The sequence below is a fragment of the Streptomyces sp. DG2A-72 genome (assembly GCF_030499575.1).
GTDB lineage: Bacteria > Actinomycetota > Actinomycetes > Streptomycetales > Streptomycetaceae > Streptomyces.
Genome location: NZ_JASTLC010000001.1, coordinates 9,749,173 through 9,806,708 on the forward strand (window position 1 = coordinate 9,749,173; position 57,536 = coordinate 9,806,708).

The window sequence follows — 57,536 nt, forward strand, 5'->3', positions numbered from 1 at the left end:
GTCACTCGATGCACGTCACTCCATGACCGCGCCCTGACGGCGGCGAGTGCTGCGACGGGCTTCGTTGACGGTTAATCCATTGCTGCGGTGCGCCCGGTTCTGCTGCACTGCTGGGGACATACGTCGTCACACCCGAGGAGCACAGATGCGCACTGCGTGCATGTCCACCCAGGAAGGAATCCCTCCGATGACCAAGGACATGACGCTCAGTGCACCTGCTCAATCTTGGAATTCTCGCGCACGTAGACGCCGGTAAGACCAGCCTGACCGAGCGGCTGCTGTACACCGCCGGAGTCGTCGACGAGATCGGCAGCGTCGACGCCGGCTCCACGCAGACCGACTCCCTCGCGCTGGAGAAGCAGCGCGGGATCACCATCAAGTCCGCCGTCGTCTCGTTCCCTCTGGGCGGCGTGACGGTCAACCTCATCGACACCCCCGGCCACCCGGACTTCATCGCCGAGGTCGAGCGGGTCCTCGGCGTGCTCGACGGCGCCGTCCTGGTCATCTCGGCCGTCGAGGGCGTCCAGCCGCAGACCCGCGTCCTGATGCGCACCCTGCGACGGTTGCGCATCCCCACGCTGATCTTCGTCAACAAGATCGACCGGCGTGGAGCGGGGTACGACGGGGTACTGCGAGCGATCGCCGAGCGGCTCACGGCATCGGTCGTACCGATGGGCACGGTCGCCGGACTCGGCACACGCGGCGCCCGTGTCGCCCCGGGGCTCGCCCCGGCCGCGATCGACGTGCTCACCGGCCATGACGACGACCTGCTGTCCGCCTACGTCGAGGACACGGTCTCCTGCGAGCGCCTGCACACCGCGCTCGCCGACCAGACCCGGCAGGCCCTCGTCCACCCTGTCTGCTTCGGGTCCGCCATCACGGGCGCGGGCGTGGACACGCTCATTGCCGGGATCAAGGAACTGCTGCCCGCGGCCGAGGGCGATCCGGACGGGCCGGTGTCGGGCACCGTGTTCAAGGTCGAGCGGGGCCCGGCGGGGGAGAAGATCGCCTATGCGCGGATCTTCTCCGGGACACTGGCCGTCCGCGACCGGATCCGCTTCGGAGACGGTGACACCGAGGGCAAGATCACCGCGATCAGTGTCTTCGACGAGGGCGCGGACTCCCGTGACGAGACAGTCCCGGCGGGCCGCATCGCCAAGCTCTGGGGCCTCGATGCCATCCGGATCGGCGACGCGATCGGGGAGCCGCGCAAGGCGTACGAGCACTTCTTCGCGCCGCCCACCCTCGAAACCGTCGTCGTCCCGGGCGCGGGCGTGGACAAACGGTCCCTGCACCTCGCCCTGACCCAACTCGCCGAACAGGACCCGCTGATCGGCCTCCGGCACGACGAGATCCGGCAGGAGATCTCCGTGTCCCTCTACGGCGAGGTCCAGAAGGAGGTCATCCAGGCCACACTCGCCGACGACTATGGCCTGGACGTCACCTTCCGGCAGACGTCGACGATCTGCATCGAGCGGCCCGTGGGCACGGGAGCGGCCGTCGAGTTCAACAAGAAGGACGCCAATCCGTTCCTCGCGACGGTCGGCCTGCGCGTCGACCCGGCACCGACCGGCTCGGGCGTCGCCTTCCGGCTGGAGGTGGAACTCGGCTCCATGCCGTACGCGTTCTTCAAGGCCGTCGAGGACACCGTGCGCGAGACCCTCGCACAGGGCCTCAGCGGCTGGCAGGTCACCGACTGCACGGTCACCATGACCCACTCCGGCTACTCGCCCCGGCAGAGCCACGCCCACCAGGGCTTCGACAAGAGCATGTCGAGCACCGGTGCCGACTTCCGGGGCGTGACGCCACTGGTCCTGATCGAGGCGCTGCGCAGGGCGGGCACCCAGGTGTACGAGCCCATGCACCGCTTCCGCGTCGAGACGCCCGTGGACACCCTGGGCGCCCTGCTCCCGGTGCTGGCCGCGCTGCGGGCCGTACCGCAGACCACCGGGACCAGGGGCGGCACCTGCGTTCTGGAGGGTGCGGTTCCCGCAGGGCGGGTGCACGAACTGGAGCAGCGGCTGCCGGGGCTCACCCGGGGCGAGGGTGAGCTGGAGAGCGCCTTCGACCATTACGCGCCGGTCGCCCGCGGCACGGTCCCGCGGCGTCCGCGCACCGACCACAATCCGCTCAACCGCAAGCAGTACCTGTTGAACGTGACGCGCAGAGTGGGTGGTTGAGCTGGCCGAGACCTAACTTACTCCAGAGTCAGGGGTGTTGACGGTGTCCGGAAATCACCGGACTGTAGTGAGCATGCCGAATAAGCGTGCGCGTGTGCTCCTTGTTCTGGTTCTCCTCTGTGGATTCCTGTCGGTGGCGGGTGCCCGCCCCGCCACCGCCGCCTCCGTCCCCGACTCCCTCTGGTTCGACGAATCCCCGCTCACCGTGCAGAACGGCCGCTTCACCGACGGCCACGGCCGCGAGGTCGTGCTGCGTGGCTACAACGTCTCCGGCGAGACCAAGCTGAAGGAGAACAACGGCCTGCCCTTCGCCTCGGTCGCCGACGCGAAGAAGTCCGCGACCGCGCTGAGAGCGCTCGGCGGTGGCAACTCGGTCCGCTTCCTGCTGTCCTGGGCCTACGCGGAGCCCGTGCGCGGCCAGGTGGACAACGCCTACCTGGCCGCCGTCACCGCCCAGATCCGTGCGTTCCTCGACGCCGGGATCCGGGTGTACCCCGACTTCCACCAGGACCTCTACTCCCGCTGGCTCTTCGACTCGGACAGCTGGTACACCGGCGACGGCGCCCCCAAGTGGGCCGTGGACCTCGGTGACTACCCGGACGAGTACTGCGGGATCTGCCCCTTCTGGGGCCAGAACATCACCTCCAACGCGGCCGTGACGGAGGCGACGTACGACTTCTGGCACAACACGTACGGCCTGCAGAACTCGTTCCTCGACACCGCGCAGAAGACGATGGCGTACCTCAAGCAGAACCTCACGACCGCCCAGTTCGCGGGCGTCGTCGGCTTCGACCCGTACAACGAACCCCATGCGGGTGTGTACGACTCGGGCCAGTCCAGCCGGGCCTGGGAGAAGGACGTCCTGTGGCCCTTCTATGTGAAGTTCCGGGCGCGGATGGACGCGGCCGGCTGGCAGGACAAGCCGGCGTTCGTCGAACCGAACCTGTTCTGGAACGCCAACCTCGACTTCCAGAAGCAGGAGGGCGGCCTGCTCGACGCGGGCACGCTCGGACCGCGCTTCGTCTTCAACACCCACTTCTACGACCAGAAGGCGATCTCCGGCATCTTCATGTGGGGCAAGGCGGCGGACGGACAGTACGCGGGCGACTTCGGCACGGTGCGTGACCGGGCCTCCGCCACCAAGACGCCCGCGATCGTCAGCGAGTTCGGTCACCCGCTGACCGGCACGGTCTCCGACAAGGCGCCGACGGTCCTCAAGGCGATGTACCAGGCCCTCGACTCCCGGGTACCGGGGGCGAGTTGGTGGACGAACCCGACGGGCTCCGGTCCCGTCCTCTCCGGCAGCCAGTGGCAGTGGGACATCTACCACGGCCGCCACCACGAGCTGATGAACGACAACCCCGACAAGGTGCAGACGGAGGGCGACGCCTGGAACGGCGAGGACCTGTCCGCCGTACGCCTCGACGACTCCGGTAGGGCCGTCCTGCGCCAGGACGCACGGCTTCTCGACCGCGTCTACCCGAGCGCCACCTCCGGCACGACCGTCGCCTTCACCTACGAGGACCGCTCCCGCGACGGCTCCGCGACCCTGACCTGGAACCCGGTGCCCGGCTCACTGCCCCATGTGGCCCAGCTGGTGGGCTCCGGGCAGTACAGCCTGCTCGTGTGGCGCTCGGGCAGCGGCTCGGCACCCACCGAACTGCACCTCCCGGCGTCCTTCCCGACCTCGACCACCACCGTCGTCTCCGACCTGGGCACGGCGTACGCCCCGCCCGCGTACACGACGTCGACCCCCGTCGCGGCGGCCCCCGAACCCGGCGGCACCGCCGGCCGCCGCCTGCTGCTGACGGACTCCGACTCGGGCACCCTGCACTACGCGCTGGTCACCAACGGCGCGACGAATCCCTCGTCGTCCTTGCTCAACGCGGCGAAGGCCGAACTGGCGGCCTGGGCGGCCCAGCGCATCGGCTGACACCCCTCCCTGACGTCGGGGTCGACCCTGGACCCCGACGTCAGGGCAGGTGAAGCAGGCCTGGCCCGGTCGTCGTAGGATCACCCACCGCTGACGGGCACATCTGTGGGGGAGAACGACGTTGCCGAAACCCGACGACCGACGCGCGGCCGTCCCGCGCTTCGCGACCGAACTCGTCGCCTGGGTGGCCACGCCCTGGGCGCTGTCCGGGTACTCCTGGCCGCTCGCGGTGCTGTCCGTGGTGGTGCTGATCGGGCTGCCGACCGTCTTCACCACACCGGGGGACAAGGCCCACGGGATCGTGCCGGTACCCGGTGTGGTCACGATCCTTCTGGTGCTGCTCCAACTGGTCGCGGCCGTGGTCTTCGCATGGCTGGCCTGGCCCGTGTGGGCGGCGGTCGCGGTGTCCGTGCTGGCCGCCGCCACGCTGGTCACCGAACGCCCGCGGTGGCGGTGGCTGGTGTCCGGGCACCGCGCCACCGCCTGAACCGCTCGGGCCTCAGCCGGAGGTTCCGGTCCAGTCCGCGGCCACATGTCCCAGCCGCACTCGCTGCGGATGGTCGCCGACCGGGACGGACACCGTCTTCTTGCCGGTGGCGAAGTCGATGGCCGTGACCTGGTCGGTGCCGCTCTCCGACACCACGCAGCTCTTGCCGTCGCCGCTGACGGTCGCCCAGTAGGGCTTCGAGGCGGTGACCAGCGGGCCCTCCTGGAGGGTGGCGCGGTCGACGACCGTCGCGTAGTCGTCCATCGTGCCCGCGACGCACAGCTTGCTGCCGTCGGGACTCATCGAAATGCCGTGGTGGCGCGAGTCGTTGACGAAGGTGGAGCGGTCGTCGCTGGTCGCCGGGTTCTTGGGCAGTGTCTTCGTACGGGTGATCTTGTCCGTCGCGATGTCGTACTCGAAGAAGCCGTTGAAGAACGAGACCTGGAAGTACAGCTTGGACTCGTCGGGCGAGAGAACGGCGGGCCGGACGGCGTCGGAGTAGTCCGTGAGGCCGATGGCGTCCAGCCGCTGCCGCATGTCGATGACCTTGACCCGCTGGTAGGTGGTCGCGTCGATGACGGTGATGTACCGGTTGCCCTTCGTCCAGTCCAGCCAGGGCGCGTCGGTCGCGGTGTTCACATCGCCGATGCCCATGTTCCAGAGGTACTTGCCGTCCTTGGTGAAGATGTTCTCGTGCGGCTTGTCGGCGGTGGCGACCGAACCGAGCTGCTTGCCGGTGACGATGTCCAGTACGTGCACGGTGTTGGAGGTGGAGGCGGATACGGCGACGCGCTTGCCGTCGGGGGAGACCGTCATGTGGTCGGAGCGGTAACCCGACACGGGGAAGCGCCAGTTGATGTCTCCGGTGGCCAGGTCGATCGAGACCACGTCGGCGAAGCTCGGGCGGGAGACGACCACCGACGAACCGTCCGGCGTGGTGAACATGTCGTCCACGAACTGGTCGTGGCCCTCTCCTACGGTGTTGCGGATGGCCATGAAGTAGATCCACTTGATCGGGTTCGCGTTGATCTCCGCCATCCGTGCGTCCTTGTCGGGGATGACGTTGATCCGGCCGATCTTCGCGAAGTCGCCGGAGGACTTGATGACGTCGGCGGTGCCGTCCCAGTTGTTGCCGACGAACAGGACTTCGCGCAGGGCGGCGGCGTCCGAGGCGGCGGTGGCCGCGGTCGCGGGGGCGGTGACGGTCAGGACGAGGGCGGCGGCCATGGAGCAAAGGTGCCTGGGTCTGATGACCGGCATGGGTGCTCTCTTCTCTGGAGGGCGGGTGCCATGAGTGGGGCATGCCAAGACGGGGTGCTGAATCTGAACACAACTACTTTCACAGTGGACTTACTGAAAAGTAAGGAGGGGGTGTCCTGTTCGACAAGACCGCGTACACGACAAAATTGATCGACGGGGACAGGCGAGGTAAACGGGGAGGGTCCGTGACGGGCAGGCTCAGGGCGCCGACCGGCCGGTACAGGGGCAAGTCCGCCGAAGAGCGGCAGGCCGAGCGCCGCCGCCGCTTCCTGGACGCCGCGCTCCAGCTGTTCGGCGACACACCCGGCTACCGGGCCACGACCGTGGCCGCGCTGAGCGAGGCCGCCGGGCTCTCCACCCGCCAGTTCTACGAGGAGTTCCGCACCCTCGAGGACGTCCTGGCCGCCCTTCACCTCCAGGTCAACGACTGGGCCGAGGAGGCCGTGCTCGCCGCGGTGGCCGCCGCGGACGGCCTGCCGCTCGCCGAACGCGCCACCGCGATCTTCCGCGCCTACGTCGCCAACGTCACCGCCGATCCACGCCGTATCCGCATCACCTTCGTCGAGATCATCGGCGTCAGCCCCCGCCTGGAACACCAGCGCCTGGCCCGTCGCGCGCGCTGGGTCGACCTGGTGTGCGCCGAGGCGGAAGCGGCGGTCGCCCGGGGCGAGGCGGCGCCCCGCGACTACCGGATCGCCGCGACAGCCTTCATCGGCAGCGTCAACGGCCTGCTCCACGACTGGAGCGCCGGGTGGGTGGACGCCACGCTGGAGGAGGCGGTGGACGAACTGGTCCGACAACTGCTGGGGATTCTGCGGCCGGCGGGGTGGGAGGCGGGGTGACGGACGCGGGGGCGGGCCCGCGGGCGGCCGGGTCGACGGTGCGGTGCGTGGTCGTTCCGGCCGCCGATGCGCTTCACGCGCTTCAGCCCTTCAGCCTGTCCACCGCGGCAAGCACGGGCGCGACCCCGTCCTCACCCCGGATCCGTACCCCCAACGCCCGAGCCCGCTCCCCGTACCCGGGATCCCGGGTTGCCCGGATGAGCGCCGATGCCAGCGTGTCGACGCTGAGCCGGCGCAGCGGGACCGCCCGCGGAGCCACGCCCAGGTTCACCAGCCGTGCCGCCCAGAATCCCTCGTCGAACTGGATGGGCACCGGCACGGCCGGCACCCCGGCGCGCAGGCCGGCCGCGGTCGTGCCCGCGCCCGCGTGATGAACCACCGCGGCGACCCTCGGGAACAGCAGCGCGTGCGGTACCTCGCCGATGGTCAGCATGTCGTCCCCGGCGGCTTCCAGCCCGCCCCAGCCGCGCTGGATCACCCCGCGCAGTCCGGCCCGGCGCAGCGCCCGCACGATGTCCGCGCTGAGCCGCTCGGGGTCGGGCACGGTCGCACTCCCGAGACCCACGAAGACCGGTGGCGGCCCCGCCTCCAAGAAGTCCCGCAGCCGCGGCGGGAGTTGGTCCTGACGGTCGTACGGCCACCAGTACCCCGCCACCTCCAGCCCCGCACGCCAGTCGCGCGGCCGGCGGACCACCAGCGGGCTGAACCCGTGCTGCACCGGCCACCCCTGCCGCTCCCGGCGCCGCAGCCCCGCCGCCACTCGGACGGGCGGCAGCCCCAGCCGGGCCCGCACCTGGGGCACGGTGGAGGCGAAGACGTGTTCCACGGCCAGACCCACCCCGTGTCCGGCGACCCGGTTACCGACCGCGCCCCATGAACCGCCACCGAGCACGGCGGGCCCGAACTCCCTTGTGGGAGCGATCGGTTGGAGGTAGACGCCCAGGCTCGGCAGCGACAGGCCCTCGGCGACGGTGTGCCCCAGCGGCGCCAACGAACTGGAGAGCACCAGGACATCGTGCGTGCGCGCTGCCGCCACGAGCTCGTCCGTCATCCGCCCGACCAGTGCCCGTGCCAGGGCGACGACACGCGCGAGCTTGCCGACGCCGGTCGCGCTGCGGTGCAGCCCCCGCCCTCGCGAGGACTCCAACTCCTCCCGCGGGTCCACCGGAAGGGGATGAAACCCGAGCCCCGCCCCCGCGACCAGCGGCTCGAAGCAGCCGTGGGTGACCAGGGTGACCTCATGCCCGGCTCGGGAGAGCCCGTGCCCGAGGCCGGTGTAGGGGGCCACGTCGCCCCGGGAGCCCGCCGTCATGATCGCTACGCGCACGACAGTCAGTGTTCCGTCGAGGCGGGACCGCGCGCAATCCCGCACCCGCACGCGTCACATCCGTTGACTTCCACCCCTGGCGGCTCTACTGGCAACCAGGGGGAGCGTCACCGCCCCGGCCGCCATGGCCGGGGCGGCTGACGGCTACTCGTCCCACGCCTGGATCATGGTCTGCTCGGCGATCTTGCCGTCGCGCAGCGACACCATCGACTCGGAGAGGACCCGGACCCCGTCCGAGTACTCGCAGGACTCGCTGAACGCGACGTCGTCGCCCTGGACGACACACCGCTCCAGCTTGTGCGTCTTGATGTCGCGGCTGTAGACGTCGGCGAGCATCTCGGCGATCTCGTCCCGGCCGTGCAGGACCTTGGGGTGGCTGGGCTGAGTGTTGCGGTCCACGATCCGCAGCTCCGCGTCGTCCGCGTAGAGCGAGACGAGCGGCTGCTCGGAGTGTCCTTCAATGGCCTGGCGCAGTGTGTTGCTGTCGAACGTGCCCATCATTGACCTCCTTCGAAGGTCGCGGCCCGACGAGGAACGGGCCACGCGAGCCCTCACCTCCGAGCCTCCTCCGCCCCGCCGGGCCCGGCAAACGCAGCCGCAGCCTGCGATCCTTGACATTGCCGCACCCGGCTCGCAGCATGCGCGGTAGAGTGGATCAACTTTCACACGGCGAACACAAAGGTCGGCAGCATGCCCATCACCCGTGAACTGTTCATCGGCGGCAAGGACGTGCCCGCCGCCTCCGGCCGTACCACGGAGGACATCAACCCGTATACGGGGGAGGTGTACGCGACGGTCGCCGCGGCCGGACCCGAGGACGTGCGCCGGGCCGTCGACGCCGCCGACGCGGCGTTCGAGGAGTGGGCGGCGCTCGCGCCCTTCGCGCGCCGGGCGATCTTCCTGAAGGCGGCCGACCTGCTGGACGCGCGCGGCGAGCAGGTCGCCGAGCTGATGGCGAACGAGGCCGGCGGCACCCGTCCGTGGGCGTACTTCAACGTGGCCCTCGCGGCGAACATGCTGCGCGAGGCGGCGGCAGCCGTCACGGCGCCGCGCGGTGAGGTGCTGAACGCCCAGGAGCAGGGCGCGTTGGGGCTGGCGGTGCGTGAACCGTTGGGCGTGGTCGCCGCGTTCGCGCCCTGGAACGCCCCCGTCATCCTCGGCGTACGGGCCGTCGCGGCGCCGCTCGCGGCGGGCAACACCGTGGTGGTCAAGCCGAGCGAGGACGCGCCGCTCGCCTGCGGACTGCTGGTAGCCGACGTCCTGCGCGAGGCGGGACTCCCGGACGGCGTGCTGAACGTCGTCACCAACGCCCGTGAGGACGCCGCCGAGATCGCCGAGACGCTGATCGCGGACGCGCGGGTGCGGGGCGTGAACTTCACCGGCTCGACCCCCGTGGGCCGGATCATCGGCGAGCACGCGGCCCGCCATCTCAAGCCCGCCGTCCTGGAGTTGGGCGGCAAGAACGCGGTGATCGTGCTCGACGACGCGGACGTGGACTACGCCGTCAACGCGGCCGTCTTCAGCGTGTTCATGAACGCCGGCCAGATCTGCATGTCCGGCGACCGCATCCTCGTCCACGAGTCGCTCGCCGAGGAGTTCACCCAGCGCTTCACCACGAAGGTCGCCTCCCTGCAGTCCGGTGACCCCGGTGACCCGCACACCGTGGTCGGCCCGCTGGTGGCCGCGTCGTCCGCGCAGCGCGTGGCCTCACTGGTACGGGACGCCGTCGCCAAGGGGGCCAAGGTCCTCGTCGGCGGCGGAGAGCCGGAGGGAGCGGTGCACCCGGCGACCGTCCTCACCGAGGTGCCCAAGGAAGCCGACCTGTACCACGCCGAGTCCTTCGGGCCGGTGTGCGTGGTCGAGTCGTTCGCCGACGACAGCACCGCCATCACCCTCGCCAACGACACGGAGAACGGCCTGACCTGCGGCATCATCACCGAGAACGCCACCCACGGGCTGGCCGTCGCCCGCCGGATCCGGACCGGGATCGTGCACGTCAACGACCAGTCGGTGGCCGACGAACCGCACGCCCCGTTCGGCGGTGCCAAGGCCTCCGGATACGGGCGGTTCGGCGGTCGCTGGGGCATCGAGGCCTTCTCCAACACCCGCTGGGTGACCATCGCCACCCAGCAGGCCCACTACCCCTTCTGACCGGACCGGTCAGCCGGCCGTCGCCAGGAACTGCGTGGCCGCCAGCTCCGCGTACAGCGGGTCGGCGGCCACGAGTTCGCGGTGCGTGCCCACCGCGCGCACTTTGCCCGCGTCCATGACGACGATCCGGTCGGCCATCGTCACCGTCGACAGCCGATGGGCGACCACGAGCACCGTCGTCGTACGGGCGACATCCGCGACGGTGTCCCGCAGCGCCGCCTCGTTCACCGCGTCCAGCTGCGAGGTGGCCTCGTCCAGGAGCAGCAGCCGGGGGCGGCGCAGCAGGGCACGGGCGATGGCGACCCGCTGACGCTCGCCGCCGGACAGCTTGGTGCCGCGATGCCCGACGAGCGTCTCCAGGCCGCCGGGCAGCTTGCCCACCATGCCGTCCAGACGGGTCGTCTTCAGCACCCGCGCCAGTGCCGCGTCGTCCGCGTCCGGGTTCCCCAGCAGCAGGTTCTCCCGCAGCGAGCCCGACAGGACCGGCGCGTCCTGCTCCACGTAGCCGATCGCGGACCGCAACTGGGGCAGCTCCCAGTCCGCCAGATCCCGGCCGTCGACGGTGATCACGCCGGACTCGGGGTCGTAGAACCGCTCGATGAGCGAGAAGACAGTGGTCTTGCCGGCGCCGGACGGGCCGACGAACGCCGTCATGCCCTGCGCGGGCACCTCGAACGTCACTCCGTGATGGACGTACGGCAGGTCGTCGGCGTAGCGGAAGCGGACGTTGGTGAAGGCGAGGGCGGCCGGCTGTGTGCCGGGTGAGGGCAGCGGGGCGGGCAGGGCGGCCGGTTCGGCGGGCAGCGCCAGCGCCTCCTGGATACGGGCGAGAGCCGCGGCGCCGGTCTGGTACTGGGTGATCGCGCCGACGACCTGCTGGATCGGCGACATCAGATAGAAGACGTAGAGCAGGAACGCCACCAGGGTGCCGACGTCGACAGCGCCGGTCGCGACCCGTGCCCCGCCCACCGCGAGGACGGTGATGAAAGCGATCTGCATGGCGAGACCGGCCGTATTGCCCGCAGCCGCCGACCACTTGGCGGCCCGCACGCTCTGCCGCCAGGACTCCTCTGCCGCCGAGTGCAGCGTCTGCTCCTCGCGGTGCTCCGCGCCGGACGCCTTCACCGTGCGCAGGGCGCCGAGGATCCGCTCCAGCGAGGCCCCCATCACGCCGACCGCGTCCTGCGCCTGCTTGCTCGCCCGGTTGATGCGCGGCACGATCACGCCGAGGATCGTGCCCGCGCCGAAGATCACGGCCACGGTGACGCCGAGCAGGACCGGATCGACCAGGCCCATCATCACGATCGTCGCGACGAGCGTGAGCCCTCCCGTGCCCAGGCCCACCAGCGAGTCGGTGGTGACCTCACGCAGCAGGGTGGTGTCGGAGGTGATCCGGGCCATCAGGTCGCCCGGCTCGCTGCGGTCCACGGCCGCGATCCGCAGCCGCAGCAAATACGACGACAGGGCGCGCCGCGCGCCGAGCACCACCGACTCGGCGGTGCGCCGCAGCACATACCCACCCAGCGCGCCCACCGCCGCGTTGGCGACCACCAGACCCGACATGACGAGGAGCGCGCCGGTGATGGTCCGGTCGTGCGAGAGGTCGTCGATCAACTCCCGTGCCACCAGCGGCAGCAGCAGCCCGGTGGCCCCCGTGACGAGGGAGAGCACGGCACCTGCGAGCAGGGCCCAGCGGTGGGGTCTGACGTAACCGAGAAGGAGCCGCCACGTGGGCGTACTGCTCTTCGTCGCTGCGATGCTCACGGCGCTCCTTGGGAGTAGGGCGGAGTACTCAGGCTACGGTCCGGATGGCCGGATCCGAACAGGTTTCCGGGGTGGCGCGGGCCCTGAGGTAAAATACCCCTAAGGGTATACAAAGGGAGTGATCGTGGAGCTGCAGTTCGAAGGTGACGAGCTCAAGTCGGTGCTGAACCGGCTGAGGCGGGCGCAGGGGCAGATCTCCGGAGTGATCAAGATGATCGAGGAGGGCCGCGACTGCGAGGACGTCGTCACCCAGCTCGCCGCGGCATCGCGCGCACTCGACCGGGCCGGATTCGCGATCATCGCGACCGGCTTGCAGCAGTGCCTCACCAATCCGGCCCAGGGGGAGCGCGAGGGCGAGAGTCCGGAGCAGATGAAGGCCCGGCTGGAGAAGCTGTTCCTGTCGCTCGCGTAGAGGCACCGGTGGCTTGATCCAGTGGGTGACGTTACTGATCAGTCGCACGTAGTGTCGACTGGCCAGGACATCGTTGGTGAAAGGGGCCCACCATGGCTCAGGAAGTACGCGGCGTGATCGCACCGGGCAAGGACGAGCCCGTCCGGGTGGAGACGATCGTCGTGCCCGACCCGGGGCCGGGAGAAGCCGTCGTCCAGGTCCAGGCCTGCGGGGTCTGCCACACCGACCTGCACTACAAGCAGGGCGGCATCAACGACGAGTTCCCCTTCCTGCTGGGCCATGAGGCCGCCGGTGTCGTGGAGGCGGTCGGCGAGGGCGTCACGGACGTCGCACCGGGCGACTTCGTGATCCTCAACTGGCGTGCGGTGTGCGGCCAGTGCCGGGCCTGTCTGCGTGGCCGGCCCTGGTACTGCTTCGACACCCACAACGCCGGCCAGAAGATGACCCTCGCCTCGACCGGACAGGAGCTGTCCCCGGCCCTCGGCATCGGCGCCTTCGCCGAGAAGACGCTCGTCGCCGCCGGACAGTGCACCAAGGTCGACCCGGCGGTCTCGGCGGCCGTGGCCGGGCTGCTCGGCTGCGGGGTGATGGCGGGCATCGGCGCCGCCATCAACACGGGCAACGTCGGGCGCGGCGACACGGTCGCGGTCATCGGCTGCGGCGGTGTCGGGGACGCGGCGATCGCCGGGGCGGGCCTGGCAGGGGCCGCGAAGATCATCGCCGTGGACATCGACGACCGGAAGCTGGAGAAGGCCCGCTCGATGGGCGCCACCCACACGGTCAACTCCAAGCAGACCGACCCCGTCGAGGCGATCCGCGAGCTGACCGGCGGCTTCGGCGCCGACGTGGTCATCGAGGCGGTCGGCCGCCCGGAGACGTACCAGCAGGCCTTCTACGCCCGCGACCTCGCCGGAACGGTCGTCCTCGTCGGCGTCCCCACCCCCGAGATGAAGCTCGAACTGCCGCTGCTGGACGTCTTCGGACGCGGCGGGGCACTCAAGTCCTCCTGGTACGGCGACTGTCTGCCCTCCCGCGACTTCCCCATGCTGATCGACCTGCATCTGCAGGGCAGGCTGGACCTGGAGGCGTTCGTGACCGAGACGATCCAACTCGGCGAGGTGGAGAAGGCGTTCGAGCGGATGCACCACGGCGACGTCCTGCGCTCGGTGGTGGTGCTCTGATGGCCACCCGCATCGAACTCCTCGTCACCTCAGGGCAGTTCACCCTCGACGGCGGCACCTGGGACGTCGACAACAACGTGTGGATCGTCGGCGACGACCACGAAGCAATCGTCATCGACGCCGCCCATGACGCCGACGCCATCGCCGAGGCCGTCGGCGACCGCCGGCTGACCGCGATCGTGTGCACCCACGCCCACAACGACCACATCGACGCCGCCCCGGCCCTCGCCGACCGCACCGGCGCCACCATCTGGCTGCACCCCGACGACCTGCCGCTGTGGAAGCTCACCCACCCGGACCGCGACCCCGACGCCCATCTCGCCGACGGGCAGGTGATCGAGGCCGCGGGCGCCGACCTGACCGTGCTGCACACCCCCGGACACGCGCCCGGCGCGATCTGCCTCTACGACCGGGGCCTCGGCACCGTCTTCACCGGCGACACCCTCTTCCAGGGCGGCCCGGGTGCCACCGGCCGCTCCTACTCCCACTTCCCGACGATCGTCACCTCGATCCGGGACCGCCTGCTCACCCTGCCGCCGGAGACGAAGGTCCTGACCGGACACGGTGACTCGACGACCATCGGGGCGGAGTCCCCACACCTGGAGGAATGGATCACCCGTGGCCACTGACGCCGTATCGCCCGCCGACGAGATCGTCACCCTGCACGGTGTCACCCTCCTGCGCTGCGGCCCCGACGGTCCACCGCTCGACGGCGAGCGCGCGGCGCTGGACCTCATCGGCGACGCCGGGTGGCGCGAGGCGGAACTGATCGCGGTGCCCGTAGAGCGGGTGCCGGACGAGTTCTTCCGGCTGCGTTCGGGGATCGCGGGCGCGATCGTGCAGAAGTTCGCCCAATACCGGCTGCGCCTGGCCGTCGTCGGGGACATCTCGCAGCACGTCGCCGACAGCCAGGCCCTGCGGGACTTCGTGTACGAGAGCAATCTGGGCAACCAGCTCTGGTTCCTGCCCGGCTACGACGATCTGGACGAGCGGCTGCGCCCGACGGCGTGAGCGCCTGAAAAAAACACGACAGAAGATGTCCGGCTTACCCGTCACTCTCGTATCAGAGACAGTCACACGGGAGGTCGCACATGTCACAGCCACTGCAGGGCAAGGTCGCGCTGGTCGCCGGGGCGTCACGGGGAGCCGGACGCGGTATCGCCGTGGAACTCGGGGCGGCCGGCGCGACCGTCTACGTCACCGGCCGCACCACCCGCGAAAAGCGCTCGGAGTACGACCGCCCGGAGACCATCGAGGACACCGCCGACCTGGTCACCGAGGCCGGCGGCCACGGCATCGCCGTACCCACCGACCACCTCGACCCGGCACAGGTCCGCACTCTCGTGGACCGCGTTGCCGACGAGCAGGGCCGCCTCGACATCCTGGTCAACGACGTCTGGGGCGGCGAGAAGCTCTTCGAGTGGGACAGCCCGGTCTGGGAGCACGACCTCGACAACGGGCTCAGGCTGCTCAGGCTCGCCGTCGAGACGCACGCCATCACCAGCCACCACGCCCTGCCGCTGCTGCTGCGCCACCCCGGCGGCCTGGTCGTCGAGATGACCGACGGCACCGCCGAGTACAACCGCGACAACTACCGCAGCACCTTCTTCTACGACCTGGCCAAGTGGTCCGTCCTGCGCATGGCCTTCGCCCTGGGCCACGAACTCGGCCCGCGCGGCGCCACCGCCGTGGCCCTCACCCCGGGCTGGCTGCGCTCGGAGATGATGCTCGATCACTACGAGGTACGCGAGGAGAACTGGCGCGACGCCCTCGGGATCGTGCCCCACTTCGCCATCTCGGAGACCCCGCGCTACGTCGGCCGCGCCGTCGCCGCTCTCGCCGCCGACCCCGACGTGGCCCGCTTCAACGGCGAGTCCCTTTCCAGCGGCGGCCTTGCCCAGGTCTACGGCTTCACCGACCTCGACGGCAGCCGCCCGGACGCCTGGCGGTACCTGGTCGAGGTGCAGGACGCGGGGAAACCGGCGGACGTGACCGGCTACCGGTGAAATCAGGCGCCGCTCTCGGGTGAAGTCCGGTGCGCGGGGCTGTATCGATATGCGGCTCCGCCGCGTGGGCGCGACCAGCCCCCACCGGCCCGCGGTAAATCGACCCGCATGCCCGGCGGAGTGCTTAGGTTCGGGCCATGACGCACACAACACGGTTCCAAGGGTACGGAGTTCTCGTCACCGGCGCCGCCCGCGGTATCGGCGCGGCCGTCGCCCTGAGGCTTGCCGAAGAGGGTGCACGGGTACTCGTCACCGACAGGGACGGGCCGGAGGCGGACAAGACGGCGTCGGCGCTGCGTGAAGTGGGCCTGACCGCCGAGGCGTTGGTGTGCGATGTCGCGGACCGGGCCTCGGTGGAGGCGGCTGTCGCGCACGCCGTCGACTCCTTCGGGTCCCTCGATGTCCTGGTCAACAGCGCGGCCTGCTGCACCGTCGACACCCCCCTCTTCGAGGACGGCCCGGACGAGGCGTGGGACCGTGACCTCGACATCACCCTGACCGGCGCCTACCGCTGCTGCCGCGCCGCCCTGCCTCACCTGGCCGCCTCCGGGCGCGGCGCGATCGTCAGCATCGGCTCGGTCAACGGCGCCTACGACTTCGGCAACCACGCCTACAGCGCCGCCAAGGCGGGCCTCGCCTCCCTGACCCGCACCCTCGCCGGGCACGCCGCCCCGCGCGGAGTCCGCGTCAACCTGGTGATGCCGGGCACCGTGCGCACCTCCGCCTGGGAGGGTCGGGACGACGAACTCGACGCGCTGCGCCCGCTGTATCCCCTGGGCCGCGTCGGCGAACCGGAGGACATCGCCGCGGCCGTCGCCTTCCTCGCCTCTCACGACGCGGCGTGGATCACCGGCACCACACTCGCCGTCGACGGCGGCATCACCGCGGTCAACACCGGCTTCCGCACGGTGGTTCGGCGACCCGGAGACGCGTAAGCGCTCCGCTGGCAGGCCGGTGCGTCGTCTGCCGGTCTGTCGTGGCTGGTCGCGCAGTTCCCCGCGCCCCTTCGGAGCGCTGCCGAACCGCAGTCGACTTCACCGACTCCCCGCCAGTTCCCGGGCGGCCAGGTCACGGACGGACTGCAGGAGTTCGGGAAGCCGGGCGAGGTCCTCGGCGAGTGCGCGCTGCAATGTCACCGTTTTGTCGCGGTGCGAGGTCCACCACAACCGAATCCGCCGGACGCCGGTCTAGCTGGTGGCAAACGACACGCACATTCGCATGAAGGGCCAAGCCATGGGGGACATACGCAGACGGGGAGCCGTCGCACTCGGGATCACCGGACTGGTGGCACCGCTCACGATCGCGCTGGGCGCCACGCCCGCGCAGGCCGCGAGCTGCACCACACAGACCGGCCCGTATCAGAAGCAGGTGGAGAAGTTCCTCGGCCGCCCGGTCGACGGCAAGCAGTCCGCCGCCGACTGCAAGGCCATCCAGGGCTTCCAGACCAAGCACGGCATCACGCCGAACATCGGCTACGCGGGTCCCATCACCTGGGGCGTGATGGACCTGATGAACAAGCAGAAGGCCGTCGGGAACAACCCCAACAAGGCAGGCAAGTGCCCGGTTAACAAGGGCCGTATCGCCTGTGTGAACCTCACCCTCCAGCTGAGCTGGATCCAGGACGGCAAGAAGCTCGTGTACGGGCCGGTGCCGGTCCGCACCGGCCGCAACGGCTACGAGACCCGCACCGGCCTGAAGAAGATCTACTGGCGCAACATCGACCACGTGTCGTCGATCTACGACGTCCCCATGCCCTACGCCCAGTTCTTCGACGGCGGCCAGGCCTTCCACTCCGCCGGCGTCAGCATGTGGAACCCGCCCGGCTCGCACGGCTGCGTCAACATGACCAAGACCACCGCCAAGAAGTACTGGTCGCTGCTGAAGAAGGGCGACGACGTCTTCGTGTACGGCCGCAAGCCGGGCACCTGACGCACGGTGCCCGGCGCCGGGACGCGTCACTGAGCCGGCGCGTCCCCGAAGTCCGGGATCTCCAGCCTGGCCCCGCCCTGCCGTGCCGACTCGTGCGCGACGATGCCCGGCAGGGTGTAGCGGGCGGCGACCCACGCGTTCACCGACGGCAGGCTCCGCGTGTTCACCGCGGTCACGAAGTCGTCCACCAGGAAGTGATGGCTGCCCTCATGGCCGTTGTGCAGGTGGTCGAACTCCCGCGGCAGCCGCGACCGGTCGTGCACCGGAGCCGAACCGGAGGTGAAGGCGGCCCGCAGATCCGGCGCGATGTGCTGCAGTGACGGGTCGTCAGGAGACAGCGTGGGCTTGGGTTCCAGCAGCTCGCTGATGTCCTTGACGCCCTTCTTGTCCTGCCAGAAGGCCACCGTCGCCAGCTGCTCCATGCTCGCCTCCGTCCCGAAGAACCGGAAACGCGACTCCCGGATGTGGGACGGATAGCCGACCCGCCGGAACTCGTTCGTACGGAACGAACCACCCCCCGCCACCTCGAACAACGCGGTCGCGTTGGAGACATCGTTGCCGAACTGGCTGACCTGCTGGTCGAAGACACCGTCCCCGCGCTCGTCGCGCACCCCGATCGCCGACACGCTCACGGCATGCGTCTGCCAGGCGCCCAGCACCCCGCCCACCGAGTGCGTCGGATACAGCAGCGGGGGATAGGAGGCGGTCGCCTTCCACTCCTCGCCGCCGCTGTACTGGTACGCCTCGTAGAACCCCAGATCCATGTCGTGGACGTAGTCGCCCTCGGCGTAGAAGATCCGCCCGAAGGCGCCCTCGGCGATCTGGTTGCGGGCGTGCACGGTCGCCGGGTTGTACTGGCTGGTCTCGCCCATCATGTACGTCAGTCCGGTCGCCTTGACCGCGTCGATGATCGCCGCGATCTCCTCCGTGCTGATCGCCATGGGAACCGCGGAGTACACGTGCTTGCCCGCGCTGAGGCCCTGCACGACCAGTGGCCCGTGCGTCCAGCGCTGGGTGAAGATCGCGACCGCGTCGACGGCCGGGGACTCCAGCATGGCCTCGTACGTGGGGAAGGTGCCCGCCAGCCCCTGGGCGGCGGCGAGCTGTTCGGCCCGTTCCGGCAGCAGATCGGTGACGTAGACGTCGCCGACACCGGGGTGGGCGTGGAACAGCGTGGCGAACTGGCCGGAGAACTGGCCGGCGCCGACGATGCCGAGGGAGAACGTCATGAAATGCGTGCCCTTCACTGGGAGAGGATCAGGTTGATCTGGTCGTTGGTCTGGTCGAGGCTGCTCACGGGTTTGCCGTTGCCGTAGATGTCCTCCATGGCGGGGTCCATCAGCGCCTGCACGTCCGCGGCGTAGTCGGTGATCGGGTAGGAGAAGGTGGTGAAGTGCTTCTTGTCGTTCACCGGCTCGGTGAACGCCGACACGTCGATGCCCTTCTTCTGGTATGCCGCCTCCGCGGCCTTTGTGCCGTCGGGCGTGGCCGGGAAGACGACGCCGTAACGGCCCACCGTCGTCTGGCACTCGTTCGACGCCAGGTACTTCACCCACTTCCTGGCGCCCTCCTTGTTGCGGGCGTTCTTGGTGATGGAGTCGGCGAGTCCGTTCATCATCGTGGCGCGCTTGCCGGTGGGCCCCTCGGGCGTGAGGGCGGAGCGGATGGTCATCCCCTTGAAACCGGCGTACGTCGAGATCATCCACGCCCCGTCCAGGGAGGCCGCCGCCTTGCCCGCGGCGACCTGGACGTTGCCATCGTTGGACTGGGAGTTGTAGTCGGACAAGGGCGCCATGTAGCCCTTCTTCGCCAGGCCGAAGTACCACTTGACGACCGACTGGAAGGTCTTGTCGTCGTACTGGTACTTGGTGCCCCACCGCTTCTCGTCGGTGTAGCTCCAGCCCGCGGAGGCGGCGAAGTTGCTCCACTGGGTCTGGCCGTCGGCGGAGCCGCCGCCCTTGGACGCCAGGCCGTACACCTTGACGTTGTTCTTGTCGAAGCCGGGCTCGTCGCCCCGCTTGCCGTTCCTGTCGACGGTCAGGTGTGCGAGGGCCTTCTCGAAGGTGCCGCCGTCCTTCGGATTCCAGGAAAGGTTGTTGATCTGCTCGGCGGTGAGCCCGGCGTCCTGCGCCATCTTCTCGTTGTAGAAGAGGGCGACGGTGTCCCAGTCCTTCGGGGCGCCGTAGCGGTGGCCGTCCTTGCCGAGCCAGTTGGCGGCCAGGCCCGGCTGGTAGTCGGCGTCCTTGATGCCGAGGTCGTCGAGCGGCTCCAGCACCTGAAGATCGGCGAACTGGCCGAACTTCTGGATGTGATCGGTGAACACGTCCGGCTGGGTGCCCGCGATGAAGCTCGCGGTGAGTTTGGTCCAGTAGTCGTCCCAGCCCATCTGGGTGATCTGCACGTTCAGGCCGGGGTTCTGCTTCTCGAAGTCCTTGGCGCAGGCCTCGTAGGCGGGCAGCTGGTTGGCGTCCCACAGCCAGTACGTCACCGTGTTCGCGGACGAGCCGGTGCCGCCGTCCTGGGCGCACCCGGTCGCCAGGGACAGCGCCAGGGCCCCGGCCAGCGCCCCGGCCGTACGGAATCGAAATCGCATGACCATTCCCTCACTTGAGCCCGGTGAAGCTGATGGAGCTGACGATGCGGCGCGCGAAGAAGCCGAACAGCACGAGCATCGGCAGGGCCGCGATGAGCGTCGCCGCCATGAGCCCCGACCAGTCGATGCCGGACTGCGGGGTCTGTGCCCGGAAGATGGCCAAGGCCACCGTCAGCACGCGCGAACTGTCGCTGTAGGAGACCATCAGCGGCCAGAAGTAGTCGTTCCACGAGGTGATGTACGTCAGCACGGCCAGCGTCATGACCGGCGTGGACGCCATCGGCAGCAGCACCCGGAAGAAGATGCGCACCTTGCCGGCACCGTCGAGGAGTGCCGCCTCCTCGACCTCCTTGGGGATGGTCATGAAGAACTGGCGCAGGAAGAACACCGCGAACGGCGTCATGAACATCGTCGGCAGCGCGATGCCCAGCAGGTTGTCCACCAGGCCGAGTTCCTTGATGAGCACGAAGTTCGGCAGCAGCGTGAAGATGGTCGGCACCATCAGCCCGGCCAGGAACAGGGCGAAGACCGTGTCCCGGCCCCGCCAGCGCAGCCGGGCGAAGGCGTAGGCCGCCATCGCGGAGAAGAAGATCTGGCAGGTGGTGATCAGCGTCGAGACGAGCACCGAGTTGAGCAGGTAGCGCCAGAACTTCAGCCCGCCGCCGGCGCCGCCCTGGGCGACCGCCTCCTCGGCGGACTGCAGGCCGAGCGCCCGCTCGAAACCGCCGAGGGTCAGGTCGACCGGCAGCGGATCGGCCGGTTGGGCGTTCAGCCCCGGGTTGGAGGAGAGCGCGGTGCGCAGGATCCAGTAGAACGGCACCAGGGTGATGAGCACGATCGCGGCCATCACCGTCCAGGCCACGATCCGCCCGAAGGAAGGCCTGCGCCGTTCGGGCCGTACGGTCGTCGTTTCTGCCACGGCAGCCATGTCGGCGTCTCCCTTCCGTCAGCCGAGGTCGGTCTGGCCGGCCCGGGTGAGCCGGTACTGGAGGATGGTGATCGCGCTCAGCACCACGAGCAGGGCCACCGACATCGCGGAGGCGTAGCCGAACTGGAAGCGGCCGAAGGCGGAGTCGTAGATGTAGAGCTGAAGCACGTTGGTGGCGTTGGCCGGTCCGCCGTCGGTCGTCACCGCGACCGTGTCGAACACCTGGAAGGAACCGATCACCGTCATGATCAGCACGACCGCCAGCACCGGCCGCAGCAGCGGCATCGTGATCCGCCAGAACATCCGCCACTCGCTCGCGCCGTCCACCTTCGCGGCCTCGTACATGTCGTTCGGGATGGCCATGAGCCCGGCGAACAGCAGCAGAGCCGTGTAGCCGACGTGCCGCCAGACGTTGATCAGGGCGATCGTCGGGATCGCCCACGTCTCGTCGGCCAGGAACGGGATGCGGTCGAAACCGAGTCCCGAGATGATCTCGTTGCCGATGCCGAGCTGGGTGTCGAGGATCCACAGCCAGACGATGCCGGCGACGACGTTCGACATCAGATACGGCGCGAGCACGATCCCGCGCAGCACCGACGACTGCGTCAGCCGCTGGAGCAGCACGGCGATGGCGAGCGCCGCCACCGTCTGCACTCCGATGTTGAGGACCACGTACTCGACAGTGACCCAGAGCGAGTTCCAGAAGATCGGGTCGTTGACCATCCGGACGTAGTTGTCCAGGCCCACCCACTTCTCCGGCGTCAGCAGGTTGAAGTCGGTGAAGCTCAGGTAGATACCGCGCAAGGTGGGCCAGAGCAGGAAGACGAGGAAACCCAGCATGGCCGGGGCGATGAACACCGCGGCGAGCCGTCCGTCACCTCGGTGCTCACCGGCCCCCGCCCGCTCTTTCCCCGGCCTGGTCCGTGCCCCCTCCGCGGCGCCCGGTGGCAGACGCGACGGTGGGCTGCTGGAGGCGATGGTCATCGGAGACTCCCTCGTCTGCGGCTCGTCCTCAGGCCACTTACTTTTGTGGCGGAAGAATCCCGGCGTCAAGAGGTGCGAAGACATCTTTTCCTGGCCGGTACGGCACCGTAGAGTTGGCCATGTTGATTTCGCTGCAAAAGAATCCTCGGGAGTCGACTTCATGACCGCAGCAGCTGCCAGCTGGCTTCCGCTGAGTCCGGGTGAGCGCTCGGTGGCGATCGAGGTGCTCGTCCACGGCCCGCTGTCGCGCACCGAACTCGCCCGGCGGCTGAACCTGTCGGCGGGCAGCCTCACCCGGCTGACCAAACCGCTGCTGGAGTCCGGCCTGCTGATCGAAGCCCCCGAGACGCCCGCCCTGCCCGAGGTCCGCCAGGGGCGCCCCTCGCAGCCCCTCGACGTCGTCGCCGAGTCCCGCTCCTTCATCGGCTTCAAGATCACCGAAGACATGGTCTACGGCGTCGTCACCACCCTCAGAAGCGAGATCGTCGCTCGCCACGACCGCCCGCTCACCACGCACGACCCCGCCGAGGTCGCCGACCTGCTGCGGGAGATGACCGGGGAACTGGCCCGCACCCACCCCCGGCTCGCCGGGATCGGCATCGGCGTCGGCGGGCTGGTCCAGGACCGGACCATGGTGGGCGAGTCGCCGTTCCTGCACTGGCGGGACGTGCCCCTGGCCGAGCTCGTCGAGGAGCGCACCGGGCTGCCGGTCGTCGTCGAGAACGATGTCGCCGCCCTCGTCGAGGCCGAGGCCTGGTTCGGCGCCGGCCGCGGACTCGACCGGTTCGTCGTCCTCACCATCGGCGCCGGCATCGGCTACGGGCTCGTCCTGGGCGGCAAGCGGGTGCCCTACGCCGAGGAGGACCGCGGCTTCGGCCGCCACTGGATCATCAACCCCAATGGGCCGCTCACCCCCGACGGCGCACGCGGCAGCGCGGTCTCGCTGCTCACCATCCCCAGCATCCGCTACCAGGTGCAGGCCGCCACGGGGGAGGACCGGACGTACGAGGAGATCCTTGCCCTCGCCGCCGCGGGCGAACCCATGCCCGCCCGTGTCATCGACGAGGCCGCGCGCGCCCTCGGCACGATCGTCGCCCAGATCTCCAACTTCGCGATGCCGCAGAAGATCGTGCTCGCCGGAGAGGGCGTCGGCCTGATGGACGTCGCCGGAAAGACCGTCGACGAGGCGATCAGGGCCAACCGGCATCCGCTGGCCGCGCCCGTCGACCTGGAGACCAAGGTGTCCGACTTTCACGACTGGGCGCGCGGGGCCGCCGTACTGGCGATCCAGGTGCTGGTTCTGGGGGCGGTTGAAAGATGAATCGAATCAAGGTGGTTGAGGCGAAGCGGCGTGAACTGGGCCACATGCCTTGATAGATGACGTGATCAGCAACACGGTCCGATATGTCTGGAATGCCTGTGATGACTCACGTGGCCTTCACCTCTGGAGCCGTATGCTTCACAGCATGTCCACCACTGTTGAGCCCGCCTCCGCACGGACGGCTGACGAGGTCAACGAGGAGATCCGGGCCCTGTGGCGCCGGTCGGGCGGGACACTGAGCGGCGAGCAGCGGGAGAAGTACCAGCTGCTCGTCCTGGAGTGGGCCGCCGCGGCCCCGCAGCCGGCGAGGGCGGCCTGAGTATCCGCATCCGCTGAAGGCCGCCGCGCATCATGGGCGGCCCGGAATCCCCTCATCAGTACACGTTGTGATCAGCCCCACGTCGCCGAGTAATAGCGCTGGTAGGCCTTGCGGTCCTGTTCCGCGCGGATGTACCGCGTGGCCACCAGCGCGATCAGGCTGCCGCCCATGACCAGCAGACCCGGGCCGATGTTCCGGGGATTCGCGAGCCGCGACAGCAGCGTCGACGCGTCCACGATGCCCGTCACCGGAGCCGACGACCCCGGCGACGCATCGCCGGGAGCGATCGCGCCCTGCGTGGCACCGGCGGACGGCTCCGCCGACGGCGAAGCGCTCTGCCCGCCGCCTGCCGGAGCGGCCACCAGCAGCTTCAGGCCGAGCTCGCCCAGCGCCTTCGTCACCGGCTGGAAGAACGTCGTACCGCCCGACGTGCAGTCGCCGCTGCCGCCCGAGGTCACGCCCAGGGCGACCCCCTCGGAGAACATCGGCCCGCCGCTGTCACCGGCTTCCGCGCACACATTCGTCTCGATCAGACCGGTGACCGTTCCCTCCGGGTAGTTGACCGTCGCGTTGACCGCGGTCACCTCACCGTCGCGGAGCCCGGTCGTGCTGCCGCTGCGGAACACCCGCTGCCCGACGGACGCCTCGCCAAGGCCGGTGATCCGTACGCCCCGCCCCTCGCCGATGGAGACGACGTCGGCGCCGTCGCCCGCGCGGCCGTTCGCGTACTGCACCAGCGAGTAGTCGTCGCCGGGGAAGCTCTGCGTGGTCGTCCTGCCCACCTGCTCATTGCCCCGGCTGTCGGAGAACCAGACGGAACCGGTGGGCCCGCAGTGCCCGGCGGTGAGGATGAAGTCGCGCTGTCCGTCGGTCACATTGAAGCCCGCGGAGCAGCGGCCCGCGGTGGACAGGATCGGCTGCGCCCCGTTGATGCGGGTCGTGAAGGTGCCCTCGGTGCGCTCCATGCGCACCGAGCCGCCGATGGCGTCGGCGATCTCGTTCAGCTCGTTCCAGTCGGCGGTGGAGACGGTGCTGTCGGCGCGCACCACGACCTCGTTGGACCGGTAGTCCACGGCCCACGCCGTGCCGGCCACCTTGGGCGTCGAACCCAGCGTCGACGTGGCCGACTTGAGGTCGCGCATGCTGTAGCGCACCATCTTGGCCTCGGCCCCCGCCCGCTTCACCTCGGCGGCGGCCTCCTCGTCGGTGACCGCGACGACCGACCGGCCCTCGGCGTCGACCCAGCTGCCCGCCGTACGGGACGTACCGAGCCGGGACATCAGTCCAGCGCCCGTGTCCCCCGCGGACTGCGCCAACGTACGTGGCAGGTCGGCGCCGTCGGACGGCTCACTCGCCACCGCCCGCGTCACCATCGTGCCTCCCAGGAGGAGTCCGCCGACCGCCGCCAGACGTGCCACTCGCCGGACGACCCGTCGTCGTGCGTGCCTCATGCATGGCTCCCGAACCAGAACAGCGCGGTGTCAACACCACGGGGCACTCCGTCAGTTGAGCGCCCTCCCTAGGTACGTGGCTCGGCCCCGGGGCGTTCAGAGGATCGGTGATCCTCTCAGTGCGCGCGGCTCGTCCACGCTGTCGTCCACCGGTCCGAGCCGGGCCCAGCTGCGCTCGTCGCCCCAGATGGACGCCGCGTCCACGTACGGGCGTACCAGCGCCGTGAGGACGGGGTCGCCGTGTCCGTTCAGCTCGTCGGAGGCGATCTTGCGGGCGATCCCGGCGAGGAAGTCGGCCAGCTGCACCCGGGGATCCAGCCCCGCCTGGACGAGCCGCAGTCCGCCGAGCCCGAACCCGGCCTGTCCTGCCGACTCCTCGATCCAGGCGATGCGGTCCGGCGTGAGCATGTTCTGCCGGTCGTGGACCAGTCGCACCGTCCGGCCGCCCGCGCTCCAGTACGCGGCGGTGTGGACGATCGCGGGCAGCAACGGATTGAGAAGGGGAATCAGGGTCGGACCGTGCAGAATTCCCGCCCGATAGGCATCCGCCCGGGAGCGGGTCGCCGCGAGCCGCTCCAGGGTTCCCGCCAGTTCCGTACCGGAATGTGCTCGCAGCAGTCCGTGGACCGTTCGGAAGAACGTCTCGACCGGCAGCTGTGGCTCTCCGTCGTTCCTGACCCGCAGCAATTGGTTCGCCGCCTCGAGGAATTCCCGCCAGCCGTCCTCCCCGAAAGTCCGAGGCCCCTGCCGGAACAGCGGGACGGCCGCTGAGCTGTCGCCGAGCAGCAGGTCGACGGCCCGGTCCACGACGAAGAACGCCTTCTCGGTGAGATGCACATGCGCGTGCCCATGGATCGGGCCCGAGGGCGCGAGCAGCCATTCCAGCACCGCGCGGTGTTTCTCCCGCAGGAGATGGTTCGCCTTGTACTCCTCCGCGGGCGACCGGATCCGGTCTCTTGTCTCCTGCACGAACGCGGCCGCGGAATCCATGGGCAGCAGTACACTGCCGTGCGCGAAGACATCGGTGTTCCCGCCGGTGAGATTCTCCCCGTCCGACCCCGACTCGTCGCAGGCCACCTCGGGAATCCCCTCGGCCGCCACCGTCCGCCCCCCGTGATTCCACGTCACGCCACAGCCCCCTATCTTGTGCTCCATGACCAGGATCCCGCACGGAACGTCCGGTGAACCGAATCCGCTGCATGCCCTCACTCTCGACCGTCTCCGACGCCGTACGAGCATGAAATGGCGTACCTACTCCGACGACGTGCTGCCGCTGTGGGTGGCCGAGATGGACGTGCCGCTCGCCGAACCCGTCGTCCGCGCGATCACCGACGCGCTCACGCTGGGAGACACCGGCTATCCCGCGGGCACCGCCTACGCCGAGGCGCTCGCCGACTTCGCCGACAAGCGGTGGGGCTGGGACGGGCTCGCCGTGGAGCGCACCGCGATCGTGCCCGATGTGATGCTGGGCGTCGTCGAGATGATCAAACTGGTCACCGGCCCCGGGGATCCGGTGGTGGTGAATCCACCCGTGTATCCGCCGTTCTTCCAGTTCGTGGAGCACATGGACCGGCAGGTGCTTCAGGCCCCGCTGGGTGCGGACCTGCGGATCGACCTCGGCACGCTGGAGGAGGTCTTCCGGCAGGCGGTCACGGACGGTCGACGCGCCGCCTACCTGCTGTGCAGCCCGCACAACCCGACGGGCACGGTGCACACCGCCGACGAGTTGGTCGCGATCGCCCGGCTGGCCGACCGGTACGGCGTGCGCGTCGTCGCCGACGAGATCCACGCGCCGCTCGTCGCCGGCGGCGTCGACTTCGTGCCGTATCTCAGCGTGCCGGGCGGCGAGGACGGCCTGTCGCTGATGTCGGCGTCGAAGGCGTGGAACCTGGCCGGGCTCAAGGCCGCGCTCGCGATCGCCGGCCCCGCTGCCGCCGCAGACCTCGCCCGGCTTCCCGAGGAGGTCAGTCACGGCCCGAGCCACCTCGGCGTCATCGCCCACACCGCGGCCCTGCGCGACGGCACCGCCTGGCTGGACGCGCTGCTCGCCGGCCTCGACGACAACCGGCGCCTGCTCGCCGACCTGCTGACCGAGCACCTCCCCGCGATCCGCTACCGCCCGGGCGAGGCCACCTACCTCGCCTGGCTCGACTGCCGCCCGCTCGGTCTCGGGGACGACCCGGCGCAGGTCTTCCTGGAGCGCGGGCGCGTGGCGCTGAACTCGGGCATCCCCTTCGGCACGGGCGGGGCGGGACACGTACGCCTGAATCTGGCGACGTCGCCGGAGGTGCTGGAGGAGGCGATACGACGGATGGCGGCGGCCTCGGGATGAGGTGACCGGCCTAGACTCGCCGGTCATGGACGACACGGCGTTGGAGCGGCTCGGTGCGGGCAAGTACCTGCTGATCACCAGCTATCGCAGGAACGGCACCCCGGTCGCCACCCCGGTGTGGGTGGTGCGCGACGGGGACACGCTCGGCGTCTGGACCGTCGCCGACTCCTGGAAGGTCAAGCGGATCCGGGCGCGCGGCGATGTCCTCGTCGGCCCCTGCGATCTGCGCGGGAACCCGACCGGCGACCAGATTCCGGCCACCGCCGAGATCTGCGACGAGGCCACCACCGCCCGATACCGCGCGCTCCTCGCCCGCAAGTACGGCATCGCCGGGCGCCTCACCCTGCTCGGCAGCAGGGTGAGGCGCGGCCTGAAGGGGACCGTCGGCATCCGGGTGACGCCGACGCCTTGAGGTGGCCGACTAGGACGCGTCCAGCACCGTCCCGCTGATCACCGCCCCGTCGCCCTGCGGCTCACCGAAGTCGTCGGCCTGCCGGAACCGCACCGACTCCTCGGGCTCGGTCGCCGTGTCCTTGATCGTGGGCAGGGACACGTCGACGGAGGTCTGCCCCGCCGGGATGTCCACCCACAGGTAGAGCCCCAACCGGGAGAGCGGGCGCTCCGGGTCCGGCGACTCACCCGTGTACTCCTGGAGCCACTGCGGGTCGACGTCCTTCGTGGACAGCTCGGCGCCTGCGGTCACCGGCTCCACGCGGAACAGGGGCCAGATCTCCGTGTCGGCGGGCTCGGACAGGGTCACCCGCCACTTCAGCGGCCGGCCCTCGGACACCCGGTCGGCGACCGGCGTGACACCGATCGTCGGCGCGGGGTCGTCGTTGGCCGCGGTCACGCCGCCCAGGTACGAGCCGATCACCGAGTTCCGGACCGCCTTCACCAGCACGTCGTGCGTCACGTCGTACGAGAAGCGGGTGTTCCCCTCGACCTTCACCGGCACGTCGATGTCGTTGCCGCCGGGCCGTACCGTGACGAGCCGTTCCTCGCTGTTCCCGGTGTCCGGGTCCACGACGTACACCCGGACCTGGCCGCTGCCCTGGCCGGACACCCGCACGGGCACCCGGTAGGTCCGCACGCCCGAGTCGCCCTCGTCGACGGTGAGGCGGCCGACGTCGACGCGCGGCAGCGCGGCCTCGCGGACCGCGGGTGTGCCGGGGCGCCAGCCCCAGGCGTCCATCAGCCAGGCCTTCCCGGACCCGGAACGCGGCGTCAGCTGCAGGGAGTTGATGTGCCGCAGATCGAGACCGGCGCGGCCGGCTGCCGCCAGGGACACGCGGACCTCGCGGGCCCAGTACGAGGCGGTCCGGTCACTGCCGGGCAGCCCGTCCACGCGGACCCGGCCCAGAGCGGCCCGTCGCCCGGAGGTGTCGCTCACGGCCACGTCCAGCTGTGTGCCGGTGGTGTTCGGCGGCACGATCACGCGCAGCGTCAGCCCCTTGGCCCCGCCGAGAGACAGCGGCTTGTCGGTCCGCACCCGGGCCGCGGACCCCGGCTCGGACCAGCGCAGCGCCACCGCCCGGCGCCCGGACTCCGGTCCCGCCCCCCAGGACGCGAAGTGCGGGGAGGCGCCCGCGGTTTCACGGCCCAGGCAGGTCACGGCCGGATCGGGGTCGGTGACGGAGCACAGCTTCCCGCCCGTGACGGAGACCTTGCCGTCCGGCAGGAATCCGGCACGGCGGTTCGCGCCGACCGCGTGGGTGAGGACGCGCGCGGGGTCCGCCGAAGGCGCCCGCTTGCCCGAGCCGTCCAGCAGCGGCCGTACCCGGTCGTCGCCGGCGACGAACAGCCTGGCCGCCGCCGCGATGTACGTGGCGCCCGCCTTGTGCTGCTGGTCGGCCGTCAGCCGGGTCCGGGTGCCCGGCGAGCACACCGGGTCCGGCTGCTCCTCGTCGTCGTAGAAGTCGTCGTCCGCGGGCGCCTGGGCCTGGCCCGGCGTCCACTCGCTGTTGAAGAAGTTGTGGTTGGCGCCGACCACGTAGACGGCGCTGTGCAGCGCGCTGCCCCGGCTGACGCCGCGGGTGCCGTCGACGTACAACTCGCCCTGGAGATCGGAGACATCGCCGTCACAGCCCGGCAGGATCGTCAGGGACGGCACATCGGGGACCGGGTTCTGGCCGAAGATCGTCGGGCCGATGAGCACGGTGCCGCGGATGTGCCAGCGCACCCGGCCGTGGTAGCCGTCCTGCTGGGCGGGCGGCGGGTAGAGGCTGTCCATCGCGGCCCGGTTGACGCCCTCGCCGCCGCGTGAGTGCCCGACCAGCAGGACCCGCGAGAGGTCCGTCTTCGGCGCCTTGCGCACGATCGCCGGGGCCGCGTCCGGGTGCTGGGCCCAGTCGGCCCAGCGGGCGAGGTGCTGCCGCACCAGCGACGAACGGGCCTGCGCGCCGCCGTCCTCGGCCGCGAAGTCCTGGCCGTTGACGCCGTTGGCCGAGATCGACACCGTCACATAGCCCTGCGAGGCCAGCAGCTTCTGGTCGTGCAGATAGCCGCGGTAGCTCGGGATCGACTTCATGCCGGACGGGCAGGGCCAGTCGCCGGTCGCGTCCTCACTGCCCGGCTTGTAGCAGGTGCCATGACGGCCGTGCAGGAAGAGCGCGAGCGGACGCTTGCCGGTGGCTCCGTCCGGTGCCACCACCACGGCCTGCATCTCCACGGGCTCCGGGAAGTCGGGCAGCTTCACGGAGTCGAGCTTGTACTCGCCGGTGACCGTCCGGTACGAGCCCGGCTTGCCCGGGTCGACGGAGTTGGCCGGCAGGGGGGCCGGCGGGTTCGCCACCGCCGGGGAACGCCGGTCCTGCCGCCCCTCCTCTGCCACACCGGTCGCGTCCAACCGCCGCCCGCCGGACAGGACTTGAAGGTCCTTCGCGGACTTCAGCGGTACGGCGTCGAGGTCCAGCCGGAACGTACGGCCGTCCCTGCCGGGCACCGGTCTGCCCAGCAGCCGGTCGCCGTCGTAGAACTCGACCCGTGAGTCCCCCACGGGCACCGGCTCGGCCGACCGCCACACCAACTGCCGGTCCTTGCCCTCACCGGTGACCTGCCAGCCCGGTGGAAGGTCCGCCGACACCGAGAGCCGGGGTGCTCCGGTCGGCTGCGCCTGCGCCAATCCTGGTGATGCCCCCACCACTGCGAGCACCGCCGCAGCGGTCACCCATATTCGCCGGGCACGAAACAACGTTGTCCTCCTCCGCCCTGGGCTCGGGCACTCCGGCTGTTCCGGACGGCCCTCACGCCACGAAGGACGGCGTGTGGGGTCTGTGGGTTGCCTGTGACGAGGGACAAGTGGAGGGTGGGAAGCAGGAGTTGGCTCAGGACTGGCCGGGACGGTGGGCGGGAAAGGGCTTGATCATGAACCGATCAACTCCCTTGCGCGCGGCCGTCGTCGGTACCGGCCACCGCGCCCAGACCTTCACCCGCGCCCTCGCCGAACGCCCCGGCCACCGGGTCGTCGCCCTGTGCGACCCCAACCCCACCCGGATGGCCTTCCACAACCGGCTGCTGACCGGCGCAGGCGAGCCGCCCGCCACTCAGTGGGAACCCGAGCGGTTCACCGATCTCCTCGCCAAGGAGGACATCGACGAGGTCGTCGTCACCACCGTCGACGCCGAGCACGACCGCTACATCGTCCCCGCACTGAAGGCGGGCTGCCGGGTCGTCACCGAGAAGCCGATGACCGTCGACGCACAGCGCTGCGCCCGCATCCTGGACACCGTCCGGGAGACGGGCAACTCCCTCACCGTTGCCTTCAACTACCGCTTCAACCCCGTGCACGAGAAGGTGCGCACCCTGCTCGCCGACGGTGCGATCGGCGAGATCCTGTCCGTCCACTTCGAGTGGCTGCTCGACGTACGCCACGGCGCCGACTACTTCCGCCGCTGGCACCGGGAGAAGCGGCACAGCGGCGGACTCATGGTGCACAAGTCCTCACACCACTTCGACCTGGTCAACTGGTGGCTCACCGACGAGCCCGCCGAGGTCTTCGGCTACGGCCGGCTCGGCTTCTACGGCCATGAGGCGGGCGCCCGTCACGGACTGCGCCGGGAGTACGAGCGCGCCCACGGCGCCGCGGCGGCGGCCGACGACCCCTTCGCCCTGGACCTCGCGGCCAACGACACCCTGCGCGCGCTCTATCTCGACGCGGAACAGGACGACGGCTACCTCCGCGACCGCAACGTCTTCGGCGGGCCGATCACCATCGAGGACGACATGGCCGTCCTCGTCCGCTACCTGCGGGGCGCCACGATGACGTACCACCTGACGGCCTACTCCCCGTGGGAGGGCTACCGGGTCATGTTCAACGGCAGCGCCGGCCGCCTGGAACTCGAGGTCGAGGAGAGCAACTGGCAGCCGCCGGTGACCCGGATCGCCTCCCACACCGGCGCCCTGCACGGGGACACGGCCGCCGAGCACGCGGGCGGGGTACGGCTCACCCTGCGTCCGCTGTGGCAGCCGCCGAAGGAGATCGACGTGGAGAGCGCGCACGAGGCCCACGGCGGGGGAGACCCGCGCATGCTGGCCGCGCTCTTCGGTCCGGTCCGCCCCGGGGATCCGGTGACCGGCGGCGTGGCTGCGGCACGGCCGGCCACGGAACGGGACGGAGCGCTGGCTCTGGCGGTCGGGCTCGCCGCCAACTCATGCTTCGAGACGGGGCGGCCGGTGACCGTGCGGGACCTGATACCCGGTCTGTACGGCGAGTCCTGAGCGGGTCCGGCGAAGTCCGGTGCGGGTTCGGCAGCGCCCCGAAGGGGCGCGGGGGCTGTATCAATGTGCGGCTCCGCCGCGATAGGGGTCCCCCCGCTCGAGCGAAGTCGAGAGTGGGGAGAAGCCGAGAGTGGGGGAGCGACCAGCCACGACGGACCCGCGGCCGACACACCGGACTTCCGGCGGAGCTCTCAGCGGCTGTGGCCGAGCGTCAGCTCCAGGCCCGGTACGGCTCGTCGACCAGCTGGAACACCGGCTCGCCACGGACGGGGTCCTTGGCCGTCGACAGCCGGACCCGGTCGCCGCTGTGGATGCCGATCGGCGGGCCGATGACCCGGCCGCGCACCACGAAGCCCTCGGCCATCTCGACCAGGGACACATTGCGCGCGGCGGGGGTGTTGCGGTGCACCACCGACGAGTGGCGGACCGTACCGACGCCCTCGCTGCGCTCTGACCGCAGGTCGCTGCCCTGGCACACCGGACAGAGCAGACGGTGGAACATGGCGGTGCCGCACCAGGTGCAGCGCTGGAAGAGGAGGGTATCCGCGTCCCGGGCCGCGGGGTCGAGTACGCCCGCCGCGGAGCCGGCTGTCGGACGAGCAACGCTTCCTGAGTGGTGGTACACGCTGGTCAACTCCCTGCACTCGGCCGGAATCCCACGTGCGCGGGTCGCCCGTGCACGCACGTGCCCGGTTCACCGTGCCACCGTGCACAGCCTCAGCGTATGGCACTCAGTGCCACACGTAAAGGTACTGAGTGCCCCTGGATGTGGAAGGGGTGTGGATCAGTCGCGTCCGAGCGTGGACTCGATCTCCTGGACGACCCGCCACAGGGGCGCGCCCCGGCGGGAGACGACGACCACGACGTCCTCCGGCTGCTCGCCCGCGAGCGGGACGGAAGGAGCGGGGGAGGTGCCGAAGGCGGACTGCACGTACCCGAGGGCGTGGTCCACGGCCGAGTCCGCGTCGTCCTGTCCGTCCGAACGCAGCCAGGAGCGCAGGGCGTTGTTGTGCGCCGCGACCACGGCCGCCGCGATCACGTCGGCCTGCAGCGTCCCGTCCCGCCGGCCGGCGAACCGTCCGCGCAGATACTCGGCGAGGGCGCGCTCGTAGCGCCACACCACGGACAGCTCGTACGCCCTCAGCCCCGGGACCTTCTTGGTGAGGCGGTAGCGCTGCACCGAGAAGGTCGGGTTCTCGGCATACATGCGCAGCACCAGCCGGGCCGCGTCACAGACCCGCCGCACCGGCTCGTCGTCCTCGCCACTGGCGGCGAGGAAGGCCGTCATGTCCGCCAGGCACCGTTCGTGGTCGGGGAAGACCACGTCCTCCTTCGAGGGGAAGTAACGGAAGAACGAGCGCCGCCCCACCCCGGCCAGCGCCACGATGTCGTCGACGGTGGTCTGCTCGTAGCCCCGCTCCAGGAACAGCTGGAAGGCCGCTGCGACCAGGGCGTCCCGCATGGGCGGTTTCACGGTGGAGCTCATGGTCGGGAACGTAGCACTCGACCCCGAGGCGTGGCACTCAGTGCGCTGCGGAGGGGGAACTGAGTGCGCTCCGAAAAAATGGCTGACAGATCGACATCGCGGCAGTTACGGTGGCGGCGATGAAGACCTTCTCCTCGTACGGATTGGGGGAATCATTCGCGCAAGGTGAGTGCTGATGGCACATCACTTCGCGAATGAGATTCCGTCCCACCTGCTGATGTGGCAGCGCGTGCGCGAGTACGCCGTGCCACCGTCCATGATCGAGACCGCGACCGCACGGCGTGCCGTCGGTGACTGGGCGGGGGCCTGCGCCGCCGCCCGTGTCGACGTCGATCTCGATCTGCACGCCGTGCGCGCCCGCCACGGCATCGATCTCGTCACCCACATTCGTGCGGATCTGCGCCGGCTGGCACCGGATCTGCTCCGCTGGCACATGCCCCGGGTCGCCCCCGACGGACGGCTCCGACCCGGCCTCACCATCTGTCTGGCCCGTTACCGGAGTTCGGGCGCCACGCCGGTGCAGCTGGTGGTGCGTACACCGCCGGCCTGGGCGGACGCCGGACAGCGTATGTCGCTGGCCCTGTGGGAAGGGTCCGGGACCGGCGCCCCCGGGCACCATCCGCATCCGCATCCCGACCGGCGTTTCCGGCTCGACCTGCACCGGCATCTCTGGGATGCCGGACTGAGCGGCGAACTGGCGCGTCGGTGCGATGCGGGCGACGGCCCGTGGGCGGTGGCCGGCTGGGCTGCCGAGGCGGAGTCGCTGTTGCGGGCCGAAGGGCTCCCACGCGGGGCCTTCACCGTGCGGCTCGGTGCGCGCAGACGTGCCGTGCTCGAACTCGTCGCCCCCGACGAAAGCCATGCCCCGACGCTCCGGCCGCTGCGTGAGCCGGTGACGCCGCAGGAGGTCGCGGCGCTTCCGGTACTGCCGGAGGTCGCGGCCCGGGTCCTTCCGGATCTGGAACTGCTGCGGGCCGGGCTGGTCACGGCCGAGCGGCTGCATCCGCTCGTCGCCTCGGCACTGGAGGCGTCCGGCTCGGTGACGGTGACGTTGACGGTGCCAGGCCGGGCACCGGGACCCGACCCCCGCGATCCGCACCGGGTGCGGTGCCGGGGCGAGGTCCACCGGATCGCGCTGCGGGAGGGGGTGCTGACGGCGATCGATCACGACCCGGCTCAACTACGCCGGGAAGAGCTGCTGGTGGCCCTCGGCGGACCGGCTCTGCCCTGCCTGCGGGCGATCGACGCGGTGCACCGCAACCCGGAGGCACTGCCCGCGGTCCGGGAGCGGCTCGGCCACGGCGACGTCGCCGGGGCACTGGCCGTGGTCGAGGGGCTGCTCGGTCCCGGTGCGGTCCTGCGCGACGGACCGCTCCGGGAGGCACTGGAGTCGGCCGCGGCCCGCCGCATCGACCACGGGCTCTTCCGCTCGGGGCTGGCCGGTACGGGCGCCGCCGGAGACGGGACCGCCACGGGCGTGCGGCACGCGGGCCACCGTCCCCGGCTCGACCGCCGTACGCCGCCCGCGACGCGCCGCAAGCGGAGCAGCCGAGCCCGGCCCCGCACCGGCCTGACCTGCTGACCGGCTGCCCTCACCGAAGTCCCTTTCCCGCACCGCGCATTGCGCGCCGCACGCCCACGACATCCCGGACGGGCCGTCCCGTCCCCTGACCCACCCCAGGTGATGCCCATGACCTTCAGCACCGTCCTGCCCGCACCCGTTCCGGCCGCCGGCACGTCCGCATCCGCCCGCGCCGGCGCCGGTGCCTCCGCAACCGGCACCCACCTCGCCCTGGCCGACGACCTCCTGAGCCTCCTGCGGACGACCACCACCGAACCGCGCCCCGACGAGCAGCTCGAAGCGCTCACCCTGGCCGTCGCGGCCGACCTGCCCGTGCTGCTCTGGGGCGAGCCGGGCATCGGCAAGACCGCGGCCCTCACCCAGCTCGCCGCCTCTCGCGACCTGCCGCTGACGACCGTGATCGCCAGTGTCCACGAGCCGTCCGACTTCTCCGGGCTGCCCATCGTGGGCGACGACCCGGCGGTGCGGGGGGTGCCGATGGCGCCGCCGCAGTGGGCCGTGGAACTCGTGCGGGCCGGACGGGGGCTGCTGTTCCTGGACGAACTCTCCACCGCCACCCCGGCCGTCCAGGCGGCACTGCTCCGGGTCGTCCTGGAGCGGAGGGTCGGTGCGCTGCAACTGCCACCGGGGGTGCGGATCGTGGCCGCCGCCAATCCGCGTGCGTCGGCGGCGGACGGGTGGGAGCTGAGCCCGCCGCTGGCCAATCGGTTCGTTCATCTGAACTGGGTGCACGACCGGGAGGTGGTGGTGCGCGGGCTGGGCGGGGTCTGGCCCCGGGCCGAGCTGCCCCGGCTGGTGCCGGAGCGGCTACCGGAGGCGGTGGGGTTCGCCCGGCGCGCGGTCTGCGGCTTCCTGGAAGCCAGGCCGACGCTGATCCATCGGCTGCCGAGCACCGAGACGCGGCGCGGCGGCGCCTGGCCTTCGCCCCGGAGCTGGGAGGCCGCGTTGACCCTGCTGGCCTTCGGCACGGCTGCCTCCGTCTCCCGGGAGGTGCTGGCGCTGCTGGTGCGGGGTGCGGTGGGGGACGGGCCGGGGCTCGAACTCCTCGCTCATCTGGACCGGATGGATCTGCCGGACCCGGAGTCGCTGCTGGCCGATCCGGCCTCCGCCGAGCTGCCGGTGCGGGGAGATCTGCGTCAGGCGGCGCTGGAGGCGGTGGTGGCCGCGGTCGGGGCGCGGCCGGAGCGGGAGCGGTGGGAGGCGGGCTGGGCGGTGCTGGTCCGCGCCCTGGAGACCGGCACCCCGGACCTGCTGGTCGCCCCGGCCAAGGCACTGGCCGCGCTGCGCCGCGACGACTGGGAGGTTCCGCAGGCAGTGGAACGGCTGACCGCGGTCGTCGGCGTCGCCGATCGGGCGGACCGGTCGGTGGCGCGGGTCGAGGCGGGCCGATGAAGGAAGCCAGGCGGCGCCCCCTTCCGCGGCCCATGCCCCCTCCTCCGCCACCGCACCCGGTGCGGGCCACGCTGCCGCGGCCGTTGGCCGGAGCGGGTGAGCCGGACCGTGGACTCCCGCTGGACATGGAGAAGTTGCTGGCCGCCCGCCTGCACGCGGTCAAGGTCCGCCCCTACCTCGCCGCCGCCCTCTTCGCGCTGCACGTGGTGGAGGACCGGTCGGTGCCGACGATGGCGGTCGACGCGCACTGGCGCTGCTATGTCTCCCCCGGCTTCGTGGCACGTACTCCGGTCGAGGAGCTGGCGGGCGTCTGGGTGCATGAGGTCTCCCACCTCCTCCGGGACCACCACGCGCGGGGCGAGCGCTACGCGCGGGAGCACGGGGAGCAAGGGCCGGGCGAGAGGCTACGGCGGAACATCGCCGCCGACTTCGAGATCAACGACGACATATACGGCGACGGCCTGCCCCGGCCCGCCGGTGCCGTACTGCCGTCGCTGCTGCGGCTGCCCGACGGGCTGCTGATGGAGGAGTACCTGCGGACGGCGTCGATGACCGGGTTCGCCGCGGACCTGGCATGGCTGGACTGCGGCAGTGGTGCCGACGGGCAGCACCGGCCGTGGGAGCTGGGGCCGGACGGGGCACACGGGCTGAGCAGGCAGCAGCGGGACGCGGTCCGCTTCCGGGTCGCAGAGGGGATCAAGGGCCGACCGGGCGAAGCGCCGGACGGGTGGCGGCGATGGGCGGACGAGGCGTTCCATCCGCCGCAGCCGTGGCGGCAGTTGCTGGGGGCGGCGGTCCGTTCGGCGGCGGGTGCGCCGGGGGTGGGCGAGAACCACAGCTACCGTCGTCCGTCCCGGCGGTCGGCCGGTGTCCCCGGGGTGCTGCTGCCCAGCCTGCGCCGCACGCCGCCCCGGGTCTGCGTCGTGATCGACACCTCCGGGTCGGTGAGCGACGCCGAGCTGGGCAGCGCGCTGCTGGAGGTGGCGGCGATCTCGCGGGCGGTGGGCGGGCGGCGCGACCTGGTCTCGGTGATCTCCTGCGACGCGGCGGCCGGGGTCGCCGTCCCGCTCTGCCGCGCCGAGAACATCGCCCTGGTCGGCGGCGGGGGAACGGATCTGCGCTCCGGGTTCGCCCGGGCGCTCCGCTCACGACACCGTCCGGACGTCATCGTCGCCCTGACGGACGGTCAGACGCCATGGCCCTCCGTGCAGCCCCCCTGCCGCACGATCGTCGGTCTCTTCCCCCGCCCCGCCCACGCCGTGAACGAGAGGAATCCCGACTACATCCCGGAAGCCCCGCCGCCCTGGGCGCATGTCGTCACCATCGGCTGAGAAGGCGCTGCGGGGCCCGCTGAACTCCCGGTGCGGCTGCCACGTATCACTCCACGGGAAACCGCCCGGACCCCAGCGCACGGGACGGAAGGAGAAGAGCGGTGCCGACACCGTCCGAACCCCGGCAGCCGCACGACGACCGGCCACCTCTGGAACCGGTACGCGTCGTGCGCCCCCGCCGCACCGACGCCCTCGCCGAACTGCTCAAGGACCTGCCGCCGAGAACCGGCGGCTACGAGACCCTGCCCGTGCCGGCGCCGCAGCCCGGATCCGAGGACTCGACCCAGGAACTCCCACCTGTCCGCGCCGACGAGGCGCACAGCGCCACGGGCCCCGGCCGTCGCGGAGTGGGGCGACGCCGCGCCGCCGTGGCGGTCGCCGTGGCCGCTGCCGCCGTCGTCGGTTTCGGCTGCGCCTTCCTGCTCCCCGACCGGAACGACCGCAGCGACGCCGACACGGCCGCCCCCACACCCGACGCCCCTCCTACGTCCGCCGCCCCGCCCACCCCGGGCGGCGGTGCGGCAGTCGACCCCGACGGCGCAGGCACCCTCCGCGAAGGAGCGTCAGGACCCGAGGTGACCGACCTCCAGGAGCGGCTGCTGCGCATCCCGAACGTCTACCAGGACGGTTCCACCAGCGGTCAGTACGACGCCGGCCTCACGGAGGCGGTCGCCCGCTTCCAGCTCTGGTACGGCATCCGAGGCGACGAGACCGGCGTCTACGGCGACGACACCCGCCGGGACCTGGAATCCCGTACCGGCACCGGCTGAGCCTGCCCCTGCCGTCCGGCGGTCAGCGCGCGGAGGTGTCCACCAGGGCATGGGTGACCGCCCGCACGCTGCGCGCGATGTGCTGCAGTTGGAGGACCTCCGCCGCGTACAGCTTGATCGTGTGCTCGATGACCGACTCCGGCAGACCGAGTGCGGGCAGATCGGCGCGCGCGGTCTGCAGGGCGGTGCGGGCGACGCGTATCTCGTGCTGGACCTGGATCTGCGCATGCCGGGCGAGCAACACGGGGTGGCGGATCAGGGCCGGGTAGCTGGCGTAGCGGGCCGGCACCAGTTCGCGCAGCCACTTGGCCGCCGAGCGCTCCCAGTCGTAGCTGCCGGGGGTCTTGACCTGGCAGGGCCAGTCCGGGCTGATGCGCGTGGTCGTCAAGGGCATGATCATCGCTTCCGGGTGTGCGGCGTCGTGAGGGGTGGTCCGACGGTTTTGGCGGCCCCGGCCCAGGGGATGGCCGGGGCCGCCGCGGGCGCTCGCGCAGGCGATGCCCGTTCGAACACCCTGGGCGCCGACGCGGGTAGGAGACGGCGGCTTCGGGCGCTCGGGTGTGAAGTATTTATATATGCCGTCCGCTTTGCAAGACGCATGAAAACATTCATGCGTAGTTTGGGCTGATTCGTGCCCTTGTGACCTCTGTGAGGCGTGCCGTGGGCGGGTCCGCGCTCAGTCCCTGAGGAAGAACTGGTGCTGGTCGGAGATCTGCTCGTACTTCTCGAGCCGGGCCTGGGTGCGCTCGGGATCGGCGTCGGTCATGGCCTGCAGCAGCGCCGCCGCGATCACACCGGGCGCGGCGTAGGAGTCGAAGACCAGCCGGGAGCCGGTGCCGGTGGCGAAGGTGACGTCGGCCTCGTCGGCCACCGGTCCGAGCGCCAGGTCCGTGATCAGCGCGACCTTCAATCCGGCGGTGCGCGCGACCTGTACGGCGTTGAGGGTCTCCTGCGCGTGCCGGGGCATGGAGAACGCCAGCACCCACGTGCCGCCCGCCTCACGGGACTGGAGCAGTGCGTCGTAGGCGACGCTGCCGCCCCGCGTCACCAGCCGTACGTCCGGGTGGACCCGGCGGGCCGCATACGCGAAGTACTCGGCCAGGGACACCGAGATGCGCAGGCCCAGGACGGTCAGCGGCGTCGACTCCGACAGCTTGCGACCGGTGTCGATCACCTGGTCGGGGTCGGCGAAGTCCCGGCGCAGGTTCTCCAGGTTCTCGATCTCGGCGTCAACGGCCGCCTGCAGTTCGTTGCCCTGGTTCTCCTCGGCCGCCGGGGGGCCGCCGGCGAGCGTGCCGAGCGCGATCGACTGGAGCTTCTCCCGTAGCGCGGGGTAACCGCTGAAGCCGACCGCCGCGGCGAAACGTGTCACCGAAGGCTGGCTCACGCCCACCCGCTCGGCGAGATCGGTGATCGAAAGGAACGCTGCTTCGGTGATGTGCTCGATCAGGTACTGGGCGATACGCCGCTGTCCCGGCGACAGTCGCGGCCGGTCGAAAAGCGTCCTGAGCTGGGAACTCGGAGCGGCCTCCGCCTCCGGAGCCGACTTGCCCGAGGTGATCGCGGATGCCTGTGCACGTGCCTGCTGCGGCGATGGCACCTGTGCGCCTCCTTTGTCTCCCACAGTCGTTCAACATAGCTCAGACGCCCCAAAACGATCACCGTCGGTAGATCGTGATCGAATGACCGACTTCGTCGATCGGACGACTGCTGTCGATCAACTCGGTCAGCCGCCCTTTCGCCTTGGCGACCTTGGAGTCCGACACGACCAGCAGCCCGCGCACCTCACGGGCGGGCACCGAGCGCGGATCGGTCGCGTCGATGCCGTAGTACGACGGCACCCCGCTGCCCTTGTACACCAGCCAGATCCGCTCACCCGGATAGCGCTCCCGCAGCCGGTCCGCGAGCCGGCCCAGATCCTGGCCCCAGTCCACATTGGAGTCGTGCAGCCGCAGATGCGTCTTCGCGGGCCCGCCGAACGCCTCGTTGGAATACGGCAGATAGTAGGGAAACGTCCGCAGCGAGCTGACCGCCACGAACAGCACCAGCGCGCCCGTCGCCACGAACCGCCACCGCCACCGCAGTGCCAGGACACCGGCCGCCGTCACCGCGAGGAACATCGGCACGAAGACGGCGTACCGCGTGCCGAAGTCCCGCGCCCCCTCCATGGCCACGGCCGACAGGACGACGGGGGCGAGCAGCAGATACGGCGCCGCGGGCCGCAGCCGCCGTACCGTCAGCAGTGCGACGGCGCCGGCCGCCCACAGCACGAGCATGCCGAGCGGCGTCTTCACCAGCAGCGCCGCCGGGAGGTAGTACCACAGCGACCCCGTGTACACCCGCCCGAACAGGAAGCTCTCCCAGGGCCGGGTCTCCAGCCCGAACTGGATGCGCATACCGTCCCGGTACGCCTCCGGCAGCGGCAGCAGATCGACCAGCAGCCCCCGCAGTCCTCCCACCGCCGGCACATGCTGCTGCGGCGTCCAGCGCAGCCGCGGGTCGACGGCCAGATAGGTGGCCCATACGACGGCGATCGCGGCCAGCGCCAGCACGCCCGCACCCGCAGTGGCGCGTAGCAGTGCCCTGCGACGGTCGTTCCACGCGCCCGCCCGGTGCCCGTTCGCTTCGGCTGTCCACACCGACACCCCGGCGAGCACCACCAGTACCGGAACCGCCGCCAGCGCGCTCATCCTCGTCGCCAGGGCCGCACCCAACGCCACCCCGGCGAGCGGCAGATACAGCCGTGGCCGCACCCGTGCCCGCCACAGCAGCCACACCGAGGTCAGCAGGAAACCGGCCGCCGGTACGTCGAGTGTGGCCAGGGAGCCATGGGCGATGACATCGGGGGAGAGGGCGTACAGCGCGAGCGCGGTCAAACCGCCCGCCGCGCCCACGAGTTCACGGGCGAAGGCGAATACGACCAGCCCGAACAGCAGCGTCAGCGCGATCACCGGAAGGCGGGCCCAGAACATCAGCTGCCACGGGTCGTTGCCGGACTTGTACAGCAGATGCCGCCCCATCACGCCCTGATCGCTCGGCAGGGGCCGGTCGACGTGCGGATCGGCGAGCGCCACACCGACGCCGACGACCAGCTTCCCCAGCGGCGGATGCTCGGGGTTGTAACGCAGGCTGTGGTCGTGCAGATAGACGGCGGCCGTGCCGACGTACACGGGCTCGTCGATGGTCGGCGTCTGCTGCACCGCGGTGGTCACCATCGCCACGGCCATCTGGGCGAGCAGCACGACCACGAGCAGCGGCACCAGCAGGCGCCTGCGCGACGGACGTGGCGAGGCCACCGCCGTCACGGACGGCTGAGGGTGTCCCTCCGTCCCGGGATCGAGGACCAGTTCCCGCTGTTCGCGCGCCATCATCCGCCCCGCGGTGACACCGGCCGCGCGGTGACGGGAGTGATCCAGAGCCGCCTCATGGGGCTACTCTGCATCAGCTCCCGCCACGTCAGGGCGCTACCGCTTCAAGAGTCGTACCGACAGACCATCCGCCGTGTAGACGGGTACGGCCCGCAGCGTGTCGGAGTTCAGCTCCACGCGGTCGAACTGGCCGCGCAGCGCCCGAGCGCCGACCACACGCACCGTGCTCCCCGCGGCCGGCGGCTTGTCGGCGTCGAGCCGCAGCGACAGCGAGCTGCCCTTGCCGAGCACCGCGCGCCGCGTGACCTCCAGGGCGGGGCCGCGACCCGAACGCAGCGTCACCTGGAGCGCGGCCGACTCCTGCGCGTACGTTCCGTGGACCTTCACCGTCGACTTGGTGGCCACCCGCAGGGTGCCGCCGGTGACCCGCACTTCGCCGTGGCCCAGGGCGTGCGCCGAGGCGGCGACGAGGACACCGTCCGCCAGCACGGTCCCGCCGGTGTACCGGTTGTGGCCGGTCAGGGTCAGCGTCCCGGTGCCGCGCTTGGTCAGGCCTCCGTCGCCGTCGATGTCGTTGCGCCAGCTGTCGGCCGCGCCGAAGCCGCCGGCCGAGGCGTCCAGCGTGACGGTCACGTCCGAGTCGAAGGCACCGTAACCGTCCGCCGCCGCGAACAGGTTGAGCCGGCCCCACTGCTCCCAGCCGTCCAGCAGGACGTAGCCCGAGGGCAGCGCGGTCGTCCGCAGCACCTCGCGCCGCTGCTTCGCGTCGAGGTACGGCAGCCGCGTCTCCAGCAACACCTCAGCGCCCTTCGGGACGGTGAGCGGCCGGTTGCCGCCGCACCGCTTCAGCACGTACGTCAACTTCGGCTTGACCGTGCAGGCGTTCGCGGCACGGTCCGCATACGGGTCGGTGTCCGTGCCCGCCGAGTGCGCGTAGGTGTACAGCGTGTCGGCCGTCGTGCCGGTCTGCTCCTGGAAGTACGCCAGGGCCTGAGCCCGTGCCGCCTTCTTCAAGGGCGCGTTCGCCGGGTCGGCGAGGGCGGCGGCGGCCAGGGCGGTGGCCATGACGCGGCCGCCGATGACGTCGACGGTGGAGTGCATGCCCGACACGATGCGGGTGTGGCTGAGCTCCAAGGCGCGGGTCACCATCTCCTGGAAGCGCTCGGGCACCGCGTACGCGAAGGCCAGGGCGGCCAGGTGAATGGCGTTGGTGTGGCCGCTGGGGAAGCCGCCGTCCTCGGCCGGGGTCTCGCCGCGCTGCCGCAGCAGCTGCGGCGCGACGATCACGTCCGACTCGTAGACGGGGAAGCCGAACGCGTCCTTCTTCCCGGTGTCGACGACCTCACTGTCCTCGTTCATGCGCCACGGACGCGGGTACTGGAAGGCGAACTTGGCCGGGTTGCTGGAGGCGAAGGGGCCGCGCACCGTGTCGACCAGCTTCGCCACCTGGCCGAGTTCCGAGTCGTACGACCCGGCGCCGAGCGCGGATCCGGCCGGAGCGTCGGCGGGCAGGGTGTCGCTGATCTTCGCAGCCGGGGTGCCGTCCGGCGCGCTGGTGATCGACGTGACCGCCTTGGCGCCCGACTTGTACAGCTCCGCGAGCGGACCGAGACCGCCGATCACCGAGTAGCTCTGGTGCTGGCGGTCGTAGAGGAAGGCGTCCTTCGCCTGGGCGTCCGTGCGCGTGGCCGTGACGCGGGCGCAGTAGCGCATGTTGGCGCGCAGCACCTCGGGCATCAGCGGTATGCCCGTGTTCCAGGCGCCGCCGGTCTTCCAGACCTTCGCGAAGCCGCCGAGGGCGCGGACCACCGCGTTGGTCTCGGGTGTCAGGTTCGCCGTGACGTTGGTCTTGTAGTCGTCGACGAACGCGGCGGCGGTCGTGGCGGCCTTCGCGTCCGCGGCGCCGAGCCACGCCGCGAAGGTGGGCGCTGCCAGAACACCGGCCGAGACACCGAGGGAAGTTCGGAGGAATCCCCTTCTGTTCGCGGCGAGTTCACTGACCGGCGCGGTGGACCGGGGCCCGGCGGATGACGGCATGCTGCTGCCTCTCGTGAGTTCTTCGGCCGTTCGGCCGGGGATGTCGTGCGATGACAGCCCGTGGAGCGGGGAGGATGCACGAGTCGTGCGACGCCCCATGAGGCTTACGAGCGAAGATCTACGGGCGAGTTGTGTCGGACGAGGGTGGGCCCGGCGTCCGGCAGGTGTCACAGAAGTGAACGCGCCAGCGCCACGGCCCCCTCGGCCGGCGGCACCCGCAGCGGCTGTGGCCTGGCTGTGGGTACCCTGTCCGTGAGGGCGGAGGTGAAGGCGTCGTACAGGACGGGCTGGGCGAGGACGGTGCTGCCCGCCACCACCACGTCGTCCACCACGACCCCGCGTTCGGCAAGCCGTTCGACGAGCGCGGCCAGCGACCGGCCGCCGTCGGCGATCACCGCACGGGCGAGCGGCGAGCCCGCCTCGGCGGCGGTGAACACGGCCGGGGCGTGCCGGCCCCACTCGGCGGAGATGTCCTTGGCGGCTTCCAGTGCCGCCCCGATCGCCGGGACTTCGGCGACCTCGAAGGAGGCGAGGAGACCGAGTGCGAGGGCGTCGGGCTCCTCCCCGCGGTCATGGGCCGCCCACACGGCGCGTGCGGCCTCGCGGACGAGACCGGCGGCGCCGCCCTCGTCCCCGAGGACCGCGCCCCAGCCGCCGACCTGGACGGGGCGGCCGTCGGCGAAGCGCCCCACCGCGACCGAACCGGTGCCGGCCACCAGGCCGACGCCCTTGTCCAGGCCCGCCGCGGGAACGAGGAGTTCGGCGTCGCCCACGACGAGTGCGGGCGCGTTGAAGTGGAGTTGCAGCGCGGTACGGATCTGGGCGCACTGACGGGATGTCTCGCAGGCGTGACCGCCCACGGCCAGAGCGGACGGGCGCGAGCCCGCCGGCAGGGCCTCGGCGGCCAGCACGGCCAGCCAGCCGGCGGCGGCCACGGGGTCGTGCGGCCGCCAGCCACTGCTGGAGCGGACGTGATCGGCGACCGGGGTGTCGCCCGCGAAGGCGCGCAAATGCGTCTTGGTGCCGCCCACGTCGATACCGACCACGAGAGGGCCAGAAGGTGAAGCGTCCTGCACGGATCCTCTTTCGTCGTTGCACTGTGCTGCGACGGCGGGCGAGACCGTGTCTGGAGGAAAGGCAGTCGAAGAACTAGGGAAGCCCCGGGACGGGCCTCTGACGGACCACGGCAGGCGAGTACCGTGAACTTCGTTAGGAAGTTAACTAACGAAGTACAGTGCGTCAAGAGAAATCGCGCACTCGACCACCGGGCGGGCCCGAGAGGGCCCCGCGGGGCGGGAACGCGTGACGTCATGGCATCCCATCGCCGCATCCCGTGGAGAGGTACGACCCCGGAGCGCGGCGCTCGACCTCGCGTGGGAGAACTGTGGAACACGACGTGGCGGAACCACCCCGCCTGACCGAGAGCGCGAGCGCGGTGTTCGCCGTGCTGGCCCGGGCGGGCACGGCGACCCGGCCGCAGCTCGCGAGCCTGGCGCGCCTGTCCAAGCCGACGGTGTCCTCCGCCGTCGCGGAACTGGAGAGCGCCCGTCTCGCCGCACACTCAGGCACCGCCTCCGGCGCCACCGGACGCTCCGCCGCCGTCTACGGACTCGGACCGGCGGCCGGTGCGGTGCTCGCCGTCGACCTCGGCCCCGCCCTCACCCGGGTGCGCGGCTGCGCCCTGGACGGCACCCTGCTCGCCCAGGCCACCGGCTCCCGGGACGAGGCCGCCGACGTCGTGCGCGAGGCCGTCTTCGCGCTGCCCGACGGCGCCCCGCTGCGCTCCATCGTCGTCGCCGTCGGCGATGTCCCGGCGGGGGAGGGGGGCGCAGGACAGCGGCCCGCGACCGCCAAGGCCGGCCCCCTCTTCGACGCCATGGCCGTCGCCCTGCCCCGGGGCGTGCCGGTCCACCTCGAGAACAACGTCAACTGTGCCGCGCTCGCCGAGCTCCACGAGGGCGCCGCCCGCGGCCGGAACACCTTCGGCTATCTGCGGATCGGCGTCGGTATCGGCCTCGGCATCGTCGTCGGCGGCCAGGTGCTGCGCGGGGCGAACGCCGCCGCCGGTGAGCTCGCCCGGCTGCCCTACCCCTGGGACGAGGGCCGGGAGCCCCGCCAGGACGCCCTGGAGGAGTACATCGGCGCCCGCTCCCTGCTGCGCCGGGCCGCCGAGGCCTGGCCGGACGGCGACGGGTCCTGCCCCCGCACCGCCGAGCAGCTCTTCGCCCTCGCCCAGGAGGGCCGTGCCACGGCCCGTACGGTCGTGGACCGTCATGCCGCCGACATCGGCCGGCTGGCCGCCGCCGTGACCGCCGTACTGGACCCCGGACTGATCGTCCTGGGCGGCAGCACCGGCGCGGATCCGCAGCTGCTGCCGGGTGTGCGGGCCGAGATGGCGCGCCTGAGCTGGCCCACCGAGGTGGTGAGCAGCACGGTCGGTGATCTCGGCACCGTGGTGGGTGCTTCCCGACTCGCGGTCGCCCAAGGAGTCCAAACCGTGACCGACGCCGCGGGGGCCAAGGATTGACGGTTTCCGGCTCGGTCTGCCAATGTCCGGACAAGCGCTTTCTAGGTCGGCCGGGACGTCGGCTTGGAGCGAGCGTCCCGCCCGTACTCGACGTACGGCAACCGCACGAGGGCGTGCCCGTGCGGTGACGGCCACCACGGCCGGGGATCCTCGCCCGCGAGGAAGACGCGGCCGGGCGAGGCCGCGCCCTCCGGAAAGTGACTTTTCCTGCAAAATGCACCCGTGCCGCCTCGGTCGGCGCCGTGCTCCGTCCCCTGCGACGAAAAAGGGATCGAAGATGATCAATGTAGGTGCGCGGCGCTCCCGCCGACTCGGCCGCGGCGGTATGCGCCGCCTGGTTCCCCTCGCTGCAGTGGCCACGGCAGGTGCCCTGCTGCTCTCCGCCTGCGGATCCGGATCCGACTCGGGCGGGACCTCCAAGTCGCTGACGTTCTGGATCTCCACGGTTCCGGGGCAGGACGCGGGCTGGAAGAAGATGGTGGCGCAGTACAAGAAGGAAGCCGGCGTCGACGTCAAGCTCGTCAACATTCCTTACGACGGCTACGACGCGAAGCTGCGCAACGCCGCGCAGGCGAACTCCCTGCCCGACGTGGCGGCCGTGCCGAAGCTGGACCCGATCTGGTCGAACAAGCTGATCGACCTCAGCTCCATCGCCAACAACAAGAGCAACAAGATCAACGCGAACTTCCTCGCCAAGGACTCGTCCGGGAAGGTGCTGTCCATCCCCTCGGACATCACCGCGTCGGGCATGTTCATCAACAAGTCGCTCTTCGAGAAGGCCGGCGTCTCCTACCCGACCTCGCCCTCGAAGACCTGGACCTGGACCGAGTTCATCAAGGCGGCGAACGAGGTCCGGGAGAAGACCAAGGCCAAGTACTCCCTGACGTTCGACCAGTCCCCGTCCAGGCTCCGCGCCATGGTGTACGAGATGGGCGGGAAGTACGTCCACGCGGACTCCTCCGGCAAGTTCTCGGTGGACGCGGCGACCAAGAAGGCCGTGAACACCTTCGTCGGATGGAACGACGACAAGACCATGCCGAAGTCGGTGTGGACCAGCGGCGCCGACCCGTCGGCCATGTTCCAGAGCGGTGACGTCGTCGCCTACTGGTCCGGCGTGTGGCAGGTCGCCTCCTTCGCGGAGAGCATCAACAAGTTCGAGTGGGCGAGCGTCCCGACTCCCGCCCAGCCGGTGCAGGCCAGCGACGTCAACAGCGGTGGCCTGATGGTGGGGTTCAACAACAACGGCGCCGCGGCCACCGCCGCGCAGAAGTTCATGTCCTGGCTGTACGAGCCGGCCCACTACCAGGCGCTGTGCGCGGCGTCCGGGTTCCTGCCGGTCGAGAGCGGTCTGAGCCCGAAGTACCCCTTCAAGTCCGAGGCGGCGCAGGCGGCGTTCAAGCTCTACAACGAGTCGATCCCGCTCTACGCCCCGATCTCCGGCTACTTCAACACCGCGCAGACGAACTGGGTGCTGAAGGGCAAGAGCCTCACCGAGGACCCGACCAAGACGGAGCTCGGCAAGGCGATCAACGGCCAGCAGTCGGCCGACAAGGCGCTGGACAACATCGTGGCCGGCTACAACCAGCAGGTCGGCGGCTGAGCGTAAACCGGCAGGCCCGGGCGGCGGGATCGAGAACACCGCCGCCCGGCCTCGGGCCCCACGCGATGCCGGGCTCATGGCCCGAGCCCACAGGAACCCATTCCACCAGCACGGAGTCAGGAAGATGACAGAACGCGCCCCGGACGTGTCCGTGAGCCCGCCCAGGAGCCGCAGTAAGTACACTCTTGCGCCGCTCGTCCTCATCGCGGCCAACGTCGTGCTCTTCGCCCTGTTCTTCCTCTGGCCGGCGGTGATCGGGCTCGTCTACTCCTTCACGAACTACACGGGCGTAGGGGCGTTCCAGTTCGTCGGACTGGACAACTACCAGCGCCTGTTCGGGGACTCCACCTTCTTCGACGCGTTGACCCGGACGCTGCTGTACACCGTGCTCTTCGTCCCGCTGAACTTCGTGTTCTCGCTGCTCATCGCCAACGTGCTGGTGAGCAAGCACGCCAAGGGCGTGTCGGTCGCCCGTGTCTTCTTCTTCATCCCGTGGCTTCTGTCGCCCATCGTCGTGGGCGTCCTGTGGCGGTGGCTGTTCGGTGAGAACTTCGGACTGGTCAACTACTTCATCGAGAAGTTCGGCGGAAGTGCCGTTCCGTGGCAGTCGAACGCGGACCTGTCGCTGATGGTGGTCGTGGTGGCGGCATCCTGGGCCTGGACGGGCTTCTCCATGCTGCTGTTCATCGCGGCGATCAAGAACGTACCGACGTCGTACTACGAGGCGGCCGCGCTCGACGGCGCCGGTGCGTGGCGCCAGTTCATCAGCATCACACTGCCGAGCATCGCGCCCACTTCCTTCATCGTCATCCTGCTCAACACGATCCACGCGATGAAGGAGTACCCGCTGTTCGCCTCCCTCAACAACGGCGGACCCGGAACGACGAACAACCTGCTTGTGCAGTACATCTACCAGACCGGCTTCAAATCGGGCCAGATCGGCTACGCGAGTGCCGCGTCGTTCGTGCTCATGCTCATCCTGATGGTCGTCGCGATCGTCCAGATGATGGTCAACCGGCGGGTGGAGAACCGATGACAACCACAGACATGCCGCGCAAGGTCGACGCCGATTCCGTACGGGGCGTCGCCAAGAAGGGGCCCCGCGGCGGGCGTAGCGGTGGGCTTCGGCGCGCGGTGCCCGCGACCACACTGCTGTGGGTTCTGGCGGCCATCTACGCGGTGCCGGTGCTGTGGTTCGTCCTCAGCTCCTTCAAACCGGCGGGAGACCTGTTCTCCCTTCCGCTGACGCTGTTTCCGAACAACCCCACCGTGTCGGGTTACAAGGCGGCGTGGGACAGCGCCAACTTCTCCCAGTACTTCATCAACACGACCATCGTGTGTGTGATCGCGACGATCCTGACGGTGGGCGTCAGCTGCTGCACGGGGTACGCGCTGGCCAAGTACGACAACAAGTGGCTCAAGGTCTTCTTCGTCGGCATTCTGGCCACCACGATGCTGCCGGGCGAGGTCATGCTCGCCCCGCAGTTCCTGGTGGTCCGCGACCTCGGCCTCTACAACTCGCTCGCCGGCATCATCCTCCCTGCCGTGCTCACCGCGACCGGGTGCTTCATGTTCCGCCAGTTCTTCCTGACGGTCCCGGACGAGCTCATCGAGGCCGCCCGCATCGACGGTGCGCGTGAGCTGTCGATCTTCCTGCGGATCATGGTGCCGATCTCCCGGCCCATCATGCTGACGCTCGCCATCCTGTCGTTCCAGTGGCGGTGGAACGACTACATCTGGCCGCTTCTGATGCTCAACGATCCCAACAAGTTCACCGTGCAGATCGGCATCCAGAGCCTCGTCGGGGCGCAGAACATCAACTGGTCGGTGGTGCTCGGCGGATCGGTCATCTCCATGATCCCTCTGATCGTCGTCTTTCTGGTATTCCAGCGTTACGTCATGAACGCCGACATCAATGCCGGACTGAAGGACTGACCTTGCCCACCCCGCTCGACCACGAGTTCGTCCGGTCGGCGGCCCGCGCCGCCGACCGGCAGGCCGCCCCGTTGGCGGCCCGCCCCGACGAGGAACCCGCCGGTGTGACCCACCGCGCTCTGGCCCGCCGGGTGAAGACCCTGGTCGCGGCATACCGTTCCCCGGACTCGGCGCTGCACGGCAGCAGGCAGGCCGTCGCCGCCGCGATGACCCACCTCGCCGCCCTGCGGGCCACGCAGACCACCACCGGCCTCTTCGCCGGCGGCGACAACGTGCAGTCACCGCCGGACTCCGCCTTCACCGTCAACGACGTGTGCGACGCGCACGTCCTCGCCGCCGACGCGGGCCCGGAACTGCGCGACGTCACGGCCGCGCTCGCTGAGATCGCCGGCGCCGCCACCGGCAGTCTCCTGACCGGTGGGGTGCATACCCCGAACCACCGCTGGGAGCTGTGCGCGGCGCTGGCCCGGCTGCACCGGTCGTTCCCGGACGACCGGCTGCTCGACCGCGTCGAGGAGTGGCTCGCCGAGGGCGTCGACATCGACGCGGACGGCCTGTACTCGGAACGGAGCGCCAACTACGCGGCCCATGTGTCCAACCCGTCGCTGCTGCTGCTGGCCGAAGTGCTCGGCCGCGCCGACCTGCTGTACGCCGTCGAACGCAATCTCGCCACGACCCTGGACCTGATCAGGCCGGACGGCACGGTGGAGACCGTCCACTCGCGACGTCAGGACCAGAGCCACCCGTTCCCGCTGGCGCCCTACCTGCCGCACTACCGGCTGCTCGCGATCCGCACCGGCCGGGGCGACTTCGCCCGGGTGGCGCGGCTGGCGGCCGCCGGCGGCATCGACGACCCCGACCTGCTCGCCGAGACCATCCTCGTCCCGGACCTGTGCCGCGCCCTGCCGTCCCTGGCCGCGGAGACACTTCCGCGCGACCGGTACCTCACCACCGCACGCCTCGCCGCACGCGCCTCGGCCACCGCGCACACGGTGGTGTACGGCGGCTCCGACGTACCCGAGCACCGGCGCATCCGCTCGGGCCTCGCCTGCAATCCCACCTTCCTGCGCCTGTTCGCCGGCGACGCCGTCCTCGACGCGGTCCGTCTGGCGCGGGGGTTCTTCGACCTGGGCCCGTTCCGCGCCGCCGAAATGCAACAGCTCGCCGACAACCGGTACCGGCTCACCGAAACCCTCACAGCCGCCTACTACCAGCCGCTCCCGACGGACCAGAGGCGGGACGACGGCGTCTACCGGCTGGTGGACGAGGGACGCTTCTCGGCCGCGATGGCCTTCCCGGACCGGCCCCGGGACGAGGTCTCCCACACGACCCGCGTCGAGGTGGACCTGAGGGAAGACGGCGCTGACCTGCGGATCGACATCAGCGGACCACGGGTGCCCTGGGCCCTCGAACTGACCTTCCGGCCGGGCGGCGTGCCGGAGGGCGCCGTACCGATCGGCGACGGACGCTGGTGCCTGACGACCGGGCCGATCACCTACCGGGCCGGTGACGACGAGATCCGGGTCGAGGCCGGTGTCGAGGCGGGCGAACCGCTGGCCGGGCCGGACCGGAGCGACATACTGCGGTACGACCCGGGACAGGACTACACCGTGGTGGGCGGCACCGACGCGACGACCGGGAACCGTGTCTACATCGGTGGACTCGGCCCGCACACACTGACCGTCGCACTGCGCGCCCGCCGGCACGCACCTGTCGTATGACCCCGACGACCCACGCCATGGCCACCTCCGGTACGAAGGGCTGAGGACAGACAGATGCATCTCCCGCACCAGCGCGGCCCGTTGCACGACCTGCCGGACACCCCCGAGGCATACGACGCCGTCCTCGCCGACGTCACCGAGCAGGCCCTGGCCCGCATCACACCGGACGGCAATCTCGAACACCCCGACGCCGTCGACGACATCGGCGACACCTCGCTCGGCGTGACGTCGCTGCTGGCGTTCGCCTGGCAGCGCACGAAGGATCCCCGGCTGCCGGAGGCGGTACGTCGCAGTCTCGCCTTCCATCTGCGGGAGCGGGTGTACGTCGAGGACAACCCCGGATACCCCAATCTGAGGGAGCGCAACTCCCGCCTGCCGTACGCCCGTTACACCCTCGCCGCGGGCGCGCACCCCATCGGGGACTGGCCCAGCACGGTGTGGGCGCTGCTCCAGACGGTCAATCTGCTGGACACGACGGACGGCCTGGTCGACGACGAACAGCGCACCGAGCTGCTTGAGTTGGCGCACGGCTACTGGCGCTGGCTGACCGAGGCGACCTTCTTCAACCCGCAGGAGGCGGGCAACCAGGCGATCGGCTGTGTGGTCGGCGGCCTGATGCTGGCCCGTCATCTGCCGGAAGAACAGAGCGAGGGTGTCCGCGCGCGGGCGCTGGAGCTGTACGCCGACAAGATCCGCGCCCACCGGGTGCGCGACCGGGGCGCCCTGCTGCCCCCCGAGCACGGCGGCGCCTACGACAACAACTACGGCCCGATCTCCCTGTCCTTCCTCGCCCAGGCCCACCGGGTCAGCGGCGAGGAGATCTTCGCCGAGGACGGCGACACGCTCGCCCGCTACATCGACGCCCGCCTGACGACCGGCGGCTTCGACAACGGCGGCCCGCGCTACAGCGAACAGCACTCCGGCTTCGAATCGGTCCTGGGCCTGCGCTACTTCAGCCGCCGTATCGGCGCCGACCTCGGCCGCTACCGGGGCGACACCCGCTGGGGCAGGCACGCGGTGCAGGCGGACGGCGGGATCGACGGCCACTTCGCGTGGATGCTGATCTGGCAGATCCAGGACGGCACACGCTGGCACCGGGAGCCGGCCACGGCGGTGGCCCGCCACCAACTGCGCTCGGGCACGGTCTCGGTGGCCTTCGACGGCCGGATGACCCCGGCGGTGGTCGAGGCGGGCGGCACCTACTACCTGGCCGCCGCCGTCAATCGCCAGCACGGCTTCGGCCCGGTCACGGACGGCTTCCTGCACTGCCGCCCCATGGGCGAGGTCCGCGTGCGGGACCTGAGCACCGACGGCCTGACCGCCAAGCTGGTCACCAAGCCGGTCGTCGGCCGCGACCACGTCCTGCGCCATGTCCGGTCCCTGTACGTCACCGACGGCACGCGGCTGTGGATGACGGTGGCCGTCGAGCGGCTGCCGGGATCGCCGTATCTGCTCGCCGGACTGCCGTACGCCGCCGACGACGGCGACCGTGTGCGCAGGGTCGCGACCGGCGAGGTGACGGCGGCGGGTGAACTCCGTCTGAGCCACCCGGAGGCGGAGCGCACGGACCACTTCGACGCCCGCTCGGAGACCACCCAGGAACTGGCGGCCTTCGCCCTGGCCGCCGATCCGCGCGGCTACGGCAACCCGGACGAGGGCTGGCGTCACCTGGTCGCGTCCACGGCGCTGGAGGCCGAACCGGCGCCGGGCGCGCCCGGTGACCTGCACGTCTTCGCCGTGCGCTACGGCGCCGAGGGCCCGTTCTCCCCGGAGTTCGAGCTCGGGGAGCAAGGGCTGACGGTACGGACCGAGGCCTTCACCGCCGTGATCGGGGAACCGGCCGGAGACGAGCGAGGGGAACCGCTGCTCACCCTGCGCCGCTGAGCCGTCTCACACCCCGACATCGAGGGACGCCGGGACGAGGAGGTCGGCGCGGTCGCGGGTCGCGGCGACCAGGTCGGCGTTGAGCTGGTCCGTGCCCAGCACCCACGCCACCGCCTCCGCGTGGCCCTTGCCGAACTCCTCGTGCCGGGCGATCAGCCGCCGGATCCGCTCCTCCTCGTCCGGTTCGCAGAACCACACCTCGTCCAACTGCGCCCGGACACGCGCCCACGCCCCCGTCCCCAGCAACAGGTAGTTGCCCTCGGTCACCACCAGCCGCGCCGTCGGCGGCACCGGAATCGCGCCCGCGATCGGCTGCTCCAGCACCCGCTCAAAGCCCGGCGCGTACACCGTGCCGTCGACCTCCTCCCGCAGCCGCCGCAGCAGCGCCGCGTACCCCGCCGCGTCGAAGGTGTCGGGCGCGCCCTTGCGCTCCCGCAGACCCAGCCGGTCCAACTCGACGTCGGCCAGATGAAAGCCGTCCATGGGGACGTGCGCGACCCACTGCTCCCCGGACGCGTTCAGCTCCCGTACGAGGGTCTCGGCGAGCGTCGTCTTGCCCGCGCCGGGGCTGCCCGCGATACCGAGGACGCAGCGGCGGCGGCCGTCGGCGAGGCCACGGGCGCGGGTGAGGAGGTCGTCGAAGGTCACAGGCACACAGCAGAGTGTGGCACCCGGCCCGGCGATGAGTTGCGCCGATGCGGGGAGTCGGTAGGGGAGGAGGTCGCGTTCATGCAGAACCACCGACAAGGAGGGAGCCGCCGCCATGTCGGACGACGAAGCGCGGATCCGCACCCTGATCACGAACTGGGCCGAAGCCGTCCACCGGGGCGACCTCGACGGCGTACTCGCCGATCACGCCCAGGACATCGTCATGTACGACGTACCGCCGCCCCACGAGGGCATCCACGGCCTCGACGCCTACCGCGCGAGCTGGCCACCGTTCTTCACCTGGCAGGCCCAGGGCGCCTCCTTCGACATCGAGTCCCTCGACATCACGGCGGGCACCGACGTCGCCTACGCACACGCCCTGCTGCGCTGCGGCACCCCGGAGGAACTCACCGAGCGCCCCACCCTGCGCCTGCGGCTCACCCTCGGCCTGCGCAAGGAGGACGGCCGCTGGCTGGTCGCCCACGAGCACCATTCGTTCCCGCACGACTGACGCCGGGCGTCACACTCCTGGGTGCATACGGAGCGCTGGCGATGCCCTGCCCGGGATACTTTGTCCATGTTTCCGGCGCTCCCGCCTTCTGCCCTTCCGGCTGGCGGGCTGAGGAAGCCTACGACGTGCAGGGGTGAGGGGTGGACGATGGCGCACGGGTCGAACGCCATGCTCGTCGGTAGGGGAGGACGCGGCGAGGCGACCGTGCCCGGTGCGTTCGGCCGGGCCCGCGGCAGGGGCCCGCTCGCGGCGGTCGCCGGTGCCTTCACCCTCGCCCAGCTCGCGCTCGTCCACCCCTCCATGGGCCTCGGCTGGGACGAAACCGTCTACGTCAGCCAGGTCGGCACCCAGGCACCGGCCGCCTTCTTCAGCGCCCCGCGTGCCCGCGGAGTCTCCGTGCTGGTGGCGCCCATCGCATCCTGGTCGACGTCCACCACGCTGCTGCGCGTCTACCTCGCGCTGCTCGCCGGAGTCGGTCTGTACCTCGCCCTGCGCGCCTGGCGCGGACTGTTCCCGGCCGGCGTCCTCGCCGCCGCCGGCGCCCTGTTCGCCACCTTGTGGGTGACCCTCTTCTACGCCCCGCAGGCCATGCCCAACTACTGGGTCGCGATCGGCGCCCTGGTCTGCGTCGGCTGCTTCCTGCGCGCCCGCTCCGGCCGGCAGGACCGCCGGGCCCTGTGGGGCGTCGCGGTGGGCGCCGCGCTCATGGCGTTGATGCGGCCCACGGACGCCGCCTGGGTCGCGCTGCCCCTGCTGGTTGTCGCGATACGTCAATGGAGGCTCGCCCTCGTCCTCGCGGCGGGGCTCGCCTCCGGTGCCGTCGCGTGGGTGATCGAGGCGTTCGTCAGCCACGGCGGCCTGAGCGAGCGGCTGTCGGAGGCCTCCCGGATCCAGGGCGGACTCGGCTGGCACAACGCCGTCGACGACCAGCTGCGCAGCCTCGTCGGACGCACCCTGTGCCGCCCCTGCACCGCGGAGATGCCCAACCCGGCGGTGACCCTGTGGTGGTTCGTGCTCCCGCTGCTCGCCGCCCTCGGCCTCACGGTCGCCGTGCGCGCCGGACGCACCGCGCAGACCCTCGTACCGCTCCTGTGCGCCACGACAGCCGCCGTTCCCTACCTGTTCCTGATCGAATACGCCGCCCCCCGCTTCCTGCTGCCCGCCTACGCGCTGCTCGCCGTCCCCGTCGCCGACGCGCTGCGGCACCTGGTCAGCGCGCCGAGCGGGCGATGGCGGCCGGTCGTCGCGACACTGGTCGCCGTCGGACTGGCGGGACACCTGGCCGTGCAGTACGTCGTCCTGGAGCGCGTCGTCGAGCGCACGACCGCCGACCGCCGTGACTGGACCCGCAGCGCCGCCGAACTGCACCGCCTGGGTGTGCGCCCGCCCTGTCTGCTCACCGGGCACGAGGCCATCCCCGTCGCCTACTACACCGGCTGCTCCTCCGGCGCGATCCGCGGCCACAACGCCAACACCACGCAGGCGGACATCCTGCGCACCGCACGCACCATCCCGGTCGCCGCCCTCACCCCGCCGGGTGGCGCCCCACCCGGATACGCCCGTACCTGGCAGACCCACCGCCTCGACGGTCTGGACGTCCACATCGCACCGGGGCCCGTATGACGTCCGAGCAGGTCCTCGCCCCGTCCCACCGCAGACGCGCCTACTGGCACACCGCCCTCACGCTCGCCGTGCTGGTGGGCGCCGGGTATCTGGCCCGGCGGCACTGGCCGGTGCTGGAGACAGGAGCCGTCCGGCTCGCCGTCGCCGACCAGGGCTGGCTGCTGGTCGCCGCGTCCGCCGCGGCCATGACCTGGCTGTGCTCGGCGCTCGCCCAGCAGGGCGCCGTGACCGCGAGGCTGCCGCCGGGGCGGCTCGTGGCCGCGCAGTTCGCCGCCTGCGCTGCCAACCATGTGCTGCCCGCCGGGCTCGGCGCGGGCGCGGTCAACCTCCGCTTCCTCATGCGCTGCGGCATGTCGGCCGGGCGCGCGGCGACGGCCCTCGCGGTGAAGGCGTCCGCGGGCGGTATGGTCCGCGGCGCCCTGATCGCCGTACTCGTCCTGGCCTGCCCGGGAGTTCTGCTGGTGCCGTCCCTGTCCGGGGGATGCGTGGCCGTCGTCATCCTCGTGGCCTGCGCGGCGGCGGTCCTGCTGTGCAGCGGGCGCTGCCGACGGGTTCTCGCCGCCGTGGTGGCCGACGTCCGGGCCGTCCACGCGCGACCCCGGCGTGCGGCGGCCCTGTGGGGCGGGTCGCTGGCCTTCGCCGTGCTGCATTGCGCGGTGCTGATCGCGGTCACCCAGGCCGTGGCGCTGCCGCTGTCTCCGGCCAGGGTGGCGCTGCTCTATCTCGCCGCGAGCAGCGCCGCCGCGTTGCTGCCCACCCCCGGCGGTCTCGGCTCCCTCGATGCCGCGCTCGCCCTCGCCCTCACCGCCGGCGGTGCTCCGGCGTCCGGGGCAGCCTCCGCCGTGCTCGGCTACCGGCTGCTGACCATGTGGCTGCCGCTCGTTCCGGGGCTGCTGGTGCTCGGGTTGCTGATCCGGCGCAAGGCGCTGTGAGGAGTTTCCGGCGCGCCGGGTTCAGGTAGGAGTCGTCCATCGGTTCCGACGCGAGGGGGAGTGCGATGGCAGG

The 57,536-nt window shown here is 70.8% G+C and carries 50 protein-coding genes (1 of these 50 running past the window's edge); 31 read left to right on the plus strand and 19 right to left on the minus strand.

Annotation, left to right across the window (positions count from 1 at the left end):
• Positions 1-209: 209 nt before the first annotated feature.
• The 3 genes from QQY66_RS46175 to QQY66_RS46185 all read left to right on the plus strand — a co-directional run bounded on the left by QQY66_RS46175 (position 210) and on the right by QQY66_RS46185 (position 4,600).
• A complete protein-coding gene (locus tag QQY66_RS46175; RefSeq protein WP_301986467.1) occupies positions 210-2,180 on the plus strand; it encodes a translation factor GTPase family protein in 1,971 nt (656 codons plus the stop codon).
• 73 nt (positions 2,181-2,253) lie between these two features.
• Positions 2,254-4,113 carry a cellulase family glycosylhydrolase gene (locus QQY66_RS46180; protein ID WP_301986468.1) on the plus strand — a complete coding sequence of 620 codons (1,860 nt, stop codon included), beginning with the start codon at positions 2,254-2,256 and terminating at the stop codon, positions 4,111-4,113.
• Positions 4,114-4,234: 121 nt separating this feature from the next.
• Positions 4,235-4,600, plus strand: coding sequence for a hypothetical protein (locus QQY66_RS46185; RefSeq protein WP_301986469.1), 366 nt, complete (start codon positions 4,235-4,237; stop codon positions 4,598-4,600).
• Between the two features lie 12 nt (positions 4,601-4,612).
• Here QQY66_RS46185 and QQY66_RS46190 read toward each other — a convergent pair whose 3' ends face one another.
• Positions 4,613-5,860 (minus strand): YncE family protein, encoded by a 1,248-nt coding sequence (locus tag QQY66_RS46190; protein WP_301986471.1) that lies wholly within the window; start codon positions 5,858-5,860, stop codon positions 4,613-4,615.
• Between the two features lie 185 nt (positions 5,861-6,045).
• Here QQY66_RS46190 and QQY66_RS46195 point away from each other — a divergent pair, with 185 nt between their 5' ends.
• Positions 6,046-6,702 (plus strand): TetR/AcrR family transcriptional regulator, encoded by a 657-nt coding sequence (locus tag QQY66_RS46195; RefSeq protein WP_301986473.1) that lies wholly within the window; start codon positions 6,046-6,048, stop codon positions 6,700-6,702.
• An 82-nt stretch (positions 6,703-6,784) separates the two neighbouring features.
• On the opposite strand, the gene QQY66_RS46200 is transcribed toward QQY66_RS46195, so the two are convergent.
• Together QQY66_RS46200 and QQY66_RS46205 are read right to left on the minus strand one after the other, a co-directional pair.
• Positions 6,785-8,014 carry a glycosyltransferase gene (locus QQY66_RS46200; RefSeq protein ID WP_301987718.1) on the minus strand — a complete coding sequence of 410 codons (1,230 nt, stop codon included), beginning with the start codon at positions 8,012-8,014 and terminating at the stop codon, positions 6,785-6,787.
• A 159-nt stretch (positions 8,015-8,173) separates the two neighbouring features.
• Complete coding sequence (locus tag QQY66_RS46205) at positions 8,174-8,527, minus strand: nuclear transport factor 2 family protein (RefSeq protein WP_301987719.1); 354 nt, start codon at positions 8,525-8,527, stop codon at positions 8,174-8,176.
• A 192-nt stretch (positions 8,528-8,719) separates the two neighbouring features.
• Between QQY66_RS46205 and QQY66_RS46210 the strand changes: the two genes are divergently transcribed.
• A complete protein-coding gene (locus QQY66_RS46210) occupies positions 8,720-10,180 on the plus strand; it encodes an aldehyde dehydrogenase family protein (protein ID WP_301986475.1) in 1,461 nt (486 codons plus the stop codon).
• A 9-nt stretch (positions 10,181-10,189) separates the two neighbouring features.
• On the opposite strand, the gene QQY66_RS46215 is transcribed toward QQY66_RS46210, so the two are convergent.
• Complete coding sequence (locus tag QQY66_RS46215) at positions 10,190-11,944, minus strand: ABC transporter ATP-binding protein (protein ID WP_301986476.1); 1,755 nt, start codon at positions 11,942-11,944, stop codon at positions 10,190-10,192.
• A gap of 124 nt (positions 11,945-12,068) precedes the next feature.
• On the opposite strand from QQY66_RS46215, the gene QQY66_RS46220 reads away from it, so the two are divergent.
• The 7 genes from QQY66_RS46220 to QQY66_RS46250 all read left to right on the plus strand — a co-directional run bounded on the left by QQY66_RS46220 (position 12,069) and on the right by QQY66_RS46250 (position 17,472).
• Positions 12,069-12,356, plus strand: a complete 288-nt coding sequence (locus QQY66_RS46220; RefSeq protein WP_301986478.1) for a metal-sensitive transcriptional regulator — start codon at positions 12,069-12,071, stop codon at positions 12,354-12,356.
• A gap of 92 nt (positions 12,357-12,448) precedes the next feature.
• A complete protein-coding gene (locus tag QQY66_RS46225) occupies positions 12,449-13,537 on the plus strand; it encodes an S-(hydroxymethyl)mycothiol dehydrogenase (protein WP_301986480.1) in 1,089 nt (362 codons plus the stop codon).
• Positions 13,537-14,166 (plus strand): MBL fold metallo-hydrolase, encoded by a 630-nt coding sequence (locus QQY66_RS46230; protein WP_301986481.1) that lies wholly within the window; start codon positions 13,537-13,539, stop codon positions 14,164-14,166. The genes QQY66_RS46225 and QQY66_RS46230 overlap by 1 nt, the downstream gene beginning before the upstream one ends.
• Positions 14,156-14,548, plus strand: a complete 393-nt coding sequence (locus QQY66_RS46235) for a DUF4180 domain-containing protein (protein WP_301986482.1) — start codon at positions 14,156-14,158, stop codon at positions 14,546-14,548. The genes QQY66_RS46230 and QQY66_RS46235 overlap by 11 nt, the downstream gene beginning before the upstream one ends.
• An 80-nt stretch (positions 14,549-14,628) precedes the next feature.
• Entirely contained in the window at positions 14,629-15,543 is a 915-nt protein-coding gene (locus QQY66_RS46240) for an SDR family oxidoreductase (protein ID WP_301986483.1), read from the plus strand.
• A 137-nt stretch (positions 15,544-15,680) separates the two neighbouring features.
• The gene (locus QQY66_RS46245; RefSeq protein WP_301986484.1) at positions 15,681-16,478 is read left to right on the plus strand and encodes an SDR family NAD(P)-dependent oxidoreductase; all 798 of its coding nucleotides are present in this window, start codon (positions 15,681-15,683) and stop codon (positions 16,476-16,478) included.
• 298 nt (positions 16,479-16,776) lie between these two features.
• A complete protein-coding gene (locus tag QQY66_RS46250) occupies positions 16,777-17,472 on the plus strand; it encodes a L,D-transpeptidase (RefSeq protein ID WP_301987720.1) in 696 nt (231 codons plus the stop codon).
• Positions 17,473-17,498: 26 nt separating this feature from the next.
• Here QQY66_RS46250 and QQY66_RS46255 read toward each other — a convergent pair whose 3' ends face one another.
• From QQY66_RS46255 to QQY66_RS46270, 4 genes are read right to left on the minus strand one after another with little or no spacing between them, the layout of a single operon-like run.
• A complete protein-coding gene (locus tag QQY66_RS46255) occupies positions 17,499-18,701 on the minus strand; it encodes a Gfo/Idh/MocA family protein (protein ID WP_301987721.1) in 1,203 nt (400 codons plus the stop codon).
• Positions 18,702-18,715: 14 nt separating this feature from the next.
• On the minus strand, positions 18,716-20,065 hold the full coding sequence (locus QQY66_RS46260; RefSeq protein WP_301986485.1) for a sugar ABC transporter substrate-binding protein: 1,350 nt from the start codon (positions 20,063-20,065) through the stop codon (positions 18,716-18,718).
• Between the two features lie 10 nt (positions 20,066-20,075).
• On the minus strand, positions 20,076-20,993 hold the full coding sequence (locus QQY66_RS46265) for a carbohydrate ABC transporter permease (RefSeq protein WP_301986486.1): 918 nt from the start codon (positions 20,991-20,993) through the stop codon (positions 20,076-20,078).
• Positions 20,994-21,011: 18 nt separating this feature from the next.
• Positions 21,012-21,977 carry a carbohydrate ABC transporter permease gene (locus tag QQY66_RS46270; protein ID WP_301986487.1) on the minus strand — a complete coding sequence of 322 codons (966 nt, stop codon included), beginning with the start codon at positions 21,975-21,977 and terminating at the stop codon, positions 21,012-21,014.
• 160 nt (positions 21,978-22,137) lie between these two features.
• Here QQY66_RS46270 and QQY66_RS46275 point away from each other — a divergent pair, with 160 nt between their 5' ends.
• Both QQY66_RS46275 and QQY66_RS46280 read left to right on the plus strand, forming a co-directional pair.
• The gene (locus QQY66_RS46275) at positions 22,138-23,298 is read left to right on the plus strand and encodes an ROK family transcriptional regulator (protein ID WP_301986488.1); all 1,161 of its coding nucleotides are present in this window, start codon (positions 22,138-22,140) and stop codon (positions 23,296-23,298) included.
• A 133-nt stretch (positions 23,299-23,431) separates the two neighbouring features.
• Positions 23,432-23,617, plus strand: coding sequence for a hypothetical protein (locus tag QQY66_RS46280; RefSeq protein WP_210570168.1), 186 nt, complete (start codon positions 23,432-23,434; stop codon positions 23,615-23,617).
• Positions 23,618-23,688: 71 nt separating this feature from the next.
• Here QQY66_RS46280 and QQY66_RS46285 read toward each other — a convergent pair whose 3' ends face one another.
• The gene (locus tag QQY66_RS46285; protein ID WP_301986489.1) at positions 23,689-25,068 is read right to left on the minus strand and encodes a S1 family peptidase; all 1,380 of its coding nucleotides are present in this window, start codon (positions 25,066-25,068) and stop codon (positions 23,689-23,691) included.
• Between the two features lie 96 nt (positions 25,069-25,164).
• Positions 25,165-26,196: a hypothetical protein gene (locus tag QQY66_RS46290; protein ID WP_301986490.1), complete on the minus strand. Its 1,032-nt coding sequence runs from the start codon at positions 26,194-26,196 to the stop codon at positions 25,165-25,167.
• 25 nt (positions 26,197-26,221) lie between these two features.
• On the opposite strand from QQY66_RS46290, the gene QQY66_RS46295 reads away from it, so the two are divergent.
• Both QQY66_RS46295 and QQY66_RS46300 read left to right on the plus strand, forming a co-directional pair.
• Positions 26,222-27,400 (plus strand): MalY/PatB family protein, encoded by a 1,179-nt coding sequence (locus QQY66_RS46295; RefSeq protein WP_301986491.1) that lies wholly within the window; start codon positions 26,222-26,224, stop codon positions 27,398-27,400.
• A gap of 25 nt (positions 27,401-27,425) precedes the next feature.
• Complete coding sequence (locus QQY66_RS46300) at positions 27,426-27,812, plus strand: PPOX class F420-dependent oxidoreductase (RefSeq protein ID WP_301986493.1); 387 nt, start codon at positions 27,426-27,428, stop codon at positions 27,810-27,812.
• 9 nt (positions 27,813-27,821) lie between these two features.
• Here QQY66_RS46300 and QQY66_RS46305 read toward each other — a convergent pair whose 3' ends face one another.
• Positions 27,822-30,590: a hypothetical protein gene (locus QQY66_RS46305; RefSeq protein WP_301986494.1), complete on the minus strand. Its 2,769-nt coding sequence runs from the start codon at positions 30,588-30,590 to the stop codon at positions 27,822-27,824.
• 173 nt (positions 30,591-30,763) lie between these two features.
• Here QQY66_RS46305 and QQY66_RS46310 point away from each other — a divergent pair, with 173 nt between their 5' ends.
• Entirely contained in the window at positions 30,764-32,116 is a 1,353-nt protein-coding gene (locus tag QQY66_RS46310; RefSeq protein WP_301986495.1) for a Gfo/Idh/MocA family protein, read from the plus strand.
• Between the two features lie 211 nt (positions 32,117-32,327).
• Here QQY66_RS46310 and QQY66_RS46315 read toward each other — a convergent pair whose 3' ends face one another.
• Positions 32,328-32,741: a Zn-ribbon domain-containing OB-fold protein gene (locus QQY66_RS46315; protein ID WP_301986497.1), complete on the minus strand. Its 414-nt coding sequence runs from the start codon at positions 32,739-32,741 to the stop codon at positions 32,328-32,330.
• Positions 32,742-32,900: 159 nt separating this feature from the next.
• Complete coding sequence (locus QQY66_RS46320; protein ID WP_301987722.1) at positions 32,901-33,578, minus strand: TetR family transcriptional regulator; 678 nt, start codon at positions 33,576-33,578, stop codon at positions 32,901-32,903.
• 199 nt (positions 33,579-33,777) lie between these two features.
• Between QQY66_RS46320 and QQY66_RS46325 the strand changes: the two genes are divergently transcribed.
• The 4 genes from QQY66_RS46325 to QQY66_RS46340 all read left to right on the plus strand — a co-directional run bounded on the left by QQY66_RS46325 (position 33,778) and on the right by QQY66_RS46340 (position 38,677).
• A complete protein-coding gene (locus QQY66_RS46325) occupies positions 33,778-35,184 on the plus strand; it encodes a hypothetical protein (protein ID WP_301986499.1) in 1,407 nt (468 codons plus the stop codon).
• Between the two features lie 108 nt (positions 35,185-35,292).
• Positions 35,293-36,576 carry a sigma 54-interacting transcriptional regulator gene (locus QQY66_RS46330; RefSeq protein ID WP_301986501.1) on the plus strand — a complete coding sequence of 428 codons (1,284 nt, stop codon included), beginning with the start codon at positions 35,293-35,295 and terminating at the stop codon, positions 36,574-36,576.
• 125 nt (positions 36,577-36,701) lie between these two features.
• Positions 36,702-37,907, plus strand: a complete 1,206-nt coding sequence (locus QQY66_RS46335) for a VWA-like domain-containing protein (protein WP_367667100.1) — start codon at positions 36,702-36,704, stop codon at positions 37,905-37,907.
• A 101-nt stretch (positions 37,908-38,008) separates the two neighbouring features.
• The gene (locus QQY66_RS46340) at positions 38,009-38,677 is read left to right on the plus strand and encodes a peptidoglycan-binding protein (RefSeq protein WP_301986504.1); all 669 of its coding nucleotides are present in this window, start codon (positions 38,009-38,011) and stop codon (positions 38,675-38,677) included.
• Between the two features lie 22 nt (positions 38,678-38,699).
• Here QQY66_RS46340 and QQY66_RS46345 read toward each other — a convergent pair whose 3' ends face one another.
• From QQY66_RS46345 to QQY66_RS46365, 5 genes are all read right to left on the minus strand, one after another.
• On the minus strand, positions 38,700-39,077 hold the full coding sequence (locus QQY66_RS46345) for a hypothetical protein (protein ID WP_210570190.1): 378 nt from the start codon (positions 39,075-39,077) through the stop codon (positions 38,700-38,702).
• 276 nt (positions 39,078-39,353) lie between these two features.
• Complete coding sequence (locus tag QQY66_RS46350; RefSeq protein WP_301986507.1) at positions 39,354-40,277, minus strand: MurR/RpiR family transcriptional regulator; 924 nt, start codon at positions 40,275-40,277, stop codon at positions 39,354-39,356.
• A 58-nt stretch (positions 40,278-40,335) separates the two neighbouring features.
• Positions 40,336-42,048 carry a phospholipid carrier-dependent glycosyltransferase gene (locus QQY66_RS46355; protein WP_301986509.1) on the minus strand — a complete coding sequence of 571 codons (1,713 nt, stop codon included), beginning with the start codon at positions 42,046-42,048 and terminating at the stop codon, positions 40,336-40,338.
• A gap of 93 nt (positions 42,049-42,141) precedes the next feature.
• Positions 42,142-44,082, minus strand: a complete 1,941-nt coding sequence (locus QQY66_RS46360) for a phosphatase PAP2 family protein (protein WP_301986510.1) — start codon at positions 44,080-44,082, stop codon at positions 42,142-42,144.
• A gap of 167 nt (positions 44,083-44,249) precedes the next feature.
• Positions 44,250-45,158: an N-acetylglucosamine kinase gene (locus tag QQY66_RS46365; RefSeq protein WP_301986511.1), complete on the minus strand. Its 909-nt coding sequence runs from the start codon at positions 45,156-45,158 to the stop codon at positions 44,250-44,252.
• Between the two features lie 320 nt (positions 45,159-45,478).
• On the opposite strand from QQY66_RS46365, the gene QQY66_RS46370 reads away from it, so the two are divergent.
• The 6 genes from QQY66_RS46370 (at position 45,479) to QQY66_RS46395 (ending at position 53,749) form a co-directional block, all read left to right on the plus strand.
• Positions 45,479-46,609: an ROK family transcriptional regulator gene (locus QQY66_RS46370; protein WP_301986512.1), complete on the plus strand. Its 1,131-nt coding sequence runs from the start codon at positions 45,479-45,481 to the stop codon at positions 46,607-46,609.
• Between the two features lie 277 nt (positions 46,610-46,886).
• Positions 46,887-48,209, plus strand: coding sequence for an extracellular solute-binding protein (locus tag QQY66_RS46375; protein WP_301986514.1), 1,323 nt, complete (start codon positions 46,887-46,889; stop codon positions 48,207-48,209).
• Between the two features lie 124 nt (positions 48,210-48,333).
• On the plus strand, positions 48,334-49,245 hold the full coding sequence (locus QQY66_RS46380; protein WP_301986516.1) for a carbohydrate ABC transporter permease: 912 nt from the start codon (positions 48,334-48,336) through the stop codon (positions 49,243-49,245).
• Positions 49,242-50,144: a carbohydrate ABC transporter permease gene (locus QQY66_RS46385; RefSeq protein ID WP_301986518.1), complete on the plus strand. Its 903-nt coding sequence runs from the start codon at positions 49,242-49,244 to the stop codon at positions 50,142-50,144. Before QQY66_RS46380 ends, QQY66_RS46385 begins: the two co-directional genes overlap by 4 nt.
• Positions 50,145-50,146: 2 nt before the next feature.
• Positions 50,147-51,865, plus strand: coding sequence for a hypothetical protein (locus QQY66_RS46390; protein ID WP_301986519.1), 1,719 nt, complete (start codon positions 50,147-50,149; stop codon positions 51,863-51,865).
• Positions 51,866-51,919: 54 nt separating this feature from the next.
• Entirely contained in the window at positions 51,920-53,749 is a 1,830-nt protein-coding gene (locus QQY66_RS46395; protein ID WP_301986520.1) for a hypothetical protein, read from the plus strand.
• 6 nt (positions 53,750-53,755) lie between these two features.
• Here QQY66_RS46395 and QQY66_RS46400 read toward each other — a convergent pair whose 3' ends face one another.
• Complete coding sequence (locus tag QQY66_RS46400) at positions 53,756-54,403, minus strand: nucleoside/nucleotide kinase family protein (RefSeq protein WP_301986522.1); 648 nt, start codon at positions 54,401-54,403, stop codon at positions 53,756-53,758.
• A gap of 109 nt (positions 54,404-54,512) precedes the next feature.
• Between QQY66_RS46400 and QQY66_RS46405 the strand changes: the two genes are divergently transcribed.
• The 4 genes from QQY66_RS46405 to prcB all read left to right on the plus strand — a co-directional run.
• On the plus strand, positions 54,513-54,908 hold the full coding sequence (locus QQY66_RS46405; RefSeq protein WP_301986523.1) for an SgcJ/EcaC family oxidoreductase: 396 nt from the start codon (positions 54,513-54,515) through the stop codon (positions 54,906-54,908).
• A gap of 147 nt (positions 54,909-55,055) precedes the next feature.
• On the plus strand, positions 55,056-56,531 hold the full coding sequence (locus QQY66_RS46410) for a hypothetical protein (RefSeq protein ID WP_301986524.1): 1,476 nt from the start codon (positions 55,056-55,058) through the stop codon (positions 56,529-56,531).
• Positions 56,528-57,463, plus strand: coding sequence for a lysylphosphatidylglycerol synthase domain-containing protein (locus QQY66_RS46415; protein ID WP_301986525.1), 936 nt, complete (start codon positions 56,528-56,530; stop codon positions 57,461-57,463). Before QQY66_RS46410 ends, QQY66_RS46415 begins: the two co-directional genes overlap by 4 nt.
• Before the next feature lie 65 nt (positions 57,464-57,528).
• Positions 57,529-57,536: the 5' end (the start) of a proteasome subunit beta gene (gene prcB, locus QQY66_RS46420; RefSeq protein ID WP_301986526.1), read on the plus strand. Its footprint extends 847 nt past the window's final position; only the first 8 of its 855 coding nucleotides appear in the window; the start codon lies at positions 57,529-57,531; its stop codon lies beyond the right edge, outside the window.

Excerpts from the sequence above, each read along its gene's own strand:
- QQY66_RS46180 (WP_301986468.1), top strand. The coding sequence starts at position 2,254 with ATGCCGAATAAGCGTGCGCGTGTGCTCCTTGTTCTGGTTCTCCTCTGT.
- QQY66_RS46190 (WP_301986471.1), bottom strand. The coding sequence starts at position 5,860 with ATGCCGGTCATCAGACCCAGGCACCTTTGCTCCATGGCCGCCGCCCTC.
- QQY66_RS46200 (WP_301987718.1), bottom strand. The coding sequence starts at position 8,014 with ATGACGGCGGGCTCCCGGGGCGACGTGGCCCCCTACACCGGCCTCGGG.
- QQY66_RS46205 (WP_301987719.1), bottom strand. The coding sequence starts at position 8,527 with ATGGGCACGTTCGACAGCAACACACTGCGCCAGGCCATTGAAGGACAC.
- QQY66_RS46210 (WP_301986475.1), top strand. The coding sequence starts at position 8,720 with ATGCCCATCACCCGTGAACTGTTCATCGGCGGCAAGGACGTGCCCGCC.
- QQY66_RS46225 (WP_301986480.1), top strand. The coding sequence starts at position 12,449 with ATGGCTCAGGAAGTACGCGGCGTGATCGCACCGGGCAAGGACGAGCCC.
- QQY66_RS46230 (WP_301986481.1), top strand. The coding sequence starts at position 13,537 with ATGGCCACCCGCATCGAACTCCTCGTCACCTCAGGGCAGTTCACCCTC.
- QQY66_RS46240 (WP_301986483.1), top strand. The coding sequence starts at position 14,629 with ATGTCACAGCCACTGCAGGGCAAGGTCGCGCTGGTCGCCGGGGCGTCA.
- QQY66_RS46245 (WP_301986484.1), top strand. The coding sequence starts at position 15,681 with ATGACGCACACAACACGGTTCCAAGGGTACGGAGTTCTCGTCACCGGC.
- QQY66_RS46250 (WP_301987720.1), top strand. The coding sequence starts at position 16,777 with ATGGGGGACATACGCAGACGGGGAGCCGTCGCACTCGGGATCACCGGA.
- QQY66_RS46255 (WP_301987721.1), bottom strand. The coding sequence starts at position 18,701 with ATGACGTTCTCCCTCGGCATCGTCGGCGCCGGCCAGTTCTCCGGCCAG.
- QQY66_RS46260 (WP_301986485.1), bottom strand. The coding sequence starts at position 20,065 with ATGCGATTTCGATTCCGTACGGCCGGGGCGCTGGCCGGGGCCCTGGCG.
- QQY66_RS46265 (WP_301986486.1), bottom strand. The coding sequence starts at position 20,993 with ATGGCTGCCGTGGCAGAAACGACGACCGTACGGCCCGAACGGCGCAGG.
- QQY66_RS46270 (WP_301986487.1), bottom strand. The coding sequence starts at position 21,977 with ATGACCATCGCCTCCAGCAGCCCACCGTCGCGTCTGCCACCGGGCGCC.
- QQY66_RS46275 (WP_301986488.1), top strand. The coding sequence starts at position 22,138 with ATGACCGCAGCAGCTGCCAGCTGGCTTCCGCTGAGTCCGGGTGAGCGC.
- QQY66_RS46280 (WP_210570168.1), top strand. The coding sequence starts at position 23,432 with ATGCTTCACAGCATGTCCACCACTGTTGAGCCCGCCTCCGCACGGACG.
- QQY66_RS46285 (WP_301986489.1), bottom strand. The coding sequence starts at position 25,068 with ATGAGGCACGCACGACGACGGGTCGTCCGGCGAGTGGCACGTCTGGCG.
- QQY66_RS46295 (WP_301986491.1), top strand. The coding sequence starts at position 26,222 with ATGACCAGGATCCCGCACGGAACGTCCGGTGAACCGAATCCGCTGCAT.
- QQY66_RS46300 (WP_301986493.1), top strand. The coding sequence starts at position 27,426 with ATGGACGACACGGCGTTGGAGCGGCTCGGTGCGGGCAAGTACCTGCTG.
- QQY66_RS46310 (WP_301986495.1), top strand. The coding sequence starts at position 30,764 with ATGAACCGATCAACTCCCTTGCGCGCGGCCGTCGTCGGTACCGGCCAC.
- QQY66_RS46320 (WP_301987722.1), bottom strand. The coding sequence starts at position 33,578 with ATGCGGGACGCCCTGGTCGCAGCGGCCTTCCAGCTGTTCCTGGAGCGG.
- QQY66_RS46325 (WP_301986499.1), top strand. The coding sequence starts at position 33,778 with ATGGCACATCACTTCGCGAATGAGATTCCGTCCCACCTGCTGATGTGG.
- QQY66_RS46330 (WP_301986501.1), top strand. The coding sequence starts at position 35,293 with ATGACCTTCAGCACCGTCCTGCCCGCACCCGTTCCGGCCGCCGGCACG.
- QQY66_RS46335 (WP_367667100.1), top strand. The coding sequence starts at position 36,702 with ATGGAGAAGTTGCTGGCCGCCCGCCTGCACGCGGTCAAGGTCCGCCCC.
- QQY66_RS46345 (WP_210570190.1), bottom strand. The coding sequence starts at position 39,077 with ATGATCATGCCCTTGACGACCACGCGCATCAGCCCGGACTGGCCCTGC.
- QQY66_RS46355 (WP_301986509.1), bottom strand. The coding sequence starts at position 42,048 with ATGATGGCGCGCGAACAGCGGGAACTGGTCCTCGATCCCGGGACGGAG.
- QQY66_RS46360 (WP_301986510.1), bottom strand. The coding sequence starts at position 44,082 with ATGCCGTCATCCGCCGGGCCCCGGTCCACCGCGCCGGTCAGTGAACTC.
- QQY66_RS46375 (WP_301986514.1), top strand. The coding sequence starts at position 46,887 with ATGATCAATGTAGGTGCGCGGCGCTCCCGCCGACTCGGCCGCGGCGGT.
- QQY66_RS46380 (WP_301986516.1), top strand. The coding sequence starts at position 48,334 with ATGACAGAACGCGCCCCGGACGTGTCCGTGAGCCCGCCCAGGAGCCGC.
- QQY66_RS46385 (WP_301986518.1), top strand. The coding sequence starts at position 49,242 with ATGACAACCACAGACATGCCGCGCAAGGTCGACGCCGATTCCGTACGG.
- QQY66_RS46395 (WP_301986520.1), top strand. The coding sequence starts at position 51,920 with ATGCATCTCCCGCACCAGCGCGGCCCGTTGCACGACCTGCCGGACACC.
- QQY66_RS46405 (WP_301986523.1), top strand. The coding sequence starts at position 54,513 with ATGTCGGACGACGAAGCGCGGATCCGCACCCTGATCACGAACTGGGCC.
- QQY66_RS46410 (WP_301986524.1), top strand. The coding sequence starts at position 55,056 with ATGGCGCACGGGTCGAACGCCATGCTCGTCGGTAGGGGAGGACGCGGC.
- QQY66_RS46415 (WP_301986525.1), top strand. The coding sequence starts at position 56,528 with ATGACGTCCGAGCAGGTCCTCGCCCCGTCCCACCGCAGACGCGCCTAC.